Origin of the sequence: Neorhizobium sp. S3-V5DH, from assembly GCF_004343065.1 — a bacterium.
GTDB lineage: Bacteria > Pseudomonadota > Alphaproteobacteria > Rhizobiales > Rhizobiaceae > Neorhizobium > Neorhizobium huautlense.
This window is the reverse complement of record NZ_SMCL01000004.1, coordinates 115,344-173,014: the sequence shown is the minus strand read 5'-3', so window position 1 is coordinate 173,014 and position 57,671 is coordinate 115,344. Positions and strand designations below refer to the sequence as shown.

Below are 57,671 nucleotides of genomic sequence, written 5' to 3'. Positions count from 1 at the left end.
GGATCTTTGCCTCCTCGACCGTGTCCCACGCCGAGGAACACCAGCGGGCAATTCTGGAAGCGAGGCTTTCATGGCGGATAGGGGCTTGATCGGTCATGGTATTCTCCTCTCTATTGTCGAGAGGATAGGCCCACAAGAACAGCAGTCGTTGACCAAGATCAACCAGTTTGGTTTTGGGAAGCCTGACAACAGGGCTTGGAAAAGATACGAGAGACATTGAGGGAGAGAGACTATGCCGACAATCAATCCGGGCTTTTCAACTCTGGCAGTTCACGCGGGCGCACAGCCTGATCCGACGACCGGAGCCAGGGCGACGCCCATCTACCAGACCACATCCTTCGTGTTCAACGATGCCGATCACGCCGCGGCATTGTTTGGCCTGCAGCAGTTCGGCAATATCTATACCCGCATCATGAACCCGACCCAGGCGGTGCTGGAGGAACGGGTGGCGGCACTCGAGGGCGGCACTGCGGGGCTCGCGGTCGCGTCTGGCCATGCGGCGCAGATGCTGACTTTCCACACGATCATGCAGCCGGGCGACAATTTCGTCGCTGCGCGAAAACTTTACGGCGGGTCAATCAACCAGTTCGGCCATGCGTTCAGGAATTTCGACTGGCATGTACGCTGGGCCGATACGGAAGATCCGGCAAGCTTCGACAGCCAGATCGACGCCCGCACCCGCGCAATCTTCATCGAGAGTCTCGCTAATCCCGCCGGCACATTCGTGGATATCGCGGCAATCGCCGAGGTGGCGCAGCGGCGCGGCATTCCGCTGATCGTCGACAACACGATGGCGACGCCCTATCTCGTCCGGCCGCTCGAACACGGCGCCGATATCGTCGTCCATTCGCTGACCAAGTTCATGGGCGGCCATGGCAACTCCATGGGCGGCGTGATCGTCGACGGAGGCACGTTCAACTGGTCGAAATCGGGCAACTATCCGATGCTTTCGGAGCCGCGGCCGGAATATGCCGGTGTCGTGCTGCACCAGACGTTCGGCAATATCGGCTTTGCCATCGCAGCCCGCGTGCTGGGCCTGCGCGATATCGGCCCTGCGATCTCGCCTTTCAACGCCTTCATGATCCTGACCGGCATCGAGACCTTGCCTTTGCGCATGCAGAAGCATTGCGACAATGCCGCCGCCGCCGCCAAATGGCTGAAGGGGCACCCGAAGGTTGCCTGGGTTCGCTATGCCGGTCTGGAGGGCGATCCGAACCACGCCCTGCAGACGCGGTATTCGCCGAAAGGCGCCGGTTCGGTCTTCACCTTCGGCATCACCGGCGGCTACGAGGCGGGCAAGACCTTTGTCGAAAGCCTGCAGCTTTTCTCCCATCTGGCCAATATCGGCGACACCCGTTCGCTGGTCATCCACCCGGCTTCCACGACCCACCGACAACTGACCGAAGAACAGCAGATCGCCGCCGGCGCCGGTCCGGACGTGGTGAGGCTGTCGATCGGCATCGAGGATGCTGCCGACATTATCGCCGATCTCGAACAGGCTTTGTCAAAAATCTGAGGAAAAAATGGCATTCTGGCTGACTTTCGACGCTGCTGCGATCGAGGCGGAAGAGGGCGCTCCGGGGCTCGACCGGGTCATTTCCGGTAGCCCCACCTTTCGCACATGGAATTTCGAAGAGGCCGATGACGGCCTCTATGCCGGCATATGGGAGGCAACGCCCGGCAAGTGGCGGATCTCTTACGACGAATGGGAATATTTCCACATTCTCTCAGGTCATTCGATCGTGACGGAGGATGGCGGCGAGGCCATCCAGTTGAAAGCGGGCGACAGCATGGTACTGAGACCCGGCTTCAACGGAACCTGGGAAGTGATTGAAACGACTCGCAAGGACTATGTGATCAGGGTCTAAGAGGCGGATTTCATTCTTTGTTGAAAGCCTTAGCGAATTCAGGCGAGGAGATGAAGGCAAGGCTGCGCCGGAATTCCTCGGACTTCTCCTTGCCAAAAGCTTTGTCGAAGTGATCCTGGGCAACCTGCCAACGGGCGGTTAGGTCCCGCTGCTTCGCGGTACCCGCATCCGTCAGCCGCACCCGCTTCACCCTACGGTCCGTCTGGTCGGGGGTAAGTTCGACATATCCGTCGCGGATAAGCGGCTTCAGCGTATGACCAAGCGCGGAAAGGTCCATGACCATGGTTTCCGCGAGGCTTTTCAGAGTTGGTTCGCCGGAGCGGACGATCTGCGACATGAGTGAGAATTGTGTGCCCTTAAGGCCGGTATCCCCCATGGCATCCTCATAGAGCTGGCCAAGTTGTCTGGCGGCGCGGCGTACTGCGCTGTTGCTGCAGTGAAGCCAAATACCGTCCTCGAGCTGATCTTTTTTCGTCATGGGACTTCTGTTTCGTCGCGACGCAGAGTGCCCGATTTTCCCTGGCTCTGCTACCGCCAATAAAAAATCTTCGCGCCTCTTGCACAGTCGTCTGGTCGCTTTCATCTATTTAGTGGTATATGCCAGTAAAATCCAGATCAGGAGATAAACAATGACTGAAACCTTGAAACTCGGAACCGCCTTGGTGACAGGTGCATCCTCCGGCATCGGCGCGGCTTATGCCGAGCGGCTGGCGCGCCGCGGCTACGATCTCGTCCTTGTTGCCCGCGACGAGGATCGTCTGAAGACCACCGCCGGGCGTTTGTCACGTGAGACAGGCGTCAAGGCTGATGTGCTTCGCGCAGATCTGACGCAGCGTGGGGACGTCGCGGCGGTCGAGATGCGCCTGCGGCGAGACGATTCGATCACACTTTTCGTCAACAATGCCGGCATTGGCCCTAAAGGCCCGCTGCTCAAGACCGAGCTCGACTATCTCGACCAGATGATCGATCTCAATGTCACGGCGGCAAATCGGCTTGCGGTTGCCGCAGCGCAGGCATTTGTCGGTCGCGGCAGGGGCGCTATCATCAATACGGCCTCGGTGGTTGCGCTGTGGCCTCAGGTCTTCAGCGGCACCTATACGGCAAGCAAGGCCTTTGTTCTGAGCCTGACGGAATCGCTGGCGACCGAGCTCGCGGGGACCGGTGTGCGTATCCAGGCGGTTCTACCGGGGCTCACCCGGACGGAAATATTCGATCGGGTCGGCGGATCGTTCGACAACATGGATCCGAACATGGTGATGAATGTCGGCGATCTGGTCGATGCCGCGCTGGCCGGTTTTGATCAGGGCGAACTGGTCACCATCCCGTCGCTTTCGGACAAGACACTCTATGACAGCTTTGAAAAGGCGCGGAGCGAATTGCAACCGCATCTCTCACTCAGCAAGCCGGCTTCCCGTTTTGGAGTCGGAGCGGAGACGGCAGCGACCTGATCAACGTCCCCACGAAAGATCAAGTCTCTCCAACCCATGGAAGTGGTAGACATCCTTGACCGACGGCGGCTTGGCGATATTGAGCCCCGGCAGCCGCCGGAAGAGGATCGGCAGTACCGTATTCAACTCCAGCCTTGCCAATGGCGCGCCGATGCAGAAATGGATGCCGGCGCCGAACGAAAGGTTCGGCGCCTCCTGCCGGTCTGGTTTGAAGGCCAGCGGATTTGGGAACTTTGCCGGATCGAGATTGGCGGCGGCGAGGATGAGGCTTACCTTGTCGCCACGCTTGAATGTGACGCCGTCGATTTCGACATCCTCCAAAGCCCAACGCTGAAAAATATGCACCGGCGCGCATATGCGTAGCGTCTCTTCGACCGTCCGTTCCGTTGCCGCCTCGTCGCGGAAGAGATCGGTCGCCGGCAGTCCGCTTTCCAGGATCACGCGAACCGAGTTGCCGATCTGGTGGACCGTCGCCTCGTGCCCGGCGTTCAGGAGTACGATGGTCGTCGATACCAGTTCGTCATCGGTGAGGTACTGGCCCTTGTGCTCGGTGTGGATCATGTGAGTCAGAAGATCTTCTCGCGGCTGACGGCGCCGTTCGGCGATCAGTCGCCTGACGTAATCGGCGAATTCTTTGGCGGCACGGTCTGCGGCGTATTCGTCCTCGCGGCTGCGCTTGAACATGTACATGCCCACATAGGCATGCGACCACTTGAGAAGTTGCGGCCCCATCTCGTCCGGAATGCCAATCATTAGGGCGATCATGGTAACCGGAATGATGTCGGCAAAGGATGACAGGAGTTCCGTCTTGCCCTCCTTCTCGAACCCGTCGATCAGCCGCTCCGCAAGGTCCGCGATTTCCGGCCGGAGCTTTTCGATGTGTCGGGAAACGAAGGCGCGATTGACAAGCGTGCGCAGCCGCGTGTGCTCCGGCGGTTCAAGCTCCAGCAGGGAATGACGCTCGGCCAGATCGAAATTTTTCAGATGCAGCTCTGGCTCCGGTAAGCCAAGCTCCTGGCGGCTGGCGATATGCAGGATCTGGCGGCCGAATCGCCGGTCACGTAGAAGCGCGTTCACGTGGTCGTAACCGGTGAAGAACCATTGCTTCTGCTCCGCCCAATAGAAGGTCGGGCAGTGCTCGTGGAGAGCCGCATAGACGCGGTTGGGATTACTGTAAAATGCCGGGTTGCGGCCGTCGAGAAAGACGCGGCGGACTTTCAGGTCGATGCGGAGGAAATCGGGCAGTGCTGTCATGCCCGATGCCTATCGCAATCTCTTCTACCGCGAAAGCCGCTATTGCCCGACCGCGGCTCCCTCGCGGCGAGGATCGGCACTGCCGGCCAGTCCATTTGCGGTGATCTCGATCGCATGCAGGCCGGAATTCATCTCGCCGATCTTCACCTCATATCCAAGCGCCTTCAGCGGCTCGGCAAGCTTCTCGGCGTCGGTCCCGGCTTCGATGTCGTAGGTGCCGAACCGGTTGATGAGATGCGGCTGCGCGACGATCTGCTCCACCGGCATGCCCCAGTCGATATAGGCAATGAGCGCTTGCGCGACGTAGCCGATGATCTGGCTGCCGCCCGGCGAGCCGATGGCGAGCAACGGCTTCCCTTCCTTCATGACGATCGTCGGCGACATAGACGAACGAGGCCGCTTGCCGGGCTCGACGCGATTGGCGACCGGCAGGCTGCCGTCATGGGTCTTGAAGGAGAAGTCAGTGAGTTCGTTATTGAGCAGAAAGCCGTTCGTCATCAGCCGTGAACCGAAGCCGCTTTCGATGGTCGTGGTCATCGAGACGACATTGCCTTCCTTGTCCACTATCACGAAATGGCTGGTGGAGGGCAGTTCGATCGCCGCGTCGCGGCCGAAGAGCAGGGCATGGTCCCATTCCGGCTCGCCAGCCTTCACCGCATCGGCGGCAAGCGGCTTGCCACCGTCGAGCAGGTCGGCGCGCTTGCCGAGATAGTCTTTCTTGAGGAGGCCTTTGATCGGCAGGGGCGTGAAATCGGCGTCGGCGAGATAACGTTCGCGATCTGCGAAGGCCAGGCGCTGGGCGTCGCCGATGATCCGCCAGCTTTCCACATTTTGCGGCCCGAGCGCCTTTACGTCGAAATTCTCGATGACGCCGAGCATCTGCCCGATGGCAACCGCACCGGAGGAGGGAGGCCCCATGCCGCAGACATCCAGCGCGCGATAGTTGAAGCAGACGGATTCTCGTTCCTTGATCCGGTAATTGGCGAGATCGGCAAGCGACAGAACGCCCGGATTGCCGGCCGCCTCGCGAACGGTCTTCACAATGGCCTCTGCAATCGGCCCCTTGTAGAAGGCGTCGGCGCCGCCCGATGCAATCGCCTTCAGCGTATCGGCATAGGCGGGGTTCTTGAGTGTCATCCCGGCTTTCAATGGCGCTCCGGCGGCATCATAGAAATAACCCCGAGGCCCGTCGTATTTCTTCAGTCGTTCGCCTTCGGCCGCAAGGAGTGAGGCAAGGCGGGGAGAAACGGAAAAGCCCTCCGCCGCAAGCTTTTCTGCCGGTTGGAAAAGACCGGCCCATTCCGCCTTCCCATAGCGTTTGTGCACGTCTTCAAGCAGGCGCACTGTACCGGGCGTGCCGACCGAACGCCCACCGACCACGGCGTCCATGAATTTCAACGGCTGGCCCTGCGCATCGAGGAAGAGTTTCGGTGTCGCCTCCATCGGCGCTGTCTCGCGGCCGTCGAACGTGGTCAGCTTAGCAGATCCCGCATCGTAATAGACGAGGAAGGAGCCGCCGCCGAGGCCGGAGCTCTGCGGTTCCACGAGCCCCAGCACCGTCTGGACGGCGACCATAGCATCAATCGCATTGCCGCCGTTGGCGATGATCTCGCGGCCTGCCTCTGCGGCGAGCGGATTGGCCGCCGCGACCATGAAGTCCTTCGTCTCTACGCGTTTTGCGGCGGTGAAGCCCGTCGCTCGTTCTGGCGCCACGGTGTCGGATGCTTGCTGGGCCGGCAGCGGCGCAGCCCAAAGCACCAAGGAAAATACAATGCCACTGAAAAGTCCCGTCCGCATGATGCATCCTCCGCAACGCTTTGCCCATCACCGGAATGTGGGCGTCCGGAGGCGAAGGGCAAGAGGTCAGCGCTGACCGAGGGCGGCCAGTTGTTTGAGCGCTACCACTTGGCGGTCGGCGCGCAGGTCGGTCGGGGATTCGTCTTCGCCCTGCCGATCGACGGCGGGAACGATGAAGGCTTCTATGCCGGTATCGATCGCGGTGCGGTCGCGGCCGCACTCCTTTGCGGTATAGAGAGCCCGGTCGGCCGCGGTGAACAGGAGATCGAGATCGGCATTGTCGGCCACTGCAAGGGCGATCCCGACACTCACCGTGACCTTGATCTGGTGGTCGCTGGCGTTGATCGTCTGTCGCTTTAGCGTGAGCCGGATTGCTTCCGCGATGCTGGCTGCCTCCACCATATCGCCCACCCGCAGGATGGATGCGAATTCCTCGCCGCCCATCCGGCCGAACGAACCGCGGCCTCGCAGCGACGTCTGGCCGACCATCGAGAAAGCGACCAAAACGGCGTCGCCCGCCTGATGGCCGCAGCGGTCGTTTATCTGTTTGAAGCAGTCAAGATCGAACTGCAGCATGGCGATCAGTGGCTTGTCACTCCTCAAAACGCCGCAGAGCCCGTGGAATTCGTCGATCAGGCCGCGCCGGTTGAGCGCGCCCGTCAGCGGGTCAGTCAGGGCCAATGCCTTCAGCTTTTCCTCCGAGCGTTCCGTCAGCAGCCTTGCAGTGCCGGCGACGAAGGCGATGAAGCAGAAGGCGGCGGGAAAAAAGAGGAGCGCGGCATTCGGGGCGGATGCGAAGGACACCGGGGGACGCATGATCGCCAATACGGCGCTGACCCCGTTTGCGAGGAGCTGGATGCCGATCAAGACCGCCAGGAAGCGGCGGGTCGAGCGGGAGGGGCCGTTGTTTCGGACAAGTATGCCGATCAGGATCGCATAGCCGACTATGGCCGCGCCGTTGTAGAGGACGACGCGGTTAGGGAAGCTCTCGCGCACCGGGTCGAGAAACATGCCAGCGATCCAGATGAGTGCCGGAATGGCGACAAAACCTCCGACTGATTTGCCATCGAACTGCAGAAAACCGGCGATCCAAAAGCCGACGCCGGTGAAGACGACAGTATTGGCGATCTCGATCGATACGAAGTCGGGGATATAGCCGCGCAGGGCCAGCAGCGTCACACCCAACCCATGGAGCGCAAAACCGCCACCCCAACTCAGGTAAAAGCGTTCTCGCTCATAGAACCAGCGTGACCAGAGAAGCACAGCAAGCGTCATCGCCTCGGCAGCCCAAATCACCAGGCCCGTCAAAATATCCACATCAAACCCCCACGCCCCAGTTTCGGGCACGGCCAGCATGACGGAAAGTCTTTAAAATGACGTTGCCGACCACGCTCGGATCCCGCCGAGGCAATCGAGCAGGGATTTTAAATACGCTCTCGATCTTCACCCCCGCTTTACTCTGATCCGTCAAAAACTTGTGCGGCTTGACAAAACCAGGTTCTGGCCGGCTGCGATCTCGGGAAAATCGCGATAGCGGTCAGTTTCGCACATCCTACGGCGATTAAGGATATCGGATGCTCCGTCTTGAAGTACCGGGCGTTGACACTCTATGTAGGGATGACCCATTCCATTTGATTCCGGAGCGCCTTTCTGCCTTCGGCCCGGGATCAAGAGAAGCTTGACAAAGGACGGACATGAGAAATCCAGTTGATACCGCAATGGCCTTGGTGCCGATGGTCGTCGAACAGACCAATCGCGGTGAGCGCTCCTACGACATCTTTTCGCGGCTTCTCAAGGAGCGCATCATCTTCCTGACCGGTCCGGTGGAGGATCAGATGGCGTCGCTCGTTTGCGCGCAGCTCCTTTTCCTCGAGGCCGAGAATCCCAAAAAGGAAATCGCCCTGTATATCAATTCGCCCGGCGGCGTCGTGACCGCCGGCATGGCGATCTACGATACGATGCAGTTCATCAAACCTGCCGTTTCGACACTTTGCATCGGCCAGGCGGCTTCGATGGGCTCGCTGCTGCTTTGCGCCGGCGAAAAAGGCATGCGTTTTGCAACCCCGAACGCCCGCATCATGGTGCACCAACCCTCGGGCGGTTTCCAGGGCCAAGCGTCGGATATCGAGCGCCATGCCCGTGACATATTGAAGATGAAAAGACGCCTGAACGAGGTCTATGTGAAGCACACGGGCCGCACCTATGAAGAGGTCGAGAAGACGCTCGACCGCGACCACTTCATGGCGCCTGACGAGGCCCAGGACTGGGGCGTCATCGACAAGATCCTGACCTCGCGTCTGGAACTTGAGGGTGGCGCTGCAGATTGAGTGTGATGGCGGATCCTGTGCGTCTCACCCCGTTGTGAGCAAAAAAGGGTTTCAAGTCGCACGGAAAGCGCTATTAGTACCTATTAATGCTGTGTTGAACTTTTGTGACATAGCATGCGTTTCTTGAGGGTTTCGTTGCCGCCGATCTGCATGGTGTGGCCGGATCGGTAGAGTACCCTTAGGGCAGGCGGTGCGTCAGTCCGTCAGGACGCGTGCCGGCGGGCTGTAGAGTGGACCGCGCCCGTTTGACGTGAGCGCGGAGTGCTGGAAGGAAAGTGATATGAGCAAAGTCAGCGGCAGCAACGGCGGCGACTCGAAAAATACCCTGTATTGCTCTTTCTGCGGAAAGAGCCAGCACGAGGTCCGGAAGCTAATCGCCGGACCGACGGTATTCATCTGCGATGAATGCGTCGAACTGTGCATGGACATCATCCGCGAAGAGAACAAGACCTCGATGGTCAAGTCGCGCGACGGGGTTCCGACGCCGCAGGACATCATCAAGGTTCTCGACGAATATGTCATCGGCCAGAAACAGGCCAAGCGCATCCTGTCGGTTGCCGTGCATAACCATTACAAGCGCCTCGCGCACGCCTCCAAGGGCGGCGATGTCGAGCTCGCGAAGTCGAACATCATGTTGGTCGGTCCAACCGGCTGCGGCAAGACCTACCTTGCCCAGACGCTCGCCCGCATCATCGACGTTCCCTTCACGATGGCGGACGCGACGACCTTGACCGAAGCCGGTTATGTCGGCGAAGACGTCGAAAACATCATCCTGAAGCTCCTGCAGGCTGCGGATTACAACGTCGAACGCGCCCAGCGCGGCATCGTCTATATCGACGAAGTCGACAAGATCTCCCGCAAGTCGGACAATCCTTCGATCACCCGTGATGTGTCGGGCGAGGGCGTCCAGCAGGCGCTTCTGAAGATCATGGAAGGCACGGTTGCCTCGGTTCCGCCGCAGGGCGGCCGCAAGCATCCGCAGCAGGAATTCCTGCAGGTCGATACGACGAACATCCTGTTCATCTGCGGCGGTGCCTTTGCCGGCCTCGACAAGATCATCTCCGCCCGCGGCGAAAAGACCTCGATCGGCTTTGCCGCAACGGTTCGTGCCCAGGATGAGCGCCGCGTCGGCGAAGTGCTGCGCGAACTCGAGCCGGAAGATCTCGTGAAGTTCGGCCTGATTCCGGAATTCATCGGTCGTCTGCCGGTTCTCGCGACGCTCGAAGACCTCGACGAAGATGCACTGATCCAGATCCTTTCCGAACCGAAGAACGCGCTCGTCAAGCAGTACCAGCGCCTGTTCGAGATGGAGGACGTGGAGCTGACTTTCCACGAAGACGCGCTGCGCGAAATCGCCAAGAGAGCGATCGTCCGCAAAACCGGCGCTCGTGGCCTTCGGTCGATCATGGAAAAGATCCTGCTCGACACGATGTTCGAACTGCCGGCTCTGGAAGGCGTCCGTGAAGTGGTGATTTCCGAAGAAGTCGTGCGCGGCACTGCGCGTCCGCTCTACATCTACGCGGATCGCCAGGATGAGAAGGCGAACGTTTCCGCCTGATCCGAGTGACCTGACAATAACCTTGAAGAGGCCCCAATGGGGCCTCTTTTGCTAAGCAGCATGACCTCCTGTTTTTTGATTATCCATGATTTTTCCATGGCGAAGAATTGCACGATATTCGCCTTGCATTAGAAGCGGCGCGGGAAGATCATCGTTGTTACGGCTGCTTCGTTTGTTTGCGATTGCAAGTGGGACTGTCGGCGATCATGTCCGTATCCTTGGCGTTCTGCGTAAGCGTTTGAGTTGAAGCACGCTTTGCAATAGCATTGTCACAATCCTCCGAGGCAGCAGGCTTGCAAGGCTTGAAATCGATTTTCAAACACTCCACTTTGAGCGGGAGTGAAATACCTGGGTGATTTGCCCAGAACGTTTCCCGGAAACGGGACGATGGAAAGGAAATGATATGACGAATTCAACGTCTGCGGCATCTGGCGGCGAAACCTATCCGGTGCTGCCGCTGCGCGACATTGTGGTCTTTCCGCATATGATCGTGCCCCTGTTCGTCGGACGGGAAAAATCCATTCGCGCGCTTGAAGAGGTCATGGGGTCCGACAAGCAGATCATGCTCGTCACCCAGATCAATGCCAGCGACGATGATCCCGAACCGTCCGCGATCTACAAGGTTGGCACAGTCGCCAATGTGCTGCAGCTCCTGAAGCTTCCCGATGGTACCGTGAAGGTGCTTGTCGAAGGGCGCGCCCGCGCCAAGATCGAAAGTTATACCGACCGGGAAGAGTTCTACGAAGCAAAGGCCGATGTCCTGGCCGAACCTGACGAAGATGCGGTCGAGGTGGAGGCGTTGTCGCGCTCCGTGGTTTCCGAATTCGAAAACTACGTCAAGCTGAACAAGAAGATCTCCCCTGAAGTGGTGGGCGCTGCAAGCCAGATCGAAGACTATTCGAAGCTTGCCGACACGGTCGCGTCGCATCTGTCGATCAAGATCACCGAAAAGCAGGAAATGCTCGAGACGGTTTCCGTCAAGCTGCGGCTCGAAAAGGCGCTCGGCTTCATGGAAGGTGAGATCTCAGTCCTGCAGGTGGAAAAGCGCATCCGCTCGCGCGTCAAGCGCCAGATGGAAAAGACCCAGCGCGAATACTACCTCAACGAACAGATGAAGGCGATCCAGAAGGAGCTCGGCGACGGCGAGGAAGGCCGCGACGAGATGGCCGAACTGGAAGAGCGCATCTCCAAGACGAAGCTGTCCAAGGAAGCCAAGGAAAAGGCCGATGCCGAGCTGAAGAAGCTCCGGCAGATGAGCCCGATGTCGGCGGAAGCCACCGTCGTGCGCAACTATCTCGACTGGCTGCTCGGCATTCCGTGGGGCAAGAAGTCGAAGATCAAGGCCGACCTCCACAATGCCGAAAAGATCCTCGAGCAGGATCACTTCGGTCTCGACAAGGTCAAGGAGCGCATCATCGAGTATCTCGCGGTGCAGGCCCGTGCCACCAAGATCAAAGGTCCTATCCTGTGCCTGGTCGGTCCTCCGGGTGTCGGCAAGACTTCGCTGGCTCAGTCGATCGCCAAGGCGACCGGCCGCGAATATGTCCGCATGGCGCTCGGCGGCGTTCGTGACGAGGCCGAAATCCGCGGCCATCGCCGTACCTATATCGGCTCGATGCCCGGCAAGGTCATCCAGTCGATGAAGAAGGCGAAGAAATCCAATCCGCTTTTCCTGCTCGACGAAATCGACAAGATGGGCATGGATTTCCGTGGCGACCCGTCTTCGGCCCTGCTCGAAGTGCTTGATCCGGCGCAGAACTCGACGTTCATGGACCACTATCTGGAGGTCGAATACGACCTGTCGGATGTGATGTTCATCACCACGGCGAACACGCTGAACATTCCGGCACCGCTGATGGACCGCATGGAAATCATCCGCATCGCCGGTTACACGGAAGACGAAAAGCGCGAAATCGCCAAGCGTCACCTTCTGCCAAAGGCAATCAAGGAACATGCGCTGCAGCCGAACGAGTTTTCGGTCAGCGACGATGCCCTGATGGCGGTGATTCAGCAGTATACCCGTGAAGCGGGTGTCCGTAACTTCGAGCGCGAATTGATGAAGCTCGCCCGCAAGGCGGTCACCGAGATCATCAAAGGCAAGACGAAATCGGTCGAAATCACGGCGGCCAACATTCACGACTATCTCGGCGTGCCCCGCTTCCGCCATGGCGAAGCAGAGCGCGAGGATCAGGTCGGGGTCGTTACCGGCCTTGCCTGGACCGAGGTCGGCGGTGAACTGCTGACCATCGAAGGGGTAATGATGCCGGGCAAGGGCCGTATGACGGTCACCGGCAACCTCAAGGAGGTCATGAAGGAATCGATTTCGGCTGCGGCATCCTATGTCCGTTCGCGCGCCGTCGATTTCGGCATCGAGCCTCCCCGCTTCGACAAGTCCGACATCCACGTTCACGTGCCGGAGGGGGCGACCCCGAAGGACGGTCCGTCCGCAGGTGTCGCCATGGCAACCGCCATCGTGTCGACCATGACCGGGATTCCGGTCAACAAGAATGTGGCGATGACCGGTGAAATTACGCTTCGCGGTCGTGTGCTGCCGATCGGTGGCCTCAAGGAAAAGCTGCTCGCAGCTCTCCGGGGCGGCATCACCAAGGTTCTGATCCCGGAAGAGAATGCCAAGGATCTGGCTGAAATTCCGGACAACGTGAAGAACAGCATGGAGATCATTCCGGTTTCCCGCATGGGAGAAGTGATCCGCCATGCGCTCGTTCGCCAGCCCGAGCCCATTGAATGGGACGGCACGGTGGAAACGCCGGTCATCGCGACAGTCGAGGGCGTCGACGACGTCGGCGCCGCGATCGCGCATTGATCGACAGGGTTCCGTATATGCCAATTTGGCACTGACCACTGAAAAAGCCGGCTTAAAGCCGGCTTTTTTTGTGAAAATTTTCGTAGACCCCTTGTTTTTCAGGCGATTGCGGAGCTTTTGGGTTGCCAAGGCCGGACGGAAAACTATTGTCGGCCCCGAAATACATGAGTCGTTCCAAAACCGTTGAAAGGGGTGGAAACATGAACAAGAACGAGCTGGTATCCGCAGTGGCCGAAAAGGCTGGCCTCTCCAAGGCCGATGCCGCATCCGCTGTTGATGCCGTTTTTGAGACCGTACAGGCTGAACTGAAGAAGGGCGGCGATATCCGTCTTGCCGGTTTCGGCAGCTTCTCCGTTTCCCGTCGCGAAGCGTCCAAGGGTCGTAACCCTTCGACCGGCGCTGAAGTCGACATTCCGGCACGCAACGTGCCGAAGTTCTCGGCCGGTAAGGGCCTGAAGGACGCAGTCAACAGCTAACGCGCTGCCTTTCAGGCACCCGTACAGTCTCGAACAAGAAAAGGCCCGGTTTCCGGGCCTTTTCCTTTTGGCGGCATTGTCATCTGCCTGTCACGCATCTGGCCCACAAGCCATCTGTTCGTTTCAAGGACAGGAGGGGCTTCCCATGACATTTTCACTTCGTGCCGCCATGACCGCTGCGCTTCTGGCGTCGGTCGCAGTGCCGGCCAGCGCCGAGCAGGTGTTCAACCGCATTGCATCTTTCCCCGTTGTCAGCAATCTTCCTGCCGATAAGGACAAGACGGCAACCACATCGGCAGAGATCATCACCGCCAGCGAAGACGGCAAGACGCTCATCTATTCTGACAGCCCGCTTGGCGCGATCGGTTTCATCGACATCACCGATCCCAAGGCTCCGAAGGCACTCGGCGCCGTGACTTTCAAGGGCGAACCAACGTCGGTTGCCGCGGTCGGCAACAAGGTTCTTGCAGCCGTCAATACCGGCGAAAGCAAGGCCAAGCCAACCGGCATGCTCGCCGTCGTCGACATCGCCACGAAGAAGGTCGACCTGACCTGCGATCTGGGTGGCCAGCCGGATTCGATCGCAGTCTCCAGGGACAAGACCTTTGCGGCGATCGCGATCGAAAACGAGCGCGACGAGGATGTGAATGACGGCGCCCTCCCGCAGATGCCGGCCGGCGACCTCGTCATCGTGTCGCTCAAGGGGGGCACTGCCGACTGCGCGTCGATCAAGCATGTCGATCTGAGGGGCATTGCCGAAGTCGCGCCGGAAGATCCGGAGCCCGAATTCGTCGCCATCAACGATGCCGGCGAAATCGCCGTGACGCTGCAGGAAAACAACCATATCGCTATCATCGACGGCAAGACGGCCAAGGTCATCGGTCACTTCTCCGCCGGCAAGACCGACTTGGATGGCATCGACAACAAGACCGACGGCCAGCTTGCGTTTACGGGCAAGGCCGAAGGCGTGCTCCGCGAGCCCGACGCGATCAAGTGGCTCGACCACAATCGTCTGGCTGTCGCCAACGAAGGCGACTGGAAGGGCGGTTCGCGCAGCTTCACCATCTTCGACCGCAGCGGCAAGGTCCTCTATGAATCCGGCGCCTCGCTGGAGCGCGAGATCGCTCGAATCGGCCATTTTCCGGACAAGCGTGCGAAGTCGAAGGGTGTCGAATTGGAAGGTATGGAGTTCGCTTCCTTCAACGGCCGCAATTACATTTTTGTTCTCTCCGAACGCGCTTCCGTCGTGGCCGTTTACAAGGATACCGGCGCCGAACCGCAACTTGCCCAGCTTCTGCCCTCGGGCATCTCGCCGGAAGGTGCTGTCGCCATTCCTGGCCGCAACCTGCTCGCCACGGCCAATGAAGCCGATCTCGGCGAAGACGGCGGCGCCCGCTCACATGTGATGATCTATGAGCTTGCCGAAGGCCGGCCTAGCTATCCGACGCTCGTCTCGAAGGGTGTCGACGGCAATGTAGTCGGCTGGGGCGCTCTCTCCGGCCTTGTCGGCGACGCTGAAAAGGATGGCATTCTCTATGCGGTCAGCGACAGCGTCTACAACATGCAGCCGTCGATCTTCACCATCGATACGACGAGGAAGCCGGCCGAGATTACCAATGTCCTGCGGGTGACCCGCAACGGACAGCCGGCCCAAAAGCTTGATATCGAGGGTGTAGCGCTTGATGGAAAGGGTGGTTTCTGGCTGGCGTCGGAAGGCGATTCGGCCAAGCTGACCGGCCACGGCCTCTACAACGTCAACGCCAAAGGTGAGATCAAGGCTGAAATCGGCCTGCCGGCCGACCTCCTTGCCGGCGAAACCCGCTTCGGCTTTGAGGGTGTGACAACCGTCGGCTCCGGCGACGACCTCACGCTCTGGATGGCAATCCAGCGCGAGTGGAAGGACGATCCGAAAAGTACAGTGAAGCTCGTCTCCTACAAGCCGAAGAGCAAGGAATGGGGCGCCGTCCGTTATCCGCTGGACAAGGCGGATGCCGGCTGGGTCGGCCTGTCGGAAATCACCGCGCACGGTGACCACGTCTATATCGTCGAGCGCGACAACCAGATCGGCGACAATGCCAAGCTGAAGAAGCTCTATCGCGTCGCGATCGCCGACCTGAAGCCGGTGAAGCTCGGCGGCGAACTGCCACTGGTAAAGAAGGAAGAAGTCCACGACTTCATTCCGGATCTGAAGGCGACCAACGGCTATGTCCTCGACAAGCTGGAAGGCTTTACCTTCGACAAGTCCGGCAAGGCCTTTGCCGTCACCGACAACGACGGCATCGACGATTCCTCGGGCGAGACGCTACTCTTCCCGGTCGAGTTGAAGGGAACGAACTGAGCATCACGAAGAGATATGGAAAGGCCGGGCGTTGTCCGGCCTTTTTTATGTTCACTCGCTCCTACCAGCGCTGGTGCACATGCGGAGCGACGAGCCGCGCATAGATCTCTCTTGCAGCGGTCATCACGTCGTCGGAAATCGCGGCAAGCTCGGCGGCTGCCGCGTTGGCCTTGGCCTGGGCGGCGTTGCGGGCGCCGGGGATCACGACAGTAACCGCTTCGTTCATCAGGATCCATTTGAGAGCGAAAGCTGCCATCGATGCGCCGGCGGGCACGAGCTTGCGCACTCCCTCGACGGCTTCCAGGCCCACCTCGAAGGGCACACCGGCAAAGGTCTCGCCGACGTCGAAGGCCTCACCATGGCGATTGAAATTGCGGTGGTCATCCTTGGCAAAGGCGGTTTCGCGGCTGATCTTGCCGGAGAGCAGCCCGCTTGCGAGCGGCACGCGCACGATGACGGCAACGTTCTTTCGCTTGGCTTCCTTGAAGAATAGATCGGCCGGGCGCTGCCGGAAGATATTGTAGATGATCTGGATGCTGACGACATCCGGATATTCGATGGCTTTCAGCGCTTCCTCGACCTTCTCGACGCTGACCCCGTAGTTTTTGATCTTGCCGGCGTGGCGAAGGTCGTCGAGAGCGCCGAAGACTTCCGGGCGGTAAAGGACTTCCGTCGGCGGGCAGTGGAGCTGCACGAGGTCTAGGCAGTCGACTTCAAGATTTTTGAGGCTGCGGTCGATGAAGCTTTCGAGATTGGCCTTGGTATAGCCGTCCGCGACATGCGGGCTAAGCCGGCGGCCAGCCTTGGTCGCTACCATCGGACGGGCACCGCCCCGGGATTTAAGTGCGTTTGCGATGATCTTTTCGGAGCGGCCGTCGCCATAGACGTCCGCCGTATCGATGAAGGTGACGCCGGCATCGAGCGCGGCTTCAAGTGCCGCCCTGCCGTCCGCCTCGCTGACATCACCCCAAGAACCACCGATCTGCCAAGCGCCGAAGCCGATCTCGCTGACGTTGAAGGCTGTGCGCCCGAACGAATGGTTTCTCATGATAACCTCCAAAATGGCCTATCCACAGGATATGGCGCCTTAAGCTTTCTTCGTGCCCGGCATTTGCCTAAAACACCTGTTCCTATCGGGCAATCAAAACAAGCGATTCGATGAGTTCTTTCCGTTTCATCCATTCCGCCGACCTTCATCTTGGCAGTCCGTTTCAGGGGCTGGCGGCAAAGGATGCTGCAATTGCCGAACTTTTTATCGAGGCGAGCCGCAAGGCGTTCTCGGCGCTGGTCGACCAGGCGGTCGAGCGTAAGGTGGATTTTTTCGTCGTAGCCGGGGACGTTTATGACGGCGACTGGAAGGACAACAAGATCGGGCTGTTCTTCAACCGCGAAGTGGCGCGTCTGGAGCGCGCCGGAATTCCAGTCTTCCTGCTGAAAGGCAATCATGACGCCGAAAGCGTCATCACCAGGACGATCACGCTGCCGAAGAATGTCAGCGAATTCCCGGTCAACAAGCCCGGCACGTTCCGATTGGAGCAGTTGAAGGTGGCTTTGCATGGTCAGGGTTTTGCCGAACGTTCGGCAAGCGAAAACCTCGCACTTGCCTATCCAAAGCCGGAGCCCGGCTGGTTCAACATCGGCGTATTGCATACCTCGCTCACCGGCCGCGAACCGCATGCGCCTTATGCGCCGTGCTCGGTCGAAGACCTACGTTCGCGCGGTTACGACTATTGGGCGCTTGGCCATGTCCACGATTTCGAGGTCGTTTCGAGCGATCCGCTGGTGATTTTCCCTGGCAATCTGCAGGGCCGCTCCATCCGCGAACAAGGCGCCAAAGGAGCTGTTCTGGTGACAGTAGAGGATGGCCGCGTCACCCACGAGCGGATCATTACCGATAGCGCCCGTTTCGCTGAACTTGCCGTCGGGATAGAACCCGATGCCGATATCCCGGCAATTCTTCGCCGTATTGAAAATGCACTGGACGACGTTGTCGAGCGCATGGAGGGCAGGCCGCTCGCTCTGCGCATCCGGCTGACCGGCATGAGCCGCTTCCGTCACGAAGTCGTGGCGCGTGCCGAGGATTTCCGGGACGAGGTACAGGCGGCCTGCCACCGCTCTCACGAGGATATCTGGCTGGAAAAGCTCGATATGCGGCTTGAACCGGAAACGAATGGAACAAGGATCGCGACCGATATGCTCGGCCTCGAAGGCCTCATCCCCGTGGCCGGCTTTCCCGCGGAACTGCTCGCCGACGCGAATGCCAAGATCGCCGAGATCACCGCGCGCCTTCCCGGCGGCATCGGTGCGGGCGAATTGGCGCTCGGCGATGACGCAGAAGCGCTGCTGGCGGAGGCTCGCGATCTTCTCCTTGCACGTGCGGCGAGGGATTGATGCGTTTCGACCGCCTCGATATTCTGCGTTACGGCGTGCTGACGGACCGGGTGCTGGCGTTCCGGCCCGATGCCGGGCTTCACGTGATCTACGGGCCGAACGAAGCCGGAAAGTCGTCGGCCCTCTCGGCAATATCGGATCTGCTGTTCGGCTTTCCCAACGCGGCGGAATACAGCTTCCTCCATGATCCGGCGTCATTGCGGGTGGGGGCAAAAATAACTGCGCGCGACGGGGAGACGCTTTCTTTCCGCCGCAGGCGAGGCCGCAAGAATACCCTGCTGGCCGCGAGCGAAGGTGAAGACGCCTTGCCCGAGGATATTTTGGCACGTTTCCTCGGCACGCTCTCGCGGGAAGTCTTCGAACGTGCTTTCGGTCTTGATTCCGCTTCTCTGCGAGCTGGCGGAGAAACGATGCTGAAGAGCGGCGGGGAGATCGGCAGCCTGTTATTTTCCGCAGCCTCGGGGCTCACCGGGCTTTCGGATCTGCGCAGGCAGTTCGAGGCGGAAGCGGACGGTATTTACGCGCCGCGAAAGTCGAAGGACAGGCTCTTCTACCAGGTGCTCGACGCCCACGAAGATGCCCGCAAAGCCGAACGCGACAATGAGCTGAAGTCCGCGGACTGGAAGAAGTTGCTGGCCGAGCGGACCGAGATTGAGGCCGATCTGAAAGCGGTTCAAGCGCAACGGGAGGAAACCAAACGAGCTTTGGATCGATTGCGCAAGCTCATGCGCCTGGAGCCGGTATTACGCGAGATCGATCGTGAACGCGCGCTGCTGGCGCAGTACGAGGCGCTCGAAGGCTTGTCGGCCGACTTCGAAGCGCGGCTTGCACACGCACTCGAGGCCACCCGCAAGAATGTCGAGGCCAGGGATATTGCCGAGGCGGAAGTGGCGCGGCTCAATGATGAGATCAGAGCCATCCAAGTCGATGAGGTGTTGATCGCAGCCGCGCCGACAATAGTTGCCATGCATGCTCAAAAGGGAGCGTATCTCAACGCGAAAGAGGATATCGCCAGGGTCCGGCATGAGGTCGACGGTTTTGATATGCGCCTTTCGCAGGCCGCGCGGCGTCTCGGTTTTGCAGGGCTCGACCTTCTGCAACAGGCCCAGCCGGCCGATGCCGACCTTGCCCGCCTCAGGCGGCTTGCGGATGAAGGGATGGAACTCGATCGCAGCCTGAAGCTGCATCGCCGACAGCTCGAAGATGCGCAGGACGTATTGCGCCGGCTAGAAAGCGATGGGCCGAATGGACGGCTGATCGATCCGAAACCTTGGGCGGACCAGCTTGCGGCGCTACGTCCCGAGCTCGGTGAGCTTTCGGGCATGGACTCTTCGAAAGTGCGTGTCGCGCGGGCAGAATCCGATCTTGCAGCAGCCTGCGACCGCCTCGATCCGCCGGTCAGGGATATTGCCCGCCTTCTTTCCGCGCCACTGCCCGATATAGCGACGCTTACCAAACACCGAGGCGTTGTCGAAGCTGCGAGAGCCGAAAGCATGAAGGCAGCGCAAAAGCTTGCGACGCTGCGCGAGGAAGCGAAGTCCGTCGGTGGCCAGCTTTTGATACTGGAAGGTGAGGGGAGGATCGTCTCCCGGGAGGATATCGCCGCTGCCCGGGCGAGGCGCGACGCCCTGATCGACACGTCAGGCGGAAAACCTTCCGCGGATATATTGGGCGAGGTAAAGAGCGCAATCAGGGAGGCCGATAGTCTTTCCGATGTCGCACTCTCGGATGCCGAGCGCGTTTCCCGGCACGCCCAGCTTTCCTTGAGGCGGAGAGATCTCGAAGAGGCGATCACCGCGGCGGAAATGGCCGCAAGGGAGGCGGAAATTGCAGCATCCGACGCCGTTACGGACTTCGAAGACCTCTTTCACGCAGCCCCCGTTTTGCCCTCCAACCCCGATCGAATGATCGAATGGCGCCGTGCCGTGGATCGGATTCTTGTGCTATCCGACACGCGGGACGAGGCAAAGGATGAGTTGGAGACGCTGCGGATCAAGGAAGAGGGGATAAAATCTGCCCTTCTCGCGATCGCCGAGGCGATCGAGCCCGCTTCGACCGCTCTGCCGCCGATTGCTCTTGCCCGCGCGCTCGAGCGTCGGATCGGCGAAATCACCGATCGTTGGAACGAAAGCCGCTCGCGCGAGGGCAAGCGTCATTCCGCTCAGGAGGCGCTCGACAAGATGGAGGAACGAGAGGCCGAATTGCGCCGTGATATCCAGCGCTGGCGCGCCGATTTCGCCAACGCCGCCGTTCTCGCGGGGCTTTCCGAGGACGCGACGGTGGATATGGCTTCAGCAGCACTCGAGGTGTGGCGAACGGTCCCCGATCTTTTGTCGGAACGGGAAAACCGCGACCGCCGCGTGCGCGGAATGGCGCGTGATATGGAGAATTTCGAAGCCGAGGTAAGAGCAATTTGCAGTGACGTCGCGCCGGATCTGGCCGGTTTACCTGCGGATGTCGCAGCCGGTCTGATGAACGAGCGCGCAATGGCCGCCAAGGCGGAGGAGAACCAGCGGCAGACATTGTCGGCGGCGCTGCAGCGTGCCGAACTGGCGTTGGCCAGGCTTTCCGAGGAAATGAGCGATCGTCAGTCGGAACTGGAAGAATTGGCCGCATTGGCATCGAAATCAGTTTCCGATCTCCAGACCGTGCTTGAAGACCTCCGGCAGCGCAGCCGCATCGAAGCGGATCTTCGCCAGTGTCGCGCCCGGTTTTTCGAGCAGGCGGACGGTTCCGACGAGGATGAGGTGCGCGCCGCGCTTGTTGCGTTCGACCGGATAGCGGCGGGGCTCGAAATCGAAAATCTAGACGCGGATGACAATCGGAAGGTCGATCGCATTTCCGCCCTGCGAACTGCCGAGGCCGACAATATTCGTCGCCGCCGGGAGCTGGAAACAGGCATCGGCGCCGAGCGCGCGGTTTTCCAGAAGCTCGCCGCCGAGCAGGAGGCGAAGGAGCTCGCGCGGCGCTGGGTGGTGCTGAAGCTCGCGTCAAGCCTGCTTGCAAATTCGATGGAAGCCTATCGGGAACGACAGGCCGATCCGGTGATGAAGCGGGCCGGTCGGATTTTTGCCGATCTGACCGGCGGGCGCTTTTCCCGCCTGGTGCAGGTTTACGATGAGAAAGACGAATTGCAGCTTGCCGTGGAGCGCAGGACGGGCGAGCAGGTGCCGCTTCCGGGGTTGAGCGAAGGGACTGGCGATCAGCTTTATCTAGCGTTGCGCCTCGCATTCCTGGAGGATTATTGCAGCCGCAACGAACCGGTACCGCTGATCCTCGATGATATTTTCCAGACATTCGACGACGAGCGCACGGCAGCCGGCATTCGGGTGTTGGCGGAAGGGGGCAAGATCTTCCAGACGGTGCTCTTCACGCATCAGACGAGCCTGGTAGACATTGCCCGACGGGAAATCGGCGATCGACTGGATCTCATTCAGTTGGAAAGGCTTTAGGATTCGGGCAGGCCCTTAGACGGGCCGGTCAAGGCCAGGCAACCAATCGGCATTCGATGGATCGGTCTGAACCACTTATCCGGCGAGGGAGGTGCCGGTTCGCCGCAGGCGATTTTCGGCGGCCGCGGCAGAATAAGCAGGTTGTGGCGCCGATCGTCCGTCATTTCCCGGGTGAATGTCAGTCGGTAGTTTTCGAGCACCGACGTGAAGTCTTCACGCCTTGAAATCTTGTCTTCTAGGTAACTCCGCGTTTCCGGCGTCATCGGAATGCCAAAGCGATTGATGGTGGCCATGGCTTCGTCGGCAATAGCGCGTTCCACGAGCGGATCGATCAAGCTGAGCTTCACGCGAAAGCTATGAAGCGTGTCGGGCAAGATGCCTCTGGCCTGAACAAAAATGGAGGCAGGTTCCGTTGCTGTTCCGAAGCTCTCAAAGAACAGGCACTCCCAATCGTCCTTGGTACTTCTGAATTCGGGATCGGCATTTCGCTCCTCGCCCAACCGATCGCAGCGCTCCTCGGGGGAAAATGACACGCTGTTTTCGAAGACGGCCTTCCGTTCCAGCCTGGCCCTCAGCAGCCAGGATGGATAGCGGCCGGCAGGCCGAATCTGCCGTTGTCGGTCGACACGCAGATCCGGCGGCGCAGGAAGAAGGTATTCTTCCAATCCGAATTCGCGAACCATGCGCTTGTAGTTTTGTCCATCGTTGACCAAGAGTACCGTTGCCGCGAGTGCCGCCAGAACCACCACCAGGAACACGCCGAAGACAATGGCGGCCGAGCGCTGCTTTCGGCGCTGATCGGCAGGTGTCACGATATTTGCCTCGGCCTCTTTCGGCATCAACCTCATTTCCGACCGATGGATATCCCTTCGATGGTCAAGGCGCATAACACATTGCCGAGCCGCCCGGAACAGTTTCTGCCGGCCCGGTCGAACTGAGGCCATGAAGCTGTTTCGTACCAAAGATGTCGGTTTCAAATGCCGGCTTCACAGGCTCTGCATTAACCAAATCACTTAAAAGGCATTTAACTCAACTTGTTTAGGTTCGAGGTCGGATATTAGGTTGTATGCGACTATGGCCTTAAAAGCGCACAGAAATTTTATTTTGGGTAACCGTTAGGAATCCTTCTTGTTGTTCGGTGCTCGCTGTGCTTTTCAGGGGCAGTCGGATTCATGGAAGATGTGTGGTGCTGAATCGTCGGCAGACGGCATCGGTGCTGACTTGGAGTGTCGGAATTTGGTTCGAGTGACTGCGATCATGATCTGTGCGGTTCTGGCTGGTTGCCAGAGCGTACCTGGCGAGGGTCCTTTGGCTTCCGCAATCAACGCCGATAGTGGCCGGTCCGGGCCCGAAATCGGCCGTCCGAACGCGGCCGTGTTCGAGGTTGTTGATGTGGATGGCCGTTCGGCGCGTCTGGTATCCGACTATGTATCGACGGCTTTGAAAAGACGCTTCGGTTTTGGCGGCGGCGGGGCTGGCAGAGCTGTTATCGGCGTCGGCGACCAGTTGAAAGTGACGATCTTCGAAGCCGGCGCGGACGGTCTGTTCTCCACCAGTGAATCGAAGCAGACGAGCCTTGACGTCGTCGTGCAGCCCGATGGAACTGCGGCTATCCCCTATGTCGGTTCCGTACGTTTCGTGGGCAAGACCCTTGAGGAGGCGCGCCAGGCAATCTTGGCCGCTTTGGCAAGCAAAGCTGTCGAGCCGGATGTCATCGTATCCAGCCTCAATACGCCGTCGAGAAGTGTAACCGTATCGGGAGCTGTCGCCAAATCGGCCCAAATTCCACTCAATCTTACTGGTGAGCAGATCACTGACGTGATCGCCAAGGCGGGCGGTCCGGTCGCCCAGCCCTACGAAAGCTATGTGACGCTCGTACGTGGCAAACGCACCGGCACCGTCTTGCTGAAGTCGGTCATCGACAATCCATCGGAGAATATCTACGTCCAGCCAGGTGACCAGGTTTTTGTCACGCGCGATCCGCGCACATTCACCTTGCTCGGCGCGATCAAGGGCAATGCCCGTGTTGAATTTGGAGCCAATGACCTCAACCTGCTTGAGGCGGTTGCGCTTGGCGGCGGCGGCAACGACAATGCCGTCGACACGGAAGGATACTTCCTTTTCCGTTACGAGGAACCCGACGTGGTTCTTGGCCTGATCGGTCGGCAGCGCTTTGATGAACTCGTTCGCAAAGGCATGAAGCCGAACAAGGATGGGCGCTATCCGATCGTCTATCGCTTCAATATGAGAAATCCGGACAGCCTCGTCGTTGGGCAAACATTCCCGGTCAAGAGCCGCGACGTGATCTATGCCGCACGGCATATGTCTGTCGACTTCGCCAAATTCCTGGGGATCGTTGGAGCACCATTGGGAGTTGCAGCGCAAGGCGCGGGGGCGGCCTACAATATTCAGCGCGTTGGCAACTAAAACCTCTCGCCGCCAAGGCACTGTACTTGAAATCAAGCTAGATTGTCCGGGTTGGTGCGATGCTGGGCATGCATGCCGCGAAGAAGTTTGCGGCATCTTAGCTCCGTTAGGTGTCGACCGTACCAGATTTTTGAGTGACAACTTTCGATAAGTATGTTGTTAGAGGGATCCGGCGAATAAGGGTGTTAAACGGTTCGCTAGGACTAGACGTAACAAAATTCGAGTGACCATGACGATCGAAATCATCGGCAGGGCCAGTGTTGCCCCAGGCGCAAATTCTGTAGATGACTTGCAGAAGGTTCTGAGCGAAGGGCGCTGCACGATCACTCAGATACCAGCCGATCGATGGGATCGGGCTCGTTTCTGGCATCCGGGACAGGGTGTGCCGGGCAAGACCTATACCTTCGCCGCGGGTGTTCTCGACGACATCTACGCTTTCGATCCGGCAGCTTTCGGCCTGTCGCAGCGCGAAGCGATGCAGATGGACCCGCAGCAGCGTATTCTCCTCAATCTGGTCTGGCAGGCGCTTGAAGACGCCAATCTGCCGGCAAGCAAGCTCACGGACGAGCGCGTCGGCGTCTATATCGGCGCATCGAGCCTTGAAAGCGGAAACCTGCTCTCCGAAGATCCAGCCGCGGGCAGCCCGTATTTCATGACGGGCAATACGCTGTCGATCGTTTCCAATCGCATTTCGCACATCTTCGGCCTGAAGGGGCCGAGTATGACGATCGACACGGCCTGTTCTTCATCGCTGGTCGCGCTGGATCAGGCGGTGGCGGCCTTGGAAAAAGGCGATATCGATACCGCAATCGTCGGCGGCATAAATCTGCTCGTTCATCCGCTGTCGTTCGTGGGTTTTGCCCAGGCGCGCATGCTTTCTCCGGAAGGGCTTTGCCGAGCCTATGACACCAATGGCCACGGCTACGTGCGCTCTGAAGGCGGTGTTGCGATTGTCCTTCGCCGCACAGACAAGGCAAGGCGGGAGCGGGACCGGAGTTACGCTACGCTCCATGCCGTGGCGGTCAATTCCTCCGGTCGCACGAATTTCATCAGTTTGCCTTCGCGCGAAGCCCAGGCGGCGCTTTTGCAATCGATCTACGAAGACAGTGCCATCGATGTGAACCGCATCGCATTCATCGAAGGCCACGGTACGGGCACGCGCGTCGGGGATCCGGCCGAGGTCTGGGCGATTGGAACCGTCATCGGCAAGCGGCGGCGCGCGCCGGTGCCACTCGGTTCGATCAAGACGAACATTGGTCACACCGAGCCGGCTTCCGGTCTGTTCGGTCTGCTGAAGGCGATGATTGCGCTTCAGAACAATTTCCTGCCGGCTTCCCTTCATATCGAAAAGGTCAACGAAGATATCGACTTCGAGGCCTTGAATGTTCGGGTGAATACCTCCGCGGTGAAACTGTTGCCCGCTAAGGAAATCCGCTTTGCGGGCATAAATTCGTTCGGTTTTGGCGGGACGAATGCGCATGTGGTGATCAGCGATCCGGAGCGGCTGGCGCCGCTCGACCCGCCGAAGGGCGAAAGCTCCCTGTTTGTTGCGAGTGCCCACACGACGTCTGCTCTGTCGCAACTTCTTGAGGACTACCGCGAGCGCCTCGCTGCCGCGGCGCCGGATCACGCTCGCTGCGTGATTAGTGCGACGGCGGCCAACCGCGAGACGCTTCGCCATCGCTTTGCCGTGGAGGCCAAGGATACTGACGGCGTGTTGCGGGCAATCGAGGCCCACCTGGCCGGAGAAACCTCCCAGGGAGAACGCGGCGAGGCTCCGTCTCAAGCCGCGAAAATCGCTTTTGTCTTTTCCGGGAACGGCGCTCAATGGGCCGGAATGGGTGTCGAGGCCTATCAGGAAAACCAGCATTTCCGCCAATGTTTCCAGTCGTTCAGCGCCCTCTTCGAATATCATCTCGGCGAAAAGCTCACGGATTTGCTCGTTTCCCCGGACCTGGCTCTTAGGCTCGGTGACACAAAAATTGCCCAGCCCCTGCTTTTTGCAGTGCAAGCAGCACTTTCCGATTGCCTGGTCGCACTAGGCGTCAAACCGGAAGCCGTGTTTGGTCACTCGGTGGGCGAGATCGCGGCGGCCTACGCTGCAAAGGCGCTTACGGCGGCCGAGGCCGTTGCGATCGTGGCGAAGCGGTCGAGGTATCAGGATCTCTTTGCAGGCCAGGGCAAGATGGCGGCTGTCGTCTTGAACGACGAGGCTGCGCTTGCCTTTGCCAGATCGCATGGTCTTGACAATGTCTGTGTCGCTGCGATCAATGCTCCGAATTCGGTGACCATCTCCGGCCCCACGGAGGAAATCCAGGCCTTTCGCGACGCCGCCCGAAAGGCGCAGATCGTCGCGCATGTCCTGGACATCAATTATCCCTTCCATCACCCGATCATCGACAGCGCCAAGGAAGCCTTTCTTGCCGACCTGCCGCAGATCGAACCGGAGACCGGCGTCTACACCTATGTCTCGACGGTGACTGGCACGATTCAGGATGGCCGTGGATTGGATGCCGAATACTGGTGGCACAATGTTCGCGAACCAGTCCTCTTCAAAGCCGCCGTTGAGGCCGCATTGGAGATGGGCTGCAACCTGTTCATCGAGATTTCTCCCAGGTCGATCCTTTCGAATTACGTCAGCGATATCGCAAAGAGCCAATCAGCGCAGGCCGTGGTGACGGCGACACTGCAGCGCGAGACACCGATGCCGGGCAGGGACCCGGTGGCGCAGTCTTTCGCCCGTGCTGTCGCCAACGGCGCATCGCCGCTTCTGTCTCGCCATAGCGGAAAGCGCAACGCCTCCGTCGATTTGCCGACCCTGCCGTTCGAACCGATGGATCTGAGGACGCCAGCGACAAGCGACGAAATCGATCTCTTCGGCCGCAACGCCAGCCAACCCTACACTCTTCTGGGCTGGCGTAGTGATCCCAATGCCTCCCATTGGAAGAACCACATCGATTCCCGGCTCTTTCCCGATCTCGCCGAGCATGTGGTGGATTCGCGTCCGATCCTGCCCGGCAGCGGCTTCATCGAAATCGCGGTGACGGCAGCGCAACGCTATTACGGCACGGATTCAGCCGAGATTTCCAACCTTGAAATTGTTCGGCCGCTGGAATTGCGTCAAGACCGGGTCGTGGAACTGTCGACGTTGCTATCGCCGGAGACCGGCGATATCGAAATCCGGTCCCGCGAGCGGCTCAGCAATGATGACTGGACCGTGCATGCAATTGCCCGTAGCCGTCACTCAATCGGTTTTGAAGCCGACAAGCCGATGAACCGGCCCGCGGGCGAAGAGGGTAAACTTGTAACGTCGGATCTGGCCTACGGGACAGCGGAGCGTTTCGGGCTTCAATATGGTCCTCGGTTCCAGCTTCTTTCCAGCGCCGAGGCGTTTGGGCGCACGTTTATCGAGGTTAATCTGAAACTGGCCGGCAAGCCGGCTCATCCCTTCGTGGAATATAACCTCAACCCCTTTTCGGTGGATGCCGCCTTCCACGGCCTGGTGGCGCTGTTCGACCAACTTTCGGGCAATGAAGGGGGAGCCCCCTATATCCCCGTCCGCTTCGGCTCGATCCGGGTGACGGGCAAAAAGGCTCCGATCGCCAAGGCATTGATCGAAATCGAACGCTTTAGCGGCTTCTCCATCAAGGTCCGCTTTCAGATGCTGGACGCATCCGGCAATACCGTAGCAAGCTTTGATGACTGCCGCTTCCGCCGTACGTCGCTGCGCCGTCATCATACTTTGGCTTCCGTGGCGTTCCACTATGAAACGGTACCGGCTTCGCTGCCTCTGTCGGTAAGAGAGCTGGGCCCTGGCCTTGCCGCAGCATTTGGCAATTTTCCAGCTGGCACGACCGACAACGCGACACTGCTTCTCGATGCCGCGATCTATAGAGCCTGTCATGAAATCGCGGCGACGCTGGCAGATCACCGAGGCATCGTTTCGGCAAGACGTCTGCCGGCAGATACGCTGCTTCGTTCGTTCCTGACCAACTGCTTGTTCATTCTCGAGGACGCAGGCATTGCGACGGCGGATGAAGGTGAGTGGCACATCCCGAAAGAGTTCACGCTGCCGCCGGTGAGCGAAATCCTGCAGGAGGCATGCCGGGAAAACGCGGGTCGCGTGGCAGAGGCGGTTCTCGTCAACGACGCCTACAGAGCGATAATTGAGCGTCTGTCCGTAACTGCACTGCGCGATGACGCCGAACAGGCCGGATGGGTCGATGCCGTCAGTGAAGCGACGCTCGATCACGTCCTCGTTCATTCGCCTCTGGCGGAAAGACGGCTCTCGACCATTCTTGAGGCTGTCGAGGGCGTTCTTGTTGCCGGCAATGGCCGGGTTCGTCACGTTCTGGAGGTTGGCACAGCGTCCGTTGCCTTCAGTCGCCGTCTGGCAGCCGTCGTGGCGCAGAACGGCGCCTCGCTGATCATCGCCGAGCCGCGCGAGAGCGTCCGCCGCACGCTGGAAATTGCCTTCGAACAGGATGTCCATATCGTCCTGCCGGAAATTGAGAAACTGGGGGGGCATCCGGTTGTCGACTTGATCGTATCAGCAGGCACGCAAAGTCAGGCTCTCTTGTCGAGCCACGAAGGGGTACGGGCGGCGATCCGTGCCGCCTCTGAGCGGGGTGCTGCTCTCGTTTTTGCCGATCGCGCTCCGTCTGCGTTCAACGACTTCGTATTCGGTCAGTCGGAGGGTTGGTTCGCGGGCAGCCAATCGGCGGATTTCCCTGTTGGTCAACTTGGCACCTCGCGTCAGATAGAGGACATGATCGCCACCTTGGGCTTTGAAAAGCCGCAGGTGGAGGAGCGGACCTATCCGGAAGGGGCGCTGATCCTGGCATCGGCCGAGGCGCAGGGTTCTGCGCAGCAGCTGGTCGCAGGTGGCCATATTGGCTCCATATTGGTGCTCAACGAATCTCCCGACCGAGCCGTTGCTGTTGGCGAGGCGAAGATCGAGGCGCTTGATATCGAGGCCGACGGAGCGGCGCTCGCTGAAGCCTTTGCGCGAGCCGACGGACAACAGCTCCGTCTGCTCTACGCTGCCGAGCGTAAGGGGACGCGTGATGTGTCTGTGCAAGAGCAGGATCGCCTGCGCCGGCTGGGCCTTCTGGCAGAGGCGTTATCGGCCCATCTTCGGAATGCCGCTGCGACAGCCGAAAAACCACAGCTTCTCATCTTGGCTCCTGGCGGATCACCTCTGGCAGCGGAGCGTACCGATGAAGCCAATGCCGGCCTTTGGGCATTCGCCCGCGTCCTGCAGAACGAATACGACACCTTCGACGTCCATCTTCTGGATGCCGAAGCCGAGGGCGCCGTCACGTCTTCAGTTCTGAGCCAAGTGTTTTCCGCGTCGACGGCCAATCGCGAGTGGATGCTGGTCGATGACCGCCTCCGTGAAGTTCGCGCAGCAGTCGGTCCGTTCCCGTCTGCCGATGTAATGGTTTCCGATTATTCCGCGGCGACCATCCGACAGCTCGTCAGCGGCCGCGTGGACAGTATCGCCTGGGAAGAGTGCGATCTGCCAAGAGCGGATAAGGATGAGGTTGTGATCGCGGTTGAGGCAACCGGCCTCAACTTCCGCGATGTCATGTGGGCCATGGGCCTTCTGCCTGAGGAAGCGCTGGAGGACGGTTTTGCCGGCGCTACAATCGGCATGGAACTCGCCGGACGCGTGATCGAAGTGGGGCCTGCTGTAACCGATCTCACGCCCGGCGACCGGGTCATGGGCATCGCGCCGGCGGCCTTCTCCACGCATGTTCGCGTTCGCCGCGACGGCGTGACAAAATTACCCGAGCGGATGGACTTTGCCGCAGCGGCAACGGTCCCGGTTGCGTTCCTAACGGCCTATTATGCGATGGTGCATCTTGGTCATATCGAAAAGGGCGAGACAATCCTAATCCATGGCGCCGCGGGCGGGGTCGGGCTTGCGGCGCTGCAGATCGCCAAATTGAAGGGCGCAACCGTGATCGCCACTGCCGGTACGGTAGAGAAACGGCGCTTCCTGGAGGCGCTCGGAGCAGATCACATCTTCGATTCGCGGTCGCTGGATTTTGTGACCCATATTCGCAGCATTACCAACGGCGAGGGCGTCGATCTTGTCCTGAATTCGCTCTTCTCCGAGGCCATGGAGCGAAGCATCGAACTGGTGAAGCCATTCGGCCGTTTCCTTGAACTCGGCAAGCGCGATTATTATTCCGATCGAAAGATCGGGCTTCGGCCGTTCCGGCGCAATATCAGTTACTTCGGGATCGACGCAGATCAACTTCTCGTCAACCTGCCGGCAGTCACCAAGAAGATCTTTGCAGAAATCGGGCGCCTGTTTGCCGATGGGAAGCTGACGCCGCTTCCCTATCGCGCCTTCGGCCACGACGAGATCGGGACCGCGTTCCGTCTGATGCAGAATGCCGGTCACATCGGCAAGATCGTTGTCCGACCGCCGGTTTCGGGCAAACACAACGTGCTTACCGCTGCAGGCAAGCCCTTACGGTTCTCGGCCGAGGGCATTTTCCTGGTTGCGGGAGGCATCGGTGGGTTCGGCCTGTCGGCGGCAGACTGGCTGGTGGCCAAGGGCGCTCGACGTATCGCGCTCTGCTCGCGCCGCGGCGTGGCGGACACGGAGACGACGGCGGCGATTGCAGAATGGCAAAAGAAGGGTGTCCACACGACCGTTCATCCCTGCGACATCACGGACGAAGCGGCAACCGCTTCGCTGCTTGAGCTTCTTCGCTCCGAAGCGCCGCTGAAGGGCGTTATTCATGCGGCCATGGTGCTGGATGACGCATTGCTCTCGAATCTGACGCCCGAACGGAACAAACCGGTCGTAGACGTGAAGGTCAGGGGTGCCGAAGTCCTGCACCGCTTGACCTCCAAGGATGCTCTGGAACTCTTCCTGCTCTTCTCCTCCGCAACGACGATGATCGGCAATCCCGGTCAGGCAAACTACGTTATTGCCAATGGCTACTTGGAGGGCCTTGCGCGCAAGCGGCGGGCTGCAGGCCTGCCGGCGCTCGCTGTCGGCTTCGGCGCAATCGCGGACACCGGCTTCCTTGCTCGCAACGCTGAAGTCAACGAGATACTTGCCAAGCGCATCGGCAAGACGGCGATGAAGGCGCGTGAGGCGCTGGAGCAGGTCGAGCGTTATATCGTGGCGGATACCGGACGTATCGACGCCGCAGCCGTCATGATCGCGGAACTCGACTGGAATGCAATCCGCATGTTGCCGATTGCCAAGGGTGCGATCTTCGAGGCGATTGTCCGCCAGGCAGGCAGCGGCAATGCTGTTGCCGACGGCGATACCGTCGATCTGGAGGAACTGATCCACGGCAAATCTGCGGAAGAGGCGCAGCAGATTCTTCACAAATTCGTTGCCGGTGAGATTGCGGCGATCCTTAGGGTAACCGAAGATACGATCACACCTGACAAGGTGCTCAAGGACATCGGCCTCGACAGCTTGATGGCCATGGAACTCGGCATGGGCTTCCAACAGAAGACCGGATTCGATATTCCCTTGAGCGGCGTTGGGGACGACACGACCGTCGGTGATGTCGTCACGCGCTTGCGTGAACGTGTATCGAAACACAATGACGAGGCGGAAGATGCGGCTGAGCCTCAAAATGAGGTGGTTGACCGGCTGGTGAAGAGCCACTCCACCACCCAGCCGCAGAAAGCAGCGACGCAGTGATGAAAAAAGGTCCGGACGACGAAATCTCCGCCGGCCTCGGCGTGGAGGGAAAGCGCGGCCTGCTGGACAAGATGCGTCAGGCGAGCGAAACGTCCGGCCGCAACCGCGCGGCCCGGCTGAGCCGGCAGCCCGCGCCGCAAGTCCGCCAGGTACTACGCTTTGACGAGCTGCCGGAATATCAGCGCGTGCATGTCCAGCGGATGGCAGGCGAAATGATCGGCGTTGCCAATCCTTTCTACCGTTCGCATGACAAGGCAGCCGGCGCCACCACGGAAATCGGCGGGCGCGAATTCATCAATTTCGCATCCTACGACTATCTGGCCACCAATACGGATCCGCAGACGACGGAACGGGCAAAAGCGGCCATCGACCGCTTTGGCATTTCGGCCTCGGCGAGCCGCCTGGTCGCCGGCGAGCGACCGGTGCATACCGACCTGGAGGCCGACCTTGCCTCCGTATACGGCGTTGATGCCGCCGTCTGTTTCGTGAGCGGATATCTCACCAATGTTGCAGCGATCAGCTGTCTCATGGGGCCGTTGGACCTGGTGATCCACGACGAGTTCATTCACAACAGCGCATTGGCAGGCATCAAGCAATCCGGTGCGACGCGGCGCCTTTTCCGCCACAACGATATGGATAATCTGGAATTTGTGCTCCGGACGCTGTCCGCTGATTTCCGGCGCATCCTGGTTATCGTTGAAGGCGTCTACTCCATGGACGGCGATGTTGCCGATCTGCCGGCGCTGATGGAATTGCGGTCCCGTTACGGCTTCTGGCTGATGGTGGACGAGGCTCATGCGCTCGGCGTGCTCGGCAAGACAGGGCGGGGTACTTTCGAGCATTTCGGCACCGATCCCCGCGACGTCGACATCTGGATGGGAACCCTCTCCAAGACGACCTCGAGCTGCGGCGGATATATTGCGGGCTCGCAGGCACTTGTCGACGTCCTGAAGGCGGAGGCAGGCGGGTTCGTCTACAGCGTCGGGCTGGCGCCCGTTCTTGCAGCGGCAGCCCGCTCTGGTCTGCATATTCTGCGCACCGAGCCGGAACGCCCAGAGAGACTGCATCGAAACGGCGCGCTGTTTCTCAAATACGCCAAGGAGGCGGGCCTCGATACCGGCCTCAGCCTGGGCTATTCCGTCGTGCCCGTCATCGTGGGCGATTCCCTTCGCGCCGTGCAGCTTTCCAATGAGCTGCTGGAGGAGGGGATCAACGTGCTGCCGATTATCCATCCCGCGGTGCCGGAGGGCATGGCAAGGCTCCGGTTTTTCATCACCTGCGATCACACCGAAGATCAGATCCGCCATTCGGTGGAGGTTACGGCCCGCAGGCTCAAGGATCTGAAGGATCGCAATTTCGGTCTGGCGTCGCTTGATATGGACAAGGTGATGAAGCTTTCGCCGCTGTTTCAGGCCACTGGTGAAGCTTAGGCAGCGCTGATACTTATCCATACAATAGCGCTGGGTGTCTCGGCAGCGCCGGACGAGAGGGTTCATGCACGTCATCGTTACTGGTGGATCGAGCGGCATCGGGCTCGATGTCGCACGGCTCTATGCAGCCCGCGGCGCACGTCTGACGCTCATCGCCCGAGATCCGGCGAGGCTTGAACTGGCCAGGCAGGAGCTGCTTTCAACTAACGAAATGTCGGAGACGGATGTCCACATCGCAACGGCCGATGTAGGCGTCGAGAACGAGGTCTCAAGCGCAATCAGCTCCGCCGAGGCGACGCTAGGCCCGTGCGACGTGTTGGTCGCATCGGCAGGTGTCGTTGAACCAGGACGATTCGAAGCGCTTTCCAGCGCCGCTTTTGCCGAACAGGTGACGGTCAATCTCCTGGGCGTTGTCAGCGCAGTCCGTGCCGTTTATCCGGAAATGAAGCGGCGCGGGCAGGGGCGCATCATGGTTGTCTCGTCCGGTGCAGCGCTCATCGGTCTTTATGGTTACACGGCCTATTGCGCCTCCAAATCCGCACTGGTTGGTTTTGTCGAAGCCCTTGCATCTGAGGCGGCGGGATCGGGCGTCTGCGTCTCGATCTGCTTTCCTCCCGACACGTTCACGCCGCAGTTCGAGCGGGAATTGTCCAAACGCCCCGCCGAGGCGCAACTGCTGATGGGCAAAGCTCTGCCCTGGGCCGCAAAGGCCGTTGCGGAGCGTATTGTCGATGGCATCGATCGGCGCAGGTCCAAGGTCTATTTCGGGTTCTCGATCACCGCCCTCGGCTTCTTCGGTTCTCTGATCAAGCCATTTCTGCTGTGGTGGTATCAGCGCCGGCTGATGTGATGATTTAATCTCTCTATCGCAAGGCTGGGTACGTCTGATTCTAAAGCTGCCCGGATTTGGCTGCAAATCGGCTGCGGACGATGCCGTGGCGCTGGAGCTTATCGTAGAACGTCTTGCGTGGTATGCCGAGTTCCGCGATCGTACGGCGGACGTCGCCTCCATTGGAATCGAGCGCCTCCCGGATGATGTTGGCTTCATAGCGGTCCATCCGTTCGGGCAAGGGAAGCGTCTCGGCCGTTTCTGTCTCCAACAGAGGGAGCTTTGCCGGCAACTGCTCAACGCCAAGGATGAAGCGCTCTGCAAAATGTGACAGCTCGCGCACGTTGCCGGGCCAATCATGATCCCGCAAATGGCGATGAACGGCCGACGAGATCGCCGGAACCTCTCGTTTGAAGCGAGTAGCCGCACGCTCGGCAAAATGGCCAAAGAGGAGCGGAATGTCGTCGCGGCGCTCCCTAAGCGGCGGAATGGAGATCGTCACAACGTTGAGCCGGTAATAGAGATCCTCGCGAAAATCCCCACGCAGTTGCGGGTCTCCAAGATCCACCTTTGCGGCGGCGACAACGCGAAGGTCAACGGGCCGGACTTCATTGGTTCCGAGGGGCGTCACTTCCCGCATCTCCAGAACGCGCAGCATCTGTATCTGGGTCGAGGGTGGCATACTCTCGATTTCGTCCAGGAAAAGCGTGCCGCCGTTCGCATGCTCGATGCGTCCGACGCGCTTCTTCTGCGCTCCCGTAAAGGCGCCGGCTTCGTGGCCGAAGAGCTCGCTTTCCATGACCGTCTCAGGCAGAGCTCCGCAGTTGAGTGCAACGAAATTGCCGGACGCTCTACGGCTCCATCGATGCAGCAGGCTGGCGACGACTTCCTTGCCGCTGCCGGTTTCGCCCGTAACAAGCACGTCGACCTCGGTGTCGGCGATCTGCCGCAAAGTTCGACGCAGCCGCTCCATGGTCGGCGTCTGCCCGATCAGCGGCAGGTCGTCGCGTGCTTGATCGGCTGCCTGGCGCAAGACCCTGTTTTCCAAAACGAGGCGGCGCTTTTCTACCGCTCTTTTGACTGCTTGGACCAGCCTTTCGGTCGCAAACGGCTTGGTAATGAAGTCATAGGCGCCGTCCTGCATGGCATTCACGGCCATCGGAATATCGCCGTGGCCGGTGATCAGGATCACCGGCAGGTCCTCGTCTTCTTCCTGTACGCGCCTGAAGACCTGCAACCCGTCAATGTGGGGCATGCGTATGTCGGAAACGACCGCGCCTATGAGATCGCCGTCAAGAGCAGAAAGTGCTTCACTTGCCACCGAAAAGGCCGAAACCTTGAACCCCGCAAGCTCAAGTGTTTGTCTGGTGGCCCGCAGAAGGTCCCTGTCATCATCGATAAGAAAGATTGATAACGGATCGCTCATGCTTTTGCTCTCAAAAGGTAGACGGTAAAACAGCTGCCGTTGTCGTTGCTCGTAACATCGATCCGGCCGCCATAATCGGCAACGATATCCTTCGAAATCACGAGGCCGAGGCCCAAGCCTTTTTCCTTGGATGTATGGAACGGTGTGAATAGAGTGTCGAGAATTGTCGGTGGAATGCCGGGGCCATTGTCGGAAACAGCCACCGCGACAAGTTCGGACGTTTCTGCTACGGATATCTCCACCTTTGCGTCCGCGCGGTCGTCGAGCGCTTCAAGCGCATTCTGGAGGAGATTGATCAGGACCTGTTCCAGCCGGATCCGATTACCCAGCACCAGAAGGCCTGCCGGCGGCAATCGAACGTCAAGCGCATTTAGCTTTCCGGCAAATCTGCTCTTCAGCAAGACGATGGCACCTTCGATAATAGAGCGTAGCTCAACGGGCTCAGCCGCGGTCCTTCCCTTGCGCGCAAAGGCTTTCAATTCCTCGGTGATCGTGCCGATTCTTTCGGTGAGCTCGGCAATGACGCCAAGGTTTTCATCCGCCGGGCCTGGCTCTTTGCGCTGAAGGAAGACGCGGGCATTGTCTGCATAAGCGCGAATGGTGGCGACCGGCTGGTTGATTTCATGGGCGACGCCAGCTGCTACCTGGCCGAGGATAGCGAGCCGGTTTGCCTGAACGAGTTCCTGTTGCACGATTTGCAGCTTCGTTTCCGTATCACGATGATCGACAATTTCCGCCTGCAGGCGATCACGAGCGCGGCTTAGTTCCTCTGTCCGGGCGACAACCCGCCGCTCCAGTTCTTCGCGCATGGCCTGTTGGCTGGCTATCTTCATTAGCGAGACCTGCCGTCGTCTCAGCAAGAAAGCGGCGATTGCGAAAATGGGCAGCAAAAACGCCAATGAAAGAAGCCGCATCTCCCGCACGGCGGACGCGACCGGTAGTTCGGTCGGCACCAGGTATTCCAGCCGCCATGGCGTTGTCGGGACGACCGCGGATAGGTGGAGATACAGGGCTTCACCGCGACCAGGCAGTACGGCGGAAACGATCGATACGTCCGTATTGGTGGCTACCGCAGGCATGATGGGAAGCTGTGCCAGCGGCGCATCTCCAAACTGGAGACTGTTCCGAATGGAGGCGAGATCCTGTTGCTGTATTGGTCGTGTCGTCATGAAGCGCCAGGAAGGTATGCTCGTGATCAAAACGACTCCATGTTCGTCCGTGACGTAGACGGGCCGACTGGCGTCGCGCCAGTCATGTTCCAAGCGGTCGAATTCCATTTTGACGACCACGACGCCAAGAGGAGCCGCCGCGCTGCCAACCCTGCGGGAGATGTAAAGGCCGGGGCGTTTGCTGACGCTGCCAAGCGCGAAATGTTCGGCTGTGCCGTCCTCCATCGCGCGACGGAAATAGTCCCGGAACGCGTAGTCGTTGCCGACGAAGCTGATAGGTTCGCGCCAATTGCTTGAGGAGACTGCTATCCCATTCGGGCCAACGACATAGAGCACGGCGGCTTGCGTGCCGGCGACGAGGCGTTCCAGTTTGCGGTTCAAGCGATCGGCTGCGTCGCCATTTGCCGATGAGAGCGCATCGAGAACCTGTTGGTCCTCCGAAAGCAGAAGCGGCAGCGCGCGGGGGCGCTCTAGCACCGCCGTCAACAACGCGATTTTGAGATTGGCGTCGGTGCGGCCCTGGTTTCCCAGTGTCTCGATGGCGAAACGCCGGCCGTAGTATTCCCCTCCGGCGAGTGCTGCGGCGGTAAGGGTTGCAGATACGACCAGGAAGAAGAACCAGACCCGTCGCGTCTGCGAGTTGAGGTCCTTTGGCGTTTGGAAGCTCTGCATGGTGGATCGCTGATGCATGGCGGAGAATGTGCGTAATTTCGCACACGGGTCAAATGAATTTGTGCGAAAAGACGCGCAAATCGGGTTGCTTTCTTAAGCTAATCGGAAAAACATCAGGTAAAACAATATGTTGGCGATAGACCTCAGACTGGCACGCCGGTTGCAGAAGCTATGCATGCAGCCGCCGCAGGCTGTTGAATCGCCAGCTTATCTGCCCCGGGAGGCCGTCGTCGGTTGGGGGCTTTATGGAGGATTACCATGAGCATAGCAATTCCAGCCGCGTCAACGCGCGGCAAAGTTCCCGTCTATCGCCATCTCTATGTGCAGGTCATTTGCGCAATCTTCGCAGGCATCCTTTTGGGTCATTTCTATCCTGAGATCGGTACGACGCTGAAACCGCTGGGCGACGCATTTATCAAGCTCGTCAAGATGATTATTGCCCCAGTCATCTTTCTCACCGTCGCAACCGGCATAGCCGGCATGTCCGATCTCCAGAAGGTCGGACGCGTCGCGGGCAAGGCGATGATCTATTTCCTCTCCTTCTCCACCCTGGCGCTTGCCGTTGGTCTTCTCGTTGCAAACGTCATCCAACCAGGTGCCGGCATGCATATCGATGCGGCGAGCCTCGATGCCCAGGCGGTCGCGACTTATACTGCGAAAGCCCATGACGCAACGATCACCGGCTTCCTGATGAACGTCATCCCGACGACCATCGTCGGCGCTTTTGCTGATGGCGACATCCTGCAGGTTCTGTTCTTCTCGGTATTGTTTGGTATTGCTCTTGGGATGGTCGGTGACCGCGGCCGTCCGGTCGTGGATTTCCTGCAGGCTTTGACGACTCCGATCTTTCGCCTTGTGGCGATCCTGATGAAAGCTGCTCCAATCGGCGCTTTCGGCGCGATGGCCTTTACGATCGGCAAATACGGCATCGGTTCTATCGCCAACCTGGCCATGCTGATCGGCACCTTCTATCTGACCTCGCTATTTTTCGTGCTGGTCGTCCTTGGCGCGGTCGCCCGCTACAACGGGTTTTCGATCCTGGCGCTGATCCGCTACATCAAGGAAGAATTGCTTCTGGTTCTTGGCACGTCGTCGTCAGAGGCCGCCCTTCCTGGCCTCATGGCCAAGATGGAACAGGCCGGCTGCAAGCGCTCCGTTGTCGGTCTCGTCATTCCGACCGGCTATTCTTTCAACCTCGACGGCACCAATATCTACATGACGCTGGCAGCCCTGTTCATTGCTCAGGCAACGGATACGCCGCTCACCTTCTCTGATCAGGTCTTGCTGTTGCTGGTCGCGATGCTGAGTTCGAAAGGTGCAGCAGGGATTACCGGCGCGGGTTTCATCACGCTTGCTGCAACGCTGTCTGTGGTTCCCTCGGTTCCCGTCGCCGGCATGGCGCTCATCCTTGGTGTCGATCGCTTCATGTCGGAATGCCGCGCGCTGACGAATTTCGTCGGAAATGCCGTTGCCACGGTTGTCGTCGCGCGCTGGGAGAACGAGTTGGATCAAACAAAGTTTGCCGCGGCACTGGCGGGAGATTCGCTGGACGCTGCCGCCCTGCCGGCACTGCAGGCAGCGGAGTAAAAGCAAATATCCAGTGGAAGACCAATAGGCAAAAGCAGTCGCGCCCTCTAAGGGCGCGGCGTTTCCGAGTGGGGCGCCCGGCATGGTGACGCACAGGCCGAGCTCTCTTCGGTTGGGCCGCCATCGGTTGAAGCTCGCCCAAGCTTTCGAAGTCTAGAGAACCGTCGCTCGTCCGCCGTCGATTTTAAGGACGGTAAGGTTGCCGGTATAATAGGCGCCGGTGTCGATGCCAATTCTTCCGGGGCCAAGGTTCAGGGACGGGTGTGGCGTATGCCCGTGTACGACGAGAACCGGGAGTTTAGGCCCTTCGCTCAGGAAAGGATCGCGAATCCACAGCATGTCTTCGTCATCCTGTTCATCGAGCGGGACGCCGGGTCTGATCCCGGCATGAACAAAGAACAAGTCGGCGATTTTTAGACAGATGGGCAGATCGGCGAGAAATTGTCTGTGGCTGTCAGGCACAGCCTCCGTCAGCAGTTCACTCAGTTTTGCATTCCGATTTTTCTGCCGGACGCCCAAGTGGTGCAGGTCGACGCCGTAAGACAGCAAGGTCTGTTCGCCGCCTAAACCTAGCCATTCGGAATAAAGCTCGGGTTCATTCAGGAATTTGAGGAAGATGTCGTCGTGATTGCCGCACAGAGGAAGTCGTTTCAGCCCAAACTCGCTCGGCCTGATGAGATATTCCAGAACTTGGCTAGAGCTTGGACCGCGGTCAACATAATCGCCAAGCAGCACGATAGGGCCGGCCCGCTCGGTTGAGTTGATATCCGCTGCGATCTGCGCCTCGGCATTTTTTAGCTCTTTGAGGCATCCATGCACATCACCGATGACATAGATCGGATAGCTCGGGATGGCGCGGCCAAGATCGATCCGGCGGCGCTTGAGATTACCGACACTTGTGGAGCGACGTCCCGAAAACCAGTCTTTGAGTTTGCGCATTCTCGCTGCCGTCAGTCTTATTAAGGTCATCAACGATGACAATGGGAATTGGCGCCTAAGGGAGTCTTAAGAAGGATTTGCATGGGACTATCAGACCTATTGCAGGAAGACGATAAAGATCCTCGGAAACAGTGATTTCTCACGCGTTATAGCACTCCTTTGAGGAGGAGCCGCAGGCGGGGGATGCCCACTCTTCGATCTGCTGTTTTTTTAGGCATGAGTACTAACGGTCAATGTGAGCTGCATAATTGTTACGAATTTAGTATATATGTGTGAAGGATCGAATTTTTGAACGTCGCGATGTTGGAGTAAAAAAGTTATATAAATAAAGCATTTAGGATGTAGAAGTGGCAATGATAACTTGCGTCCGCGCCGTCTGTGGTCTTGACGTGATAACTATATAAGTTATTAATTCTCGAGTGGCGAGAATCCGCGCGAGCTTCGGTATCCGCCTCAGGCTGCTCGTATCTTCGCGAGGCCAAGTTGTTAAAGCCTAAGTTGCCAAGGTAGGTCATGATGGGACAGCGCGATAAGAGTACCACCGTTGCGGTCTGGATTGGACGGCATGAGTTGCAGATGATTAAGGAAGCTGCGGCTCAGGCGGGAATGACGGTTTCCAATTTCTGTAGAACGGCTGCTCTCGAATTCGGGGGGATCCAACCATTTTTCTCCGACGAGGATCGCTTGTTACTGCTCCATCTGCGTGACGAGTTGCGAGCTGAAGGTTTCAATCTTACCGGTGCATTGATTGCTCTTAACCGTGCCGAGCGCATTTCTGACTTGCCGTTGAAGAAGGAAATTTTGTCGATGCAGCGCGTAATCGCTGCGCTGTGCATTGAACTATCGGGATGCGCGAGAAAGGAAACGAGACAGCGGAGGACCACCTCATATGTGGACCAGCTTACATCACTTCGAGGAAGAGTGGCTCGCTCGGCGTCAGAGTCTTATTCTGGAACTGTCGACGAAACCACCATCTCTCGATGAGGAGTGGTGGCGGCGTGGAAGAGCGGGTTCGGCTGAGCCTCCGGCTGGGTTCGGAGCGGGGCCTCGTCGATCGGCGACTGGCAGCAAGGACCGCGGTCTTGAACTTGACATGCGGAAAAGGTTCGCGCGCCTTGCGACAGGCGCACAGCCTGCCGTTGTGAAGGTTTTGAGCTTCGGAGAAAGCTCCGGTGTCAAAAAGCTCGTAAAATATGTCTCGAGGGGTGGTGAGATTGCGATCGAGAACGAACGTGGCGAGAGATATGGCGGGCAGGACGCGCCGGCTGCCATCTACTCCGATTGGCGGCCCGTTCTTGGCAATCGCCACGCGAGCCGGGACATCGGGCTGTTCACCGTCGAGATTTCGTGGCGGTCTCCTGATCTCCGACTGCCGAGCGACAGTCAGGCTATCTTGAAATCTGTTTTCACTGACAGGCCGTTCGCATTCGCCGTGAGCCAGGCCGCTCATGCGACCAAGATCGAGGGCGTGGTCGTCCTCTATTCACCAACTCAAGGCCGTCTTGTCGCCACAGGGGATGATTACGATGCCGCAAAAGAGCGGTTGAAGAACGCGCTGGCGGAAAAGGCTGATGCGGTTGAACTTCGCATTACCGGTCAGGGGCATGGTGTTCGCTTTGGCACAGCACTGCTCCGGCGGCTTGTTGAAAGCCGCACGGGTCAAGTTCGTAACGATCGCGGGGAGTTTGTCGCAGACGTTAAAGCAGCCAAGTCGCTCGTCCAGCGTGAATGGCGCTCGCGCCTTCAAAGCCGGGGGCCTCGCGACACCATCCATGTCCTGGTTGCGGCTCCCCTCGGAACCGACGCGACGCGGTTCCAAGATGCAGTCCGAAATTTTCTGGCACATGAATTCAGGGGGCATCGGTATATTTTCGCCGTGCATGATCCGGAAAACGATCCGAGACCGCTACATGACGGAGGCAAAAGGCCCCACCCGCATGCTCATGCGGTGATCGCAACGCTCTCCGACTATGGGGATCGGCTTAAGGTTTGGATTTCGGATTTGGCGCGGTGGCGGACGCGATTTGCAGAAAATGCGCGTGCCAACGGTATCGACCTGGAAATGACCGAGCGCCGCGAAACGGCTTCTTCACCCGCTTATTCTCATAAGCAAGTTCGTCCTACCAACTACGTGGGACGCACCACGTTTGAGGGTACCAGTGCCGCGGGACAGCACCGATATGAAAACAAGCGGTGGGAGGTTCCGCATCTTTCGCGTTCGGATTACGGCCGACACAGTGAACTCGCAAGGCAGAATTGGCAGATGCTTGCTATTGAAGGCCGTACAGAAGCGGTTCGCCAATTTGCAATGCGCACTCTGGCTCGTTTTGAGGAGGCAGATCGACGGAACGGCCAACAGGCAGCATTCTTGCGAACTCCATCGCTCGGAGCCGAGGGGTTTCCCAGCGCAGCCGGCAAGCAATCAGGAAACGCAAAACCGGAAATTCAACACCGCTTTGAGCAGGAAGGATCGACGGTAAACAACGGACAGCAACGGGGGAGGTCGTCACCGGTCCCAAACCAACAGGGCCACGCCGATCCCCAGAGGCGACAGGAAAAGGAGGGGACAGACGTTCAAAACAAGCGGTCCGTTCGATCAGTTTCAAGCGCAGCGGCCTCATTGCTCGACGCGATCGGACGAGCACGTGAAACGAGGGTTTCTTTCCATTCCGACGACTATGACAGTGATGCCGCAAGATCGGACGCTAAACGCATGATTGAGGCAGGAATCTCCAGATTCGCCGAAATCCTGGGCGAAAAACGTGACTCTCCAAGAGAGGAGCCAAACGCTCCACGGCCCCCCCGCTCACCGGAGCAGGCGCGAGATGCTACTTCAATTCAAACTCGGGAGGATAGGGGCGGCGAGACAGAGCGGTCAGCTCGTGAAGGAAGTCCAGATGCGGCTGCAAGGATAAAGTCTCAAACTGTTGAAAGCGGCCGCGCTCCAAGTGAGCGCAAATTAAACCGCGATGACTACGAACGGTGAGGCGACGCTTTGGCTCCCCGTGAGCGGTTGTCGATCCTGATGGGTATCTCAGTCAGGCATCCAAATACCAATCATATATCGGCGATATCAGCTGGATATACCACGGCGGAAGAGCAGATCGTGCTAATCTACCACAGCGTGTATTTGGAATGACCTTGGACGGCATTCGATCAATGGCAGCTGCATATTATGAAATCGATTTCTGGAGATCCCTCATCGCCTGATAAAACAACGGACGCTTACACCCGGCTTAAGGCGGCTGTGATGAGTTATAGGTCGTTTCCCGGAACATTCTTTAACATTCGGACACTTGCCGAGAAAATGAAGGTGAGCCCGACGCCGATCCGGGAGGCGTTGATCAAGCTTGTGCATGAAGGAGTGATCGGCTTCGTTCCGGGTAGGGGCTATTACGTCAAACCGCTCGATCTCGATGATTTGCGCGCTGACTATGAATTGACATTCCTAATGCTTCGATTTGCGATCGAAAGAAGCGCCAACCCGTTCGACCCACATGATTTGCCTCTTCTTCCAGCAAATCATAGCCATATGCCGGACGAAGGTGATTTGGCCCGAGCCTGCGCCGCTTATGTGGAGAGTTTCTACGAACGGATTGCGCTCATGGGCGGCAATCTCCGTCTCGTGCATTCGGTGCGCCAATTCAATGACCGAGCTCGAGTTGTCCACCTCCTGGCGCTGAAGTCGATGCCCCGCCCACTTGACGTTCCATCGGATCTCAATAGGCTCGCTCACCTTTTGCAAAGTGGCTCGCGCAAGCAAGCGCTACGCATGCTTGAGCTACGATGTCAGGAAACGATGTCGATGCTCCCCGAACTTGTGAAAACCATTCATCTGCGCGCGCAACATGTTCCGACGCCTCTCGAGGAGCTCGTCTAGGCATCGTTCACAGGGGCACGAATTCTCCTCCATTGACGTCAATCACTGCGCCGTTCACGAAGCTGGCGCTATCGGAGGTGAGGAAATCAACGACCGCTGCAACTTCATCCGGGCGGCCTAAACGTCCAAGGGGTATGCGATGACGTGCGGCGGTGTTTTCCGGACTATCTGCGGGACCCGTCATATCGGTAAGAATGCGCCCGGGCGCAACTGTGTTGATGGTGACGCCTAGTGCGCTATATTCGCCCACCAGTGATCTAGCCAGACCGGCCAAAGCGGACTTTGACACTACGTAGCTCGTTCCCGCAATGCGCGGAAGGGTACGCGCCGCGACGGATCCAATAAAGACAATTCGGCCAAAACCAGCCGCTGACATGGCTGGCGCAGCAAGCTGGCAACATGCCATCGCTCCTGTCAGGTTGACCGCTAACGTGTCGTTCCATTCCTGCTGCGAAATACAACCAAATGCGGTCCTTTTACCATTTGATTTGGGCGACGATCCGGCGTTCAGGACAAGAACTTTGGGATGCTCCCAGAGCGACTTCACCTTGACGAAAAAGCGCTCCAGAGCGTCGAGGTTGCGGATGTCGACCTCCGCAGCGATGACGCGATCAGCGCCGAACGCCTCAACGAGAAGTCTACGGGCGTGGTCGACTTTTTCCCTATTTTGACTGAACACGGCGACGCGATGCCCGCTTCGCAGGAGCCGTTGTGCGCAGGCAAGGCCTATCCCTGTCGTTCCTCCCGTGACGACAGCGACGCGCAAAGGGTTGTCATCTGTCATGCCACATCCTCCAGATGGGCGAATAGCGACAAGGGCGGGAAGGCGTGGGGGCTCGTCATGACCTCGATCAATAGAGGCCCTTCATACGCAAAGGCCTGGTCGAGCGCGTCAATTAAAGCTGAATGTTCCGCGACACGCAAAGCGGTGCAGCCGCAGGCTTCGGCGATTTTTACATGGTCGACGGCGTTAAGGTGGCAGGCGCTGGTGAAGCGTCCAAACTTCACGGTCTCCGCGTGTTTTTGAAAGCCGAGGATCCCGTTGTTCAACACGATAATGATCACCGGCAGATTGCAACGCACCAGAGTTTCCATCTCGGCCCAGCTGTGGGCGAAGCCGCCGTCACCCGCGACGACGACAACAGGCTGTTCCGGCACCGCCGCCTTCGCGCCGATGGCGAGCGGGAGGCCCCAGCCGAGCCCGGCAAGTCCCCTTGGGCTGATGAACCGCATCCCGGCTTTAAGGCTGCGCAATTGGCCAACGATCCACATGGAGGAATAACTGGCATCCGCCACAACCGTTGTTTCCGGGGTCAATCGCTTTTGCAGTTCGATCATGACAAGTTCGGGACGAAGAGGCGATTGACGGGGATCGATGAGCGATCGGCGATCGTCCTCAAAACTTGCCCAGGCTGCCGCAATCGTGTCCTCTACTGGTTTGCGGTTGGCGTGGCGGATACTAAGATCGTGAGTTTCAAGAGCCGCACAAAGCGCCGAAAGTGTCTCGCCGGCGTCGCCGACCAGCCGGATCGCTTCATAGCTGCGTCCAATCTCCTGTGGGTCAACGTCCACATGAATGACAGTTGCGGCTTGAGGGATAAGCCGCCAGCTGTCGGTGCCATTCTGATTGGTACGAGTGCCCACCAGTAACACCAGATCCGCGTCGTCGATCAAAGCGCGGGAATGGCTGCCGAGGGATCTCGGACCGGTCATGGTGATGACGCCCGCCGAAAGAGGATGATTTTCGTCGACAGCGCCCTTGCCCATATTGGTGGTGAACACCGGGAGGCTGGCAAGTTCTTGAAGTCCGCCAAGCGCCGAAACGCCCTGACCGTTGTGGATGCCACCTCCCACGATTGCGACAGGCGAGCGTGCCGTTGCGATGCGTTCGGCAGCTTCATAAATCAGGGTGTCGGCCGGTCGGGTAATATCGATCGGTGAAGATCCGAGACTGGAGCTGCGGCTAAATAGTACAGGTGCTCCTGGCTCACGCAGGAGATCGGCGGGCAGAAGCAGCACGGCCGGCCCAGGGCGGCCGGAGGCGGCGGCAGTGAATGCCATGTCGATATAATCATCAATCCGCCCGGCAGTGATCACACGGCGCACCCATTTGGCGCAGGCCCGAAAGAGATCCAGGTGATCGAGTTCCTGAAATGCATTGCGATCGGCCTGATCGCGTTCGACGTCCTGGACGAGGGCAACGATTGGAACACTTGCCTTCATCGCTTCCGCAAGTGGTGGCACGAGCAGCGTTGCCGCCGGACCGTTCTGCGCCGCCACGACCGCCACCTTACCTATGCGGCGCGCGTAACCGTCAGCCATGGCACCCCCCATATTTTCCTGCCGGTAGGCGATTTGGCGGATCCCCATCGCTTCGGCCGCGAGGATAACCGCCGACGGGAGGCTCTGGGCGAAAATCGTTTCGACGCCGTGTCGTTTAAGCGCAAGTGCAATACGTTCGGCCACAGTGGGATTTGGTTCGCAATTCATAGGGTCAGTTCCTCGTAAGCCAGAGCATGCTCGAAGGTCTGGATGATCAGCTCGATTTCGGTATCGCCCATGGCCGTCGAGAGGCTAGCGGCAGCGGCAAAAGGCAGGATAATCCCATGTTTTTTGAAATGCCGCCCAAGCAGGCGCATGGTTTCGGCTTCGCTTTTTGAAAGATAGGCATCTCGATATTCTCGCGGTGCATCGGGCTTTGGGTGAAGGCGAAACAGTGATGCCGAGCCGGTGACGCTGAATGGCGCTTCGTATTTTGCGATCACCTGCCGCAGACGCGCACGCAGATGATCGCCAAGTCGCTCGAGCCGGTCGAATTGCTCGATCGTCATGGCCGTCATGCTGGCAAGACCGGCGACCATGGAAATTGGATTGGCAGAAAAAGTCCCGGCTTGTTGGAGCAAAGGCGGACCGCCGCTTCCGCCGAACACGGCCATGGCAGTCTTCGTTCCGCCGACTGCACCGATCGGAAATCCACCACCGATTATCTTGCCCATGCAAATCAAATCGGGATTGAGCCCGAAGCGGGCTGATGCACCATGATAACCCTGTCGCAAATTGAGAACTTCGTCGGCGATAACGAGAATTCCGTACTGTCTTGCTGTCTCAACGATAGCCGCAAGAAAACTGTCATCCGGCGCCAAAAGTCCAGCGCGACTTGGTACCGGATCGATCAAGATGCAGGCCAGTCGTTGGTGATTGGCCGCAATGCGGCGACGAGCCGCCGCAGCGTCGTTGAAACGAAGCAGAATAACGTCGTCCGTGACCGAGCGGGGCTGGCCGGCATAATTGGGAACCGTGATGGGCGCCTCGGGTGCCCCCCAAGTGTCGGGTGTCCCAGCTTGTCCGACCTCCGCCCAGTCATAGGCACCGTGGTAGGCGCCTTCAATCTTGGCGATCGCGGGACGACCGGTTGCCGCCCGCGCCGCCTTGATCGCAAACATCACGGCCTCAGTGCCGGTATTGACGAACCGGACCTGTTCGACAGCCGGGATTCTCTCGCACAAAAGTTCGGCGAGATTGATCTCGTGTAACGTGGGATTGGAAAAGCAGCTGCCGTCTTTGAGCACGCGGCGGGCGACCTCGATGACTGGCTCAAATGCATGGCCGTGGATGAGCGTGGTAAAGTTGTTGTTGAGATCGAGATATTTACTGCCGTCGACGTCGTAGAGATAGGCGCCTCGGCCCCAACCCACGTAGTCGGGGAAGGGGTCGCGATCGACCGTGGCGCGATTGACGCCATCGGGGATAACGATGCATGCCCGTTCGAAAAGTCCCTTAGAGATCTCCGTAAGGCTCGCTTGCTGTGGGGCTGGTGTTCGTATCGGCATAGGCTCCTCCGCGCCGGCGGTAAGCCAGCAATACGTAAAGGAAGCCAGATTTTCAATTTTGATGCAACAAAAAATTGCGAGCTTAGGTTGTTTTTGTGGTTACTGCTCGGAAATGGCCCGCCGCAACTGGCGGTAGCCGTCGCGGATATCGGCTTCGATGGCGGCGCGCACCTCGGCTGGTTCGCCGTTTTGAAGACCTTCCATCGCGGCGCGATGATTAGTCACTCCTGACCTGGAAATCGCAAAGTCTGGATAAAGATGGTGGAGGGTTGCGCCTATGCGCAGCCACAGTTGCTCAATCGTTGAGATCAGGATCGGCATGTTCGAGCAGCCGTAGAGGAGGAAGTGGAACTCCTTGTTGGCCCATAGGGCATCTGTATAGGCGTGCTTGTCCAGCGCTGAGTTGATACGGTTTTGGGCCTCTTCGAGTTGAAAAAGGATCTCCGGTGAGGCCTTTGCCGCACCCTTTTCTGCTGCCAAGCCCTCAAGTGCAAGCCGCATTTCCGTGACCTCTCGCAATTGCGAAAGTGTCAGGTTTGGAACGACGACTGTTTTGGGGCCGGCGTAGACCAGCGCGTGTTGGATCGCCAGGCGATTCAGTGCGTCGCGGGCGGGTGTGCTGGACAAGCCAAACTCTTGGGCGATCTTCCTCACCGTGAGTTTTTCGCCCGGTCGGAACGAGCCGCGAAGCAACTTTTCCTTGAGGACTGCATAGGCCTGATCCCCTAAGGCGGCGCCTTTTCCCGATGTCTCGTCTCGCGGATCGTGGTTCTGGCTCATACTTTTCCTGCCCTTCTCGGTTTGCCGAAACAATTTTGTTGCATCAAAGTCTATTATGATGTATTTTTAAGAAATCGTAGAGAATTAAGTCTTCTACTATCGCGATAATTCGAATGATCTTGTAGTAAAAAAATCAATCTACGGAATATACCAAATATATATGCCGTATAATTTGAAAGGTGCACAAAGAATATTCTTTGGTGGTCGCTCTAAGGCTTTCTGATCCTAAATTTATCGTGAGGAGGAGGTTGAACATGAAAGGTGAAGCGGTAACGCTTGAAGAAATTGATAAAAGCTTTGCTAAGACCGCGGTCGTTCGCAACGTCTCGATTGCCGTCCAGGCAGGCGAGTTCTTGTCGCTGCTTGGTCCATCAGGTTCTGGGAAAACAACCCTGCTAATGATGATCGCAGGATTTGAGACACCCAGTCGCGGGCGCATCAGTGTCGGGGCGCGGGATATCACCTTTGAAGCTCCAAACAAACGCGACGTGGGCATGGTGTTCCAAAGATATGCGCTGTTCCCACACATGACGGTAGCGCAGAACATCGCTTTTCCACTGCGAATGCGCCGCTTTGGTAAAGCGGAGGCTCGCGATCGTGTTGACGCGATGCTGGCCACGGTACAGCTAGAGGGGTTTGCCAACCGTTTGCCGCAGCAATTGTCGGGCGGACAGCAGCAGCGGGTCGCGCTCGCAAGAGCCCTGGTCGCCGAGCCGCCGGTCCTGTTGATGGACGAGCCCTTAAGCGCCCTTGACAAGAAGCTGCGTGAAACCCTGCAGATCGAGATCAAGCGGATCCAAAAACGTCTCGCCGTCACGGTCGTCTACGTCACCCATGATCAGGAGGAGGCGCTGACAATGTCGGATCGCATAGCGGTTATGGCGGAGGGTGAATTGATGCAGATCGGCGCTCCGGCCGACCTCTATCACCGGCCGACCAATGCATTCGTTGCCGGTTTCATCGGCAAGATGAATTTCCTCGACGGTGAATATCTTGGTCAAGATGGCGGTGAGGCGGTGGTCCGCCTTACCCAAACAGCGACGATAAAGGGCCCGGTTTCCATCGCACCTGCGGCTGTCGGTCAGCGTTTGACCGTTGCCATTCGTCCCGAGGATTTAAACGTCACGCCACGCGAAGGTTCATCGTCGCAGGGCTTAGCAGGCACAGTTGAAGCGGCCCTCTTTGTGGGGGCGGTCTATATCGTCTTGGTTGCGATTGAGGAACGTCCCGGCAAGGTCTTTGAGGCACGGTTGCCAGCCGCCGGCGGGGCGCAGCCATTCGTTGCGGGCGACCGAGTGAACATCACCTTTGAACCGCATGCGCTGCGGGTCTTTGTCAATCAAAAAAGGCAAGCGGCATGACGACACGAATGCGCATCGGAAAATTTGCTGGGCGGGCTGCTGCATCCATGACCAGCAGTCCATCATGGCGCCAATATCCTCTCGGCGTGTCGGTATTTTTAATCGCGCCGCTCTGCTTGCTACTCGGTTTCGGATTTGTCTATCCGGTGGGGCGCCTGTTGGGCCAAAGCTTCTTTGCGCCGGAATTCGGGCTGGACAACTATCGCCGCCTTCTCGAAACACCACTTTATATGCGCGTACTGGCCCGAACGGTCTTCGTTGCCTTGGTAGTAATGTCGGCAAGCCTGGTCCTCGGTTATCCGGTGGCATTGGCCATGGCAAGGCTGAGGCGCGGTCTTTCAAACCTGGTCATGGCCTGTGTATTGCTGCCGCTTTGGACCTCGGCATTGGTGCGCTCCTATGCGTGGATCGTGATCCTGCAACGGCGCGGTCTGGTCAACGACGTGCTTTTGGCATCGGGCGTGATCTCCCAACCGATCAAGCTCATATATACCGAAGGTGCCGTCATCCTGGCAATGACGCATGTGCTCGTGCCCTTCATGATCCTGCCGGTCTTCGGAGCGATCCGGGCAATCCAGCCGGAATTGGTACAGGCGGCGCGAAATCTCGGAGCGGGCAAGACGACGGTATTTGCAAAAGTCCTCCTCCCGCTCAGTCTGCCCGGTATCTTCGCCGGCTGCCTCATGACCTTCATCCTTGCCCTTGGCTTTTACGTGACGCCGGCTCTCGTCGGTGGTCCAAGCAGCCTCCTGATGGCAACCCTAATCGGCCAGCAGACAACAGAGACGCTCGATTGGGGATTTGCCGGCGCGCTTTCCACCGTCCTGCTTTGCGTTACCCTTTTGATCGTTCTCTTGTTCCGCAAAGCACTTTCTTACAATAGGGGGATTTCCAATGTCGCCTGACGCGGAGTTCGCGCTTGCAACGCGCCAAGTGGAAGAGGGTGGTGAGGGCCTTTTGCTGCTGCCTCGCCGCCGCCGGTCGCTTTCAAACTTCCTCACTTCGACGGTTGCAGGCTTTTTTCTGTTCCTCATTCTGCTCTTCCTGGTTTTGCCGATCATTGTCATTTTTCCCATGTCGTTTGGCAGCGCCAGCTATCTTGAGTTTCCTCCGCGCGGCCTGACGCTGAACTGGTATCGGCAATATCTGTCGGATCCGGACTGGCGCGCCGCCACCTTTTTCAGCGTCAAGATTGCGCTGGCGACGACCTTCTCGGCGACGATGGTCGGCACGCTTGCCGCCATCGCCTTCGCAAGGGGCAAGTTTTTGGGAAAAAGCCTGTTTCAGGCCTTGACGCTAAGCCCGATGATCATTCCCCACATCGTCATCGCGGTGGCCGTGTTTATCGCTTTTTCGCCGCTCAATCTGTCCGGTAATTTCTTCGGTTTTTTGATCGCCCATACAATGCTTGCGGTGCCCTATGTCGTGCTGACGGTGGTTGCCGCCCTTGAGCGTTTCGACACGACCCTCGAGCTTGCAGCTCTCAATTGCGGCGCCGGTCGCATCCGCGCCTTCTTCTCAGTTGTCTTGCCCAATATCCGGGTCGGCGTTGCCAGCGGAGCCGTATTTGCGTTCCTGGCTTCCTTCGACGAGGCGACGGTTGCGTTCTTCCTGTCCGGCGTCGAAGGAAAGACCATTACCCGAAAAATGTTCGAGGACATCGACTTTAATCTGACGCCAGTCATCGCTGCGGTGTCGGTGGTACTCACCGTCATATCGCTGATCGTGATGGGCGTATTGCAGGCCTTCAACCGCGCTACCGTCTCAGCACAGCGCTGAGCACAAAGATCATCAACAGCATAAACCAAAGGGGGCATTCCAATGTCTATTGTGCCTGTTCATTTGTGCAGATCGAACAACCAAGCTATCTCGGCGCCTCGAGCGCAATTGAATTTTGCCACGTGCTTGCTTGCTTTCTCCATTGCTGCGGCTAACCCCTCGTTCGCGGACCAGCAGATCGTGATTGCCACCACCGGCGGCACCTGGGAACGCCAGATGCGGGAGCATTTCTTTGACCCCTTCACCAAAGAAACCGGCATCAAGGTCGTGACGGTCTCCGGCACGGGGGCGGAAAATGTCGCCCGCGTCAAGGCGATGGTGGCGACCGGCAAGATCGAATGGGATCTTTATCAGGCAGGCGAGATACAAGCCGCCTCGGACCTGCACCGGACCCTCAACGAAGACATGACGGCGTTTTGCGCCGACTATCTGGCTGACAAAGATCTGCTTCCAGATGCCTGCAACCGGTCTGGCGTGCTGTCTGGCTACGGCACGACATTAATGGTCTATAACACGGAGAGTTTTCCCAAAGGTGGACCTTCGAACTGGAGGGACTTTTTCGATGTCGAGCGATATCCAGGTCCAAGGGCCCTACCGAATTTCAACGATCCCTGGCGGGTCATGGCAGCAGCGCTACTTGCCGACGGTGTCGAGCCAAAAGTCCTCTTTCCGCTGGATGTCGATCGGGCCCTGAAGAAGCTTAATGACCTGAGGCCGCATGTCGGGCTTTGGTGGAAGACCGGCGATCAGTCGACGCAAGGGTTCAGGACCGGCGAATATGTGATCGGGCAAATCTGGCAGACCCGTGCGGCGGCTTTGAAGCAGGAAGGCCAGCCGCTCGCCTGGCGCCAAGACCAGGCGTTTTTGGTCGGGGACCGATGGGCATTGATCAAGAATGCACCCAATCGCGATAACGCGATCCGTTTTCTTCGCTATTTCCTCGATCATCCAGATGCACAAGCCAAGGTGTGTGAGGCGCTGGTCTGCACGCCTGCTCGTAATTCTGCGGCGATGGCCATGGGGGAGGCGGCACGCGCCATGGTTCCGACGTCGCCGGAAGTGTTCGACCGGCTGATCAAGCCGGATGCGGAATGGATCAATGCCAATACCCAGCTTTTGATCGAGCGCTGGAATGAATGGAACCAACAATAGTTTTCATTTGGCTACCTATGGGAGGTATATGATGACAGGTGGACCTTTTTGCATCGCTGTCGGTCGGTTCTATCACGAGTCCAATCGGCTTAACCCGCAACCGGCTGCACAAGAGCAGTTTGAGATCGAGCGGGGCGGGGCCGTTTTGAACGCTTCCGGTTCAACCTTGGCCGGAATTGTGAGCGAACTTCAGGGCGAGGCGATCGTCCAGCCGACAGTCTCCGTCGCCGCGCCGCCGAGCGGCTTGATCGACCATGAGTTTTACGAACAGGTCGCCCAGGAGTTTTTGGACGAGATCGAAAAACTGAAGCCTGATGCGGTGGTCCTCGACCTGCATGGCGCTGCTGCCACGAGTCGGCTTGCCGACCTAGAAGGGGATCTCCTTTCGAGGTTGCGGGCGTTGGTTGGGCCGGCGGTGCCAATCGGTATTGGTCTCGACCTCCATGCGCATCTTACCGATGCGATGCTACGCAGCACCGATATCTGCATTGCCTGCAAGGAAAATCCGCATTCCGATGTGGTAGAATGCGGCGCCAAGGTTGCAAAGCTTGTGCTTGAGGTTCTTCGGGGTTCGCTGTCACCCGTCACCACCAGTATTCGCGTGCCAATGATCTTGCCCGGGGCTGGCGAAACCGCCTCCGGGCCGCTTGGGGAAATCCATGCAAAAGCGAGAGCGATCCAGAAGGTCTTGCCTGAGATCATCGATCTGTCGATCTACAATGTCTTTCGTTACGCAGACGATCGCCATATCGGCCAGGTCATTACGGTGATGACGAATGGACCCCGACCCGTTGCAGCGAAGATCGCAAGCGATCTGGCCGCAGACTTTTGGCAATACCGGGAACGGTTCAAGGATGACCTATTGTCGGTTGACGCTGCTTTCTTAAGGATTCGCGATCACGCGCAAGCAAGGCCTTATGTCATGGCGGATATGGGCGACCGTATTCTTGCCGGCGCTCCAGGCGATAGCGTAATTTTGCTGTCGGCTGCACTCGACCAGTTCACCGATCTCAAGGGCGCGTTGACGATCACCGATCCGGATAACGCCAGGACTGCCGTCGCTGCCGGGATGGGGGCTACGGTAACTTTGGAGGTCGGAGGGCAAATCACACCGGGCTTTGTTCCGCGCCAGGTGACGGGAAAGGTGATCCATGTCAGCGATGGCACCTTCACTCTGGCTGGTCCGTTTCATGGCGGCGAGGCCAGTTCGCTCGGTGACACGGCTGTCCTGTTGATCGAGGAACGGATATTCCTGGTTTTAACCAGCAAACCGGCCTTCAGCCATGATCCGGCAGTCTTCACCAGCCAAGGGATTGACATCGGCGCCATGGATTTTGTGGTTGTCAAATCCGGATACCATTTCACGATGAACTTTGCCGGTATCGCAACGCCGCTGCTCGTCGAAACACCGGGAGTGGGCTACTACAAGAAGGGTATCTTTTCATATGAAAAGTCTCGCTTTTGGCCCGAGCATGAAGTCGATTCATCTAAGATCACTGCGGTAGTTTACGCTGGTGTCAGGGCGATGACCGACAACAAATGCCAAGCCGTTGCTTAGCAGTATGAGCGCTCCATCCTGAGGGAGAATAGATCCTCCACGGTGATCCGCCGTATATCCTGGCGCAGACGCCAATGGCTAAGGAGATTGAAAATATGGCGCCTTGGTCCACGCAAGAGGGAAAGCCACGGCCAGCGATCGTCATCCGTCAGTGGTTGGCCACGGCTCATTTGGGCGACGATTTTCGATGAGCGCAGGCCGTCACCATCGTGATAGGACGCGCTTAGCCGCTCGGCGAGCGCAGCACCCACGACGGATTGCCCGAACCGGCGACGCCCGTGAGGACGATACGTCGCGGCAGCTCAAAGCGAAGCTGTGATGCCGCCGTCGACGTAAAGCACGTGTCCGTTCACAAAGGAGGACGCGCCGGAGGACAAGAAGATGCAAGCGCCGACCAATTCTTCCACCTTGCCCCAGCGGCCGGCTGGCGTGCGCTTTTCGAGCCATGTGGAAAAGGCCGGATCAGCCACGAGCGCGGCGTTCAATGGCGTATCGAAATAGCCAGGCGCGATCGCATTGCATTGCAGGCCGTATTTCGCCCAATCCGTCGCCATACCCTTGGTAAGGTTGCCGACGGCGCCTTTGGTCGCGGCATAGGGGGCAATGCCGGGACGGGCAAGTGCGGTCTGCACGCTCGCAATGTTGATGATCTTGCCCGCCCCGCGCTTGATCATGTGGCGTGCAACGGCTTGGCCGACATGAAAGACGGTCGAGATATTCGTTTTTAAGAGGCGCTCGAAGGCATCTGCGGGAAAATCCTCCAGCGGTGTCCGGTGCTGCATCCCGGCATTGTTGACGAGGATGTCGATCGCCCCGACTTGCGCCTCGAAAGTGTCGATAGCTGCGCGCACGGCCTGGTGATCGGTGGCGTCAAAAGCGAGTATATGCTTTGCTCCCAGCTTTTCGGCGGCCGCCTCTAACTTAGCCTGGTCTCGACTATTCAAAACGATCTCCGCACCGGCCCCCGCCAGACCGCGCGCCAAGGCAAAGCCGATGCCCTGTGAGGAGCCAGTGACAAGCGCGCGTTTGCCCTTTAGATCAAAAAGTTCAGTGCTCATCTTTTCCTCCCGAAGCGGTTCGTTGCTTCGTATATCAACTGAAGTCGATCTGGGTTTTGATCGATTGTCCCTTGTGAGGCCATCTCGAAGGCTTTGCGCGTATCCGGTAGTGGCAAGGTATGGGTCATCAACGGATTGACATCGATCAGGCTGCCCCGCATCAAACGGATCGTGGTTGCAAATTCTTCGTGGAAATGCGCAGATCCGGTTCCTTGGCAGTAATGGCTATCATTGCAAGCTCATGTCACCGCCGAGACACGCGCGGGCCGTTTAGTCTTCATCGGCGCGCTGATTGCCCACGAAATCGGCGAACGCGCGGGTAAACTGATCCTCGATCTGCTCGACGGAAAGCGAGGCGTTCCGCACATTACGATTAAACCAGAGCTTATAGGCCGCAAGACGAGCCGGTAACGCGTCTCTGGCTTGGTCGGGATTGCGGCCACAAAACGCCTCCAAGGCTAATTTCTATAGCAGCGATCCACTCAATGTGGGGAAGGCAGAGAGGTGTCGGAGCGCTTCATCTCGTAAAATCGGAAAGTTACGCCCCGATGTTCGGTCATGCCGCGATAGGAAAAGCCAAGTGCCGTTGTCATCTTCTGGGAGCGGATGTTTTCCGGTCGAATAACGGAGACGAGCCTATCGATCGGAAGACGTTCGAACGCATAGGCGACGATTGGTCTTAGAGCCTCTAGCGCAATCTTCTTGCCGGAACTGAACCCAAAGAGGCAGCAGCCGATCTCGATATCGTGTTCATCATAGTGTCTGAGACCTGCCCGCCCGACAAAGGTGAGGTCGCCATTGGCTTGGCGCTGGTAAAGCATCCAAAAGCCGTAGCCGTACCGCCGCCATTCATCGAGATAAAGCGCAAGCCTTGCGTCGGATTGTTCGCGGCTCAGCGGCTTGCCCTGCATGATCAACTCCACCACCAGCGGATCGCAATGCAGTCGATAAAGCGCATCGCCGTCGCGCGCGCTAACTGGCCGCATGAACAGCCTTTCTGTTTCCAGATTCATCACGCTCTCTCCATCGCTATCCAGCGTTACCTTAGCGTTTCAGTGATCGCAGCACCGTTTCGAAAATTTCGCCAAGATGTGAAATGTCGGTCTCCGTCATCGCAGTGGAGAGTGCTCCAAGACCGATCGGCGACAACAACACTCCGTTTTGGCGCATTCGGATGACAACTGATTTCAGTCGCGGATCGCGCGCTGACCCAAAAGTGTCGGCGTAACTCGAAATCTGTTCAGAGCCGATAAAGAGGCGGAAAAGCGATCCTTGGCCGGTGATCGCGCCTTGGGTGCGGGCTTTCGAAGTTTGATGCGCGGGTATTGCCGCCCGGCATGACATCCAGCGCTTGCAAATATGCGGCTCGTGAACGTTCAACCGACATCGTTAGGGCTCCTTACCTTGCGGCAGGACCTCAATGAGCGCACGGCAGAGACTTGCGATCTCTTCCTGGGTATGGCTTGCCGTTACGCAAACCCGCAGACCCGCCTCACCTTGCGGTACCGTCGGAAAGAAGATTGCGGAGGTGTAAAAGCCTCGATCGATCAGCTTTCGAGCCGTGCTGATCGCGCTTGCCTCATCGCCGATCCTGATGGTGCGGATGGGAAGCGGCAGGCCCCGCTGAGGTGTCTCAAATAGCCGGTCGAACTGCTCAATTCGTTCGCCAAGGGCAATCTGGCGGTGCAAGAGGTCAACCCTGCGATGCAGTCTTGCTGAGGCAAGTGCAGCGCCGAGACCGGCCACGTTGAGGGAGGCGGAAAACGCATGTGCTATCGCAAATTGGCGGAAGAGTTTTTCATGGTTCTCGCTACCAAACATCAAAAGACCGCCTGACGCGCCAAAACCCTTACCGAGAGAGGCGGCGATGATCGTCCGATCGCCTAGAGCACCTGGAATTTGCGAACGTGCAAAACCCTCTCCCTGGCGGCCAAAGAGCGAGATGCCATGCGCATCGTCGATGTAAAGGAAAAGCCCATATTTCTGTTGAAGGGATAGAAGCTGATCAAGAGGTGCTGCGCCACCCATGGAATAGACACCATCACAAATATATGCAGCGAGGGGATTTTGTCTGCAGATCTCCTCGAGGGTGGAAACGTCATTGTGGTCGATCGTGACAACGGCGGTTTCTGCGCCAAGCGTTGCCTTATGAAAGGCGAGCGTTGCATGCGCGAAGCGGTCAAAGACGATGACCGGTTTCTGTTCTTTTGTGAGATGGCCCGATGCAAGAAGCGGAAGTGCGCTCATATTGGCCGCAAGAACGCTCGAATAGACAATCACGGAAGCCCCAAACAGATCGGCGAGATCCTCCTCAAGCGTCGTCGATAATGCGAAATTGAGACGCGTACGGGCGCAAGACCAATGCAGGCAGCGATAG

The 57,671-nt window shown here is 58.6% G+C and carries 41 protein-coding genes (2 of these 41 cut by a window edge); 23 read left to right on the top strand and 18 right to left on the bottom strand.

Annotated features, from left to right (window positions below; all coding sequences use genetic code 11):
- A protein-coding gene (locus tag EDE09_RS08755) for a DUF6455 family protein (protein ID WP_112801943.1) crosses the window boundary here: on the bottom strand, positions 1 to 97 show its 5' end (the start). 332 nt of this gene lie to the left of the window's left edge; 97 of the gene's 429 nt are visible here — the first part of the coding sequence; it begins with the start codon at positions 95 to 97; the stop codon falls past the left edge of the window.
- 135 nt (positions 98 to 232) lie between these two features.
- On the opposite strand from EDE09_RS08755, the gene EDE09_RS08750 reads away from it, so the two are divergent.
- Together EDE09_RS08750 and EDE09_RS08745 are read left to right on the top strand one after the other, a co-directional pair.
- Positions 233 to 1,516: an O-acetylhomoserine aminocarboxypropyltransferase gene (locus EDE09_RS08750; protein WP_132409798.1), complete on the top strand. Its 1,284-nt coding sequence runs from the start codon at positions 233 to 235 to the stop codon at positions 1,514 to 1,516.
- A gap of 7 nt (positions 1,517 to 1,523) precedes the next feature.
- Entirely contained in the window at positions 1,524 to 1,868 is a 345-nt protein-coding gene (locus EDE09_RS08745; RefSeq protein WP_112801947.1) for a cupin domain-containing protein, read from the top strand.
- Between the two features lie 10 nt (positions 1,869 to 1,878).
- Here the strand turns inward: EDE09_RS08745 and EDE09_RS08740 are convergent, their stop codons facing one another.
- Complete coding sequence (locus tag EDE09_RS08740) at positions 1,879 to 2,346, bottom strand: MarR family winged helix-turn-helix transcriptional regulator (protein ID WP_132409796.1); 468 nt, start codon at positions 2,344 to 2,346, stop codon at positions 1,879 to 1,881.
- A 151-nt stretch (positions 2,347 to 2,497) separates the two neighbouring features.
- Here EDE09_RS08740 and EDE09_RS08735 point away from each other — a divergent pair, with 151 nt between their 5' ends.
- A complete protein-coding gene (locus EDE09_RS08735; protein ID WP_132409794.1) occupies positions 2,498 to 3,316 on the top strand; it encodes an SDR family oxidoreductase in 819 nt (272 codons plus the stop codon).
- On the opposite strand, the gene EDE09_RS08730 is transcribed toward EDE09_RS08735, so the two are convergent.
- The 3 genes from EDE09_RS08730 to EDE09_RS08720 form a co-directional block, all read right to left on the bottom strand.
- Positions 3,317 to 4,570 (bottom strand): cytochrome P450, encoded by a 1,254-nt coding sequence (locus EDE09_RS08730; RefSeq protein ID WP_132409792.1) that lies wholly within the window; start codon positions 4,568 to 4,570, stop codon positions 3,317 to 3,319.
- 39 nt (positions 4,571 to 4,609) lie between these two features.
- Complete coding sequence (gene ggt, locus EDE09_RS08725; RefSeq protein ID WP_132409790.1) at positions 4,610 to 6,367, bottom strand: gamma-glutamyltransferase; 1,758 nt, start codon at positions 6,365 to 6,367, stop codon at positions 4,610 to 4,612.
- A gap of 66 nt (positions 6,368 to 6,433) precedes the next feature.
- Positions 6,434 to 7,684, bottom strand: a complete 1,251-nt coding sequence (locus EDE09_RS08720; protein WP_165924142.1) for a GGDEF domain-containing protein — start codon at positions 7,682 to 7,684, stop codon at positions 6,434 to 6,436.
- Positions 7,685 to 8,061: 377 nt separating this feature from the next.
- Here EDE09_RS08720 and clpP point away from each other — a divergent pair, with 377 nt between their 5' ends.
- The 5 genes from clpP (at position 8,062) to EDE09_RS08695 (ending at position 15,890) form a co-directional block, all read left to right on the top strand.
- A complete protein-coding gene (gene clpP / locus EDE09_RS08715) occupies positions 8,062 to 8,694 on the top strand; it encodes an ATP-dependent Clp endopeptidase proteolytic subunit ClpP (RefSeq protein WP_105371981.1) in 633 nt (210 codons plus the stop codon).
- A 280-nt stretch (positions 8,695 to 8,974) separates the two neighbouring features.
- Positions 8,975 to 10,252 (top strand): ATP-dependent Clp protease ATP-binding subunit ClpX, encoded by a 1,278-nt coding sequence (gene clpX, locus EDE09_RS08710; RefSeq protein WP_105371980.1) that lies wholly within the window; start codon positions 8,975 to 8,977, stop codon positions 10,250 to 10,252.
- A 403-nt stretch (positions 10,253 to 10,655) separates the two neighbouring features.
- Positions 10,656 to 13,076, top strand: coding sequence for an endopeptidase La (lon, locus tag EDE09_RS08705; protein ID WP_105371979.1), 2,421 nt, complete (start codon positions 10,656 to 10,658; stop codon positions 13,074 to 13,076).
- A gap of 200 nt (positions 13,077 to 13,276) precedes the next feature.
- Positions 13,277 to 13,552, top strand: coding sequence for a DNA-binding protein HupB (gene hupB, locus EDE09_RS08700; protein WP_007753405.1), 276 nt, complete (start codon positions 13,277 to 13,279; stop codon positions 13,550 to 13,552).
- A gap of 145 nt (positions 13,553 to 13,697) precedes the next feature.
- On the top strand, positions 13,698 to 15,890 hold the full coding sequence (locus EDE09_RS08695) for an esterase-like activity of phytase family protein (RefSeq protein ID WP_132409786.1): 2,193 nt from the start codon (positions 13,698 to 13,700) through the stop codon (positions 15,888 to 15,890).
- 61 nt (positions 15,891 to 15,951) lie between these two features.
- Here the strand turns inward: EDE09_RS08695 and EDE09_RS08690 are convergent, their stop codons facing one another.
- Positions 15,952 to 16,938: an aldo/keto reductase gene (locus EDE09_RS08690; protein ID WP_132409784.1), complete on the bottom strand. Its 987-nt coding sequence runs from the start codon at positions 16,936 to 16,938 to the stop codon at positions 15,952 to 15,954.
- Positions 16,939 to 17,048: 110 nt separating this feature from the next.
- Between EDE09_RS08690 and EDE09_RS08685 the strand changes: the two genes are divergently transcribed.
- On the top strand, positions 17,049 to 18,281 hold the full coding sequence (locus EDE09_RS08685) for a DNA repair exonuclease (protein WP_112801963.1): 1,233 nt from the start codon (positions 17,049 to 17,051) through the stop codon (positions 18,279 to 18,281).
- Positions 18,281 to 21,733, top strand: a complete 3,453-nt coding sequence (locus EDE09_RS08680; RefSeq protein ID WP_132409782.1) for a YhaN family protein — start codon at positions 18,281 to 18,283, stop codon at positions 21,731 to 21,733. Before EDE09_RS08685 ends, EDE09_RS08680 begins: the two co-directional genes overlap by 1 nt.
- Here the strand turns inward: EDE09_RS08680 and EDE09_RS08675 are convergent.
- Positions 21,730 to 22,572, bottom strand: coding sequence for a DUF6030 family protein (locus EDE09_RS08675; protein WP_132409780.1), 843 nt, complete (start codon positions 22,570 to 22,572; stop codon positions 21,730 to 21,732). The two genes, EDE09_RS08680 and EDE09_RS08675, sit on opposite strands and share 4 nt — an antisense overlap.
- A gap of 397 nt (positions 22,573 to 22,969) precedes the next feature.
- On the opposite strand from EDE09_RS08675, the gene EDE09_RS08670 reads away from it, so the two are divergent.
- From EDE09_RS08670 to EDE09_RS08655, 4 genes are all read left to right on the top strand, one after another.
- The gene (locus EDE09_RS08670) at positions 22,970 to 24,160 is read left to right on the top strand and encodes a polysaccharide biosynthesis/export family protein (protein WP_165924141.1); all 1,191 of its coding nucleotides are present in this window, start codon (positions 22,970 to 22,972) and stop codon (positions 24,158 to 24,160) included.
- A gap of 229 nt (positions 24,161 to 24,389) precedes the next feature.
- Positions 24,390 to 31,844: a type I polyketide synthase gene (locus EDE09_RS08665; RefSeq protein WP_132409776.1), complete on the top strand. Its 7,455-nt coding sequence runs from the start codon at positions 24,390 to 24,392 to the stop codon at positions 31,842 to 31,844.
- Positions 31,844 to 33,274: an aminotransferase class I/II-fold pyridoxal phosphate-dependent enzyme gene (locus EDE09_RS08660; RefSeq protein ID WP_132409774.1), complete on the top strand. Its 1,431-nt coding sequence runs from the start codon at positions 31,844 to 31,846 to the stop codon at positions 33,272 to 33,274. Before EDE09_RS08665 ends, EDE09_RS08660 begins: the two co-directional genes overlap by 1 nt.
- Before the next feature lie 64 nt (positions 33,275 to 33,338).
- Positions 33,339 to 34,124: an SDR family oxidoreductase gene (locus EDE09_RS08655; protein WP_132409772.1), complete on the top strand. Its 786-nt coding sequence runs from the start codon at positions 33,339 to 33,341 to the stop codon at positions 34,122 to 34,124.
- Positions 34,125 to 34,164: 40 nt separating this feature from the next.
- Here EDE09_RS08655 and EDE09_RS08650 read toward each other — a convergent pair whose 3' ends face one another.
- The gene (locus tag EDE09_RS08650) at positions 34,165 to 35,529 is read right to left on the bottom strand and encodes a sigma-54 dependent transcriptional regulator (protein ID WP_132409770.1); all 1,365 of its coding nucleotides are present in this window, start codon (positions 35,527 to 35,529) and stop codon (positions 34,165 to 34,167) included.
- Positions 35,526 to 37,370, bottom strand: coding sequence for a sensor histidine kinase (locus EDE09_RS08645; RefSeq protein ID WP_245505097.1), 1,845 nt, complete (start codon positions 37,368 to 37,370; stop codon positions 35,526 to 35,528). The genes EDE09_RS08650 and EDE09_RS08645 overlap by 4 nt, the downstream gene beginning before the upstream one ends.
- A gap of 258 nt (positions 37,371 to 37,628) precedes the next feature.
- Here EDE09_RS08645 and EDE09_RS08640 point away from each other — a divergent pair, with 258 nt between their 5' ends.
- Positions 37,629 to 38,957: a dicarboxylate/amino acid:cation symporter gene (locus tag EDE09_RS08640; protein ID WP_132409766.1), complete on the top strand. Its 1,329-nt coding sequence runs from the start codon at positions 37,629 to 37,631 to the stop codon at positions 38,955 to 38,957.
- 153 nt (positions 38,958 to 39,110) lie between these two features.
- On the opposite strand, the gene EDE09_RS08635 is transcribed toward EDE09_RS08640, so the two are convergent.
- A complete protein-coding gene (locus EDE09_RS08635; RefSeq protein WP_132409764.1) occupies positions 39,111 to 39,896 on the bottom strand; it encodes a metallophosphoesterase family protein in 786 nt (261 codons plus the stop codon).
- 513 nt (positions 39,897 to 40,409) lie between these two features.
- On the opposite strand from EDE09_RS08635, the gene EDE09_RS08630 reads away from it, so the two are divergent.
- The 3 genes from EDE09_RS08630 (at position 40,410) to EDE09_RS08620 (ending at position 43,776) form a co-directional block, all read left to right on the top strand.
- Positions 40,410 to 40,880 (top strand): hypothetical protein, encoded by a 471-nt coding sequence (locus EDE09_RS08630; protein WP_207914825.1) that lies wholly within the window; start codon positions 40,410 to 40,412, stop codon positions 40,878 to 40,880.
- Between the two features lie 157 nt (positions 40,881 to 41,037).
- Complete coding sequence (locus EDE09_RS08625; protein WP_207914824.1) at positions 41,038 to 42,882, top strand: hypothetical protein; 1,845 nt, start codon at positions 41,038 to 41,040, stop codon at positions 42,880 to 42,882.
- A gap of 189 nt (positions 42,883 to 43,071) precedes the next feature.
- Positions 43,072 to 43,776, top strand: a complete 705-nt coding sequence (locus EDE09_RS08620; protein ID WP_112801987.1) for a GntR family transcriptional regulator — start codon at positions 43,072 to 43,074, stop codon at positions 43,774 to 43,776.
- Positions 43,777 to 43,783: 7 nt separating this feature from the next.
- Here the strand turns inward: EDE09_RS08620 and fabG are convergent, their stop codons facing one another.
- The 4 genes from fabG to EDE09_RS08600 form a co-directional block, all read right to left on the bottom strand.
- Complete coding sequence (gene fabG, locus EDE09_RS08615) at positions 43,784 to 44,560, bottom strand: 3-oxoacyl-ACP reductase FabG (RefSeq protein WP_132409758.1); 777 nt, start codon at positions 44,558 to 44,560, stop codon at positions 43,784 to 43,786.
- Positions 44,557 to 46,266 (bottom strand): acetolactate synthase catalytic subunit, encoded by a 1,710-nt coding sequence (locus EDE09_RS08610; protein WP_132409756.1) that lies wholly within the window; start codon positions 46,264 to 46,266, stop codon positions 44,557 to 44,559. Before EDE09_RS08610 ends, fabG begins: the two co-directional genes overlap by 4 nt.
- Positions 46,263 to 47,606, bottom strand: coding sequence for an aspartate aminotransferase family protein (locus tag EDE09_RS08605; RefSeq protein ID WP_132409754.1), 1,344 nt, complete (start codon positions 47,604 to 47,606; stop codon positions 46,263 to 46,265). Before EDE09_RS08605 ends, EDE09_RS08610 begins: the two co-directional genes overlap by 4 nt.
- 99 nt (positions 47,607 to 47,705) lie before the next feature.
- Entirely contained in the window at positions 47,706 to 48,386 is a 681-nt protein-coding gene (locus EDE09_RS08600) for a GntR family transcriptional regulator (RefSeq protein WP_112801995.1), read from the bottom strand.
- 254 nt (positions 48,387 to 48,640) lie between these two features.
- Between EDE09_RS08600 and EDE09_RS08595 the strand changes: the two genes are divergently transcribed.
- From EDE09_RS08595 to EDE09_RS08575, 5 genes are all read left to right on the top strand, one after another.
- On the top strand, positions 48,641 to 49,747 hold the full coding sequence (locus tag EDE09_RS08595) for an ABC transporter ATP-binding protein (RefSeq protein ID WP_132409752.1): 1,107 nt from the start codon (positions 48,641 to 48,643) through the stop codon (positions 49,745 to 49,747).
- A complete protein-coding gene (locus tag EDE09_RS08590; protein WP_165924140.1) occupies positions 49,744 to 50,652 on the top strand; it encodes an ABC transporter permease in 909 nt (302 codons plus the stop codon). The genes EDE09_RS08595 and EDE09_RS08590 overlap by 4 nt, the downstream gene beginning before the upstream one ends.
- Positions 50,642 to 51,526 carry an ABC transporter permease gene (locus EDE09_RS08585; RefSeq protein ID WP_105371957.1) on the top strand — a complete coding sequence of 295 codons (885 nt, stop codon included), beginning with the start codon at positions 50,642 to 50,644 and terminating at the stop codon, positions 51,524 to 51,526. Before EDE09_RS08590 ends, EDE09_RS08585 begins: the two co-directional genes overlap by 11 nt.
- A gap of 108 nt (positions 51,527 to 51,634) precedes the next feature.
- Positions 51,635 to 52,678 (top strand): ABC transporter substrate-binding protein, encoded by a 1,044-nt coding sequence (locus EDE09_RS08580; RefSeq protein WP_245505096.1) that lies wholly within the window; start codon positions 51,635 to 51,637, stop codon positions 52,676 to 52,678.
- Positions 52,659 to 54,236, top strand: coding sequence for a M81 family metallopeptidase (locus tag EDE09_RS08575; RefSeq protein ID WP_132409748.1), 1,578 nt, complete (start codon positions 52,659 to 52,661; stop codon positions 54,234 to 54,236). Before EDE09_RS08580 ends, EDE09_RS08575 begins: the two co-directional genes overlap by 20 nt.
- A gap of 302 nt (positions 54,237 to 54,538) precedes the next feature.
- On the opposite strand, the gene EDE09_RS08570 is transcribed toward EDE09_RS08575, so the two are convergent.
- From EDE09_RS08570 to EDE09_RS08550, 4 genes are all read right to left on the bottom strand, one after another.
- On the bottom strand, positions 54,539 to 55,294 hold the full coding sequence (locus EDE09_RS08570) for an SDR family oxidoreductase (protein ID WP_132409746.1): 756 nt from the start codon (positions 55,292 to 55,294) through the stop codon (positions 54,539 to 54,541).
- Positions 55,295 to 55,564: 270 nt separating this feature from the next.
- Positions 55,565 to 55,750 carry a hypothetical protein gene (locus tag EDE09_RS08560; protein WP_112823799.1) on the bottom strand — a complete coding sequence of 62 codons (186 nt, stop codon included), beginning with the start codon at positions 55,748 to 55,750 and terminating at the stop codon, positions 55,565 to 55,567.
- A 26-nt stretch (positions 55,751 to 55,776) separates the two neighbouring features.
- Positions 55,777 to 56,307, bottom strand: a complete 531-nt coding sequence (locus EDE09_RS08555; RefSeq protein ID WP_105371952.1) for a GNAT family N-acetyltransferase — start codon at positions 56,305 to 56,307, stop codon at positions 55,777 to 55,779.
- Positions 56,308 to 56,683: 376 nt separating this feature from the next.
- Positions 56,684 to 57,671: the 3' portion of an aminotransferase class I/II-fold pyridoxal phosphate-dependent enzyme gene (locus tag EDE09_RS08550; RefSeq protein ID WP_132410097.1), read on the bottom strand. Its footprint extends 272 nt past the window's final position; the window shows 988 of its 1,260 coding nt (coding positions 273-1,260); the start codon falls outside the window, past its right edge; its stop codon occupies positions 56,684 to 56,686.

Excerpts from the sequence above, each read along its gene's own strand:
- EDE09_RS08750 (WP_132409798.1), top strand. The coding sequence starts at position 233 with ATGCCGACAATCAATCCGGGCTTTTCAACTCTGGCAGTTCACGCGGGC.
- EDE09_RS08745 (WP_112801947.1), top strand. The coding sequence starts at position 1,524 with ATGGCATTCTGGCTGACTTTCGACGCTGCTGCGATCGAGGCGGAAGAG.
- EDE09_RS08740 (WP_132409796.1), bottom strand. The coding sequence starts at position 2,346 with ATGACGAAAAAAGATCAGCTCGAGGACGGTATTTGGCTTCACTGCAGC.
- EDE09_RS08735 (WP_132409794.1), top strand. The coding sequence starts at position 2,498 with ATGACTGAAACCTTGAAACTCGGAACCGCCTTGGTGACAGGTGCATCC.
- EDE09_RS08730 (WP_132409792.1), bottom strand. The coding sequence starts at position 4,570 with ATGACAGCACTGCCCGATTTCCTCCGCATCGACCTGAAAGTCCGCCGC.
- ggt (WP_132409790.1), bottom strand. The coding sequence starts at position 6,367 with ATGCGGACGGGACTTTTCAGTGGCATTGTATTTTCCTTGGTGCTTTGG.
- clpP (WP_105371981.1), top strand. The coding sequence starts at position 8,062 with ATGAGAAATCCAGTTGATACCGCAATGGCCTTGGTGCCGATGGTCGTC.
- clpX (WP_105371980.1), top strand. The coding sequence starts at position 8,975 with ATGAGCAAAGTCAGCGGCAGCAACGGCGGCGACTCGAAAAATACCCTG.
- lon (WP_105371979.1), top strand. The coding sequence starts at position 10,656 with ATGACGAATTCAACGTCTGCGGCATCTGGCGGCGAAACCTATCCGGTG.
- hupB (WP_007753405.1), top strand. The coding sequence starts at position 13,277 with ATGAACAAGAACGAGCTGGTATCCGCAGTGGCCGAAAAGGCTGGCCTC.
- EDE09_RS08695 (WP_132409786.1), top strand. The coding sequence starts at position 13,698 with ATGACATTTTCACTTCGTGCCGCCATGACCGCTGCGCTTCTGGCGTCG.
- EDE09_RS08690 (WP_132409784.1), bottom strand. The coding sequence starts at position 16,938 with ATGAGAAACCATTCGTTCGGGCGCACAGCCTTCAACGTCAGCGAGATC.
- EDE09_RS08685 (WP_112801963.1), top strand. The coding sequence starts at position 17,049 with ATGAGTTCTTTCCGTTTCATCCATTCCGCCGACCTTCATCTTGGCAGT.
- EDE09_RS08680 (WP_132409782.1), top strand. The coding sequence starts at position 18,281 with ATGCGTTTCGACCGCCTCGATATTCTGCGTTACGGCGTGCTGACGGAC.
- EDE09_RS08675 (WP_132409780.1), bottom strand. The coding sequence starts at position 22,572 with ATGCCGAAAGAGGCCGAGGCAAATATCGTGACACCTGCCGATCAGCGC.
- EDE09_RS08665 (WP_132409776.1), top strand. The coding sequence starts at position 24,390 with ATGACGATCGAAATCATCGGCAGGGCCAGTGTTGCCCCAGGCGCAAAT.
- EDE09_RS08660 (WP_132409774.1), top strand. The coding sequence starts at position 31,844 with ATGAAAAAAGGTCCGGACGACGAAATCTCCGCCGGCCTCGGCGTGGAG.
- EDE09_RS08655 (WP_132409772.1), top strand. The coding sequence starts at position 33,339 with ATGCACGTCATCGTTACTGGTGGATCGAGCGGCATCGGGCTCGATGTC.
- EDE09_RS08650 (WP_132409770.1), bottom strand. The coding sequence starts at position 35,529 with ATGAGCGATCCGTTATCAATCTTTCTTATCGATGATGACAGGGACCTT.
- EDE09_RS08645 (WP_245505097.1), bottom strand. The coding sequence starts at position 37,370 with ATGCAGAGCTTCCAAACGCCAAAGGACCTCAACTCGCAGACGCGACGG.
- EDE09_RS08640 (WP_132409766.1), top strand. The coding sequence starts at position 37,629 with ATGAGCATAGCAATTCCAGCCGCGTCAACGCGCGGCAAAGTTCCCGTC.
- EDE09_RS08635 (WP_132409764.1), bottom strand. The coding sequence starts at position 39,896 with ATGCGCAAACTCAAAGACTGGTTTTCGGGACGTCGCTCCACAAGTGTC.
- EDE09_RS08630 (WP_207914825.1), top strand. The coding sequence starts at position 40,410 with ATGATGGGACAGCGCGATAAGAGTACCACCGTTGCGGTCTGGATTGGA.
- EDE09_RS08620 (WP_112801987.1), top strand. The coding sequence starts at position 43,072 with ATGAAATCGATTTCTGGAGATCCCTCATCGCCTGATAAAACAACGGAC.
- fabG (WP_132409758.1), bottom strand. The coding sequence starts at position 44,560 with ATGACAGATGACAACCCTTTGCGCGTCGCTGTCGTCACGGGAGGAACG.
- EDE09_RS08610 (WP_132409756.1), bottom strand. The coding sequence starts at position 46,266 with ATGAATTGCGAACCAAATCCCACTGTGGCCGAACGTATTGCACTTGCG.
- EDE09_RS08605 (WP_132409754.1), bottom strand. The coding sequence starts at position 47,606 with ATGCCGATACGAACACCAGCCCCACAGCAAGCGAGCCTTACGGAGATC.
- EDE09_RS08600 (WP_112801995.1), bottom strand. The coding sequence starts at position 48,386 with ATGAGCCAGAACCACGATCCGCGAGACGAGACATCGGGAAAAGGCGCC.
- EDE09_RS08595 (WP_132409752.1), top strand. The coding sequence starts at position 48,641 with ATGAAAGGTGAAGCGGTAACGCTTGAAGAAATTGATAAAAGCTTTGCT.
- EDE09_RS08590 (WP_165924140.1), top strand. The coding sequence starts at position 49,744 with ATGACGACACGAATGCGCATCGGAAAATTTGCTGGGCGGGCTGCTGCA.
- EDE09_RS08585 (WP_105371957.1), top strand. The coding sequence starts at position 50,642 with ATGTCGCCTGACGCGGAGTTCGCGCTTGCAACGCGCCAAGTGGAAGAG.
- EDE09_RS08575 (WP_132409748.1), top strand. The coding sequence starts at position 52,659 with ATGAATGGAACCAACAATAGTTTTCATTTGGCTACCTATGGGAGGTAT.
- EDE09_RS08570 (WP_132409746.1), bottom strand. The coding sequence starts at position 55,294 with ATGAGCACTGAACTTTTTGATCTAAAGGGCAAACGCGCGCTTGTCACT.
- EDE09_RS08555 (WP_105371952.1), bottom strand. The coding sequence starts at position 56,307 with ATGAATCTGGAAACAGAAAGGCTGTTCATGCGGCCAGTTAGCGCGCGC.